This window comes from Vibrio sp. 2092, from assembly GCF_033339635.1.
Lineage (GTDB): Bacteria > Pseudomonadota > Gammaproteobacteria > Enterobacterales > Vibrionaceae > Vibrio > Vibrio alginolyticus.
Genome location: NZ_JAWOUY010000011.1, coordinates 1 through 53,285 on the forward strand (window position 1 = coordinate 1; position 53,285 = coordinate 53,285).

The 53,285-nt window shown below is 37.6% G+C and carries 76 protein-coding genes (1 of these 76 running past the window's edge); 42 read left to right on the plus strand and 34 right to left on the minus strand.

Annotated elements, in window-relative coordinates:
* Positions 1-437: 437 nt before the first annotated feature.
* The 3 genes from R7P80_RS17710 to R7P80_RS17720 form a co-directional block, all read right to left on the minus strand.
* The gene (locus R7P80_RS17710; protein WP_048516412.1) at positions 438-1,016 is read right to left on the minus strand and encodes a hypothetical protein; all 579 of its coding nucleotides are present in this window, start codon (positions 1,014-1,016) and stop codon (positions 438-440) included.
* Positions 1,017-1,114: 98 nt separating this feature from the next.
* Positions 1,115-1,831, minus strand: coding sequence for a hypothetical protein (locus R7P80_RS17715; RefSeq protein WP_318087311.1), 717 nt, complete (start codon positions 1,829-1,831; stop codon positions 1,115-1,117).
* Between the two features lie 13 nt (positions 1,832-1,844).
* Positions 1,845-2,222, minus strand: coding sequence for a hypothetical protein (locus R7P80_RS17720; RefSeq protein WP_053312619.1), 378 nt, complete (start codon positions 2,220-2,222; stop codon positions 1,845-1,847).
* Positions 2,223-2,357: 135 nt separating this feature from the next.
* On the opposite strand from R7P80_RS17720, the gene R7P80_RS17725 reads away from it, so the two are divergent.
* The 8 genes from R7P80_RS17725 (at position 2,358) to R7P80_RS17760 (ending at position 7,248) form a co-directional block, all read left to right on the plus strand.
* The gene (locus tag R7P80_RS17725) at positions 2,358-2,747 is read left to right on the plus strand and encodes a hypothetical protein (RefSeq protein WP_038128603.1); all 390 of its coding nucleotides are present in this window, start codon (positions 2,358-2,360) and stop codon (positions 2,745-2,747) included.
* A gap of 21 nt (positions 2,748-2,768) precedes the next feature.
* Entirely contained in the window at positions 2,769-3,119 is a 351-nt protein-coding gene (locus R7P80_RS17730; RefSeq protein ID WP_048516408.1) for a hypothetical protein, read from the plus strand.
* A 275-nt stretch (positions 3,120-3,394) separates the two neighbouring features.
* Positions 3,395-4,174 carry a hypothetical protein gene (locus R7P80_RS17735; protein WP_229623983.1) on the plus strand — a complete coding sequence of 260 codons (780 nt, stop codon included), beginning with the start codon at positions 3,395-3,397 and terminating at the stop codon, positions 4,172-4,174.
* A gap of 60 nt (positions 4,175-4,234) precedes the next feature.
* Positions 4,235-4,513, plus strand: a complete 279-nt coding sequence (locus R7P80_RS17740; protein ID WP_045592212.1) for a hypothetical protein — start codon at positions 4,235-4,237, stop codon at positions 4,511-4,513.
* Between the two features lie 173 nt (positions 4,514-4,686).
* Positions 4,687-5,343: a 2OG-Fe(II) oxygenase family protein gene (locus R7P80_RS17745; protein ID WP_038128613.1), complete on the plus strand. Its 657-nt coding sequence runs from the start codon at positions 4,687-4,689 to the stop codon at positions 5,341-5,343.
* Positions 5,343-6,092, plus strand: a complete 750-nt coding sequence (locus tag R7P80_RS17750; protein ID WP_318096714.1) for a 2OG-Fe(II) oxygenase family protein — start codon at positions 5,343-5,345, stop codon at positions 6,090-6,092. Before R7P80_RS17745 ends, R7P80_RS17750 begins: the two co-directional genes overlap by 1 nt.
* The gene (locus R7P80_RS17755; protein WP_318096715.1) at positions 6,079-6,438 is read left to right on the plus strand and encodes a hypothetical protein; all 360 of its coding nucleotides are present in this window, start codon (positions 6,079-6,081) and stop codon (positions 6,436-6,438) included. Before R7P80_RS17750 ends, R7P80_RS17755 begins: the two co-directional genes overlap by 14 nt.
* A 39-nt stretch (positions 6,439-6,477) precedes the next feature.
* Complete coding sequence (locus R7P80_RS17760) at positions 6,478-7,248, plus strand: hypothetical protein (RefSeq protein WP_223371010.1); 771 nt, start codon at positions 6,478-6,480, stop codon at positions 7,246-7,248.
* 36 nt (positions 7,249-7,284) lie between these two features.
* Here the strand turns inward: R7P80_RS17760 and R7P80_RS17765 are convergent, their stop codons facing one another.
* Genes R7P80_RS17765 through R7P80_RS17775 form a run of 3 tightly spaced genes read right to left on the minus strand, consistent with a single transcriptional unit; the run spans position 7,285 to position 8,434 of the window.
* The gene (locus tag R7P80_RS17765) at positions 7,285-7,755 is read right to left on the minus strand and encodes a hypothetical protein (protein WP_085762173.1); all 471 of its coding nucleotides are present in this window, start codon (positions 7,753-7,755) and stop codon (positions 7,285-7,287) included.
* A 15-nt stretch (positions 7,756-7,770) separates the two neighbouring features.
* Positions 7,771-7,986, minus strand: a complete 216-nt coding sequence (locus tag R7P80_RS17770) for a hypothetical protein (protein WP_045592197.1) — start codon at positions 7,984-7,986, stop codon at positions 7,771-7,773.
* A 25-nt stretch (positions 7,987-8,011) separates the two neighbouring features.
* Positions 8,012-8,434 carry a hypothetical protein gene (locus tag R7P80_RS17775; protein ID WP_241619335.1) on the minus strand — a complete coding sequence of 141 codons (423 nt, stop codon included), beginning with the start codon at positions 8,432-8,434 and terminating at the stop codon, positions 8,012-8,014.
* Positions 8,435-8,620: 186 nt separating this feature from the next.
* Here R7P80_RS17775 and R7P80_RS17780 point away from each other — a divergent pair, with 186 nt between their 5' ends.
* The gene (locus tag R7P80_RS17780) at positions 8,621-9,748 is read left to right on the plus strand and encodes an ATP-grasp domain-containing protein (protein WP_318096716.1); all 1,128 of its coding nucleotides are present in this window, start codon (positions 8,621-8,623) and stop codon (positions 9,746-9,748) included.
* A gap of 151 nt (positions 9,749-9,899) precedes the next feature.
* On the opposite strand, the gene R7P80_RS17785 is transcribed toward R7P80_RS17780, so the two are convergent.
* A complete protein-coding gene (locus R7P80_RS17785) occupies positions 9,900-10,628 on the minus strand; it encodes a hypothetical protein (RefSeq protein WP_318096717.1) in 729 nt (242 codons plus the stop codon).
* An 894-nt stretch (positions 10,629-11,522) separates the two neighbouring features.
* Here R7P80_RS17785 and R7P80_RS17790 point away from each other — a divergent pair.
* Positions 11,523-11,882 (plus strand): hypothetical protein, encoded by a 360-nt coding sequence (locus R7P80_RS17790; protein WP_318096718.1) that lies wholly within the window; start codon positions 11,523-11,525, stop codon positions 11,880-11,882.
* A gap of 41 nt (positions 11,883-11,923) precedes the next feature.
* On the opposite strand, the gene R7P80_RS17795 is transcribed toward R7P80_RS17790, so the two are convergent.
* The 5 genes from R7P80_RS17795 to R7P80_RS17815 form a co-directional block, all read right to left on the minus strand.
* Positions 11,924-12,136 carry a hypothetical protein gene (locus R7P80_RS17795; protein ID WP_045592188.1) on the minus strand — a complete coding sequence of 71 codons (213 nt, stop codon included), beginning with the start codon at positions 12,134-12,136 and terminating at the stop codon, positions 11,924-11,926.
* Between the two features lie 214 nt (positions 12,137-12,350).
* Positions 12,351-14,039, minus strand: a complete 1,689-nt coding sequence (locus tag R7P80_RS17800; protein WP_318096719.1) for an ankyrin repeat domain-containing protein — start codon at positions 14,037-14,039, stop codon at positions 12,351-12,353.
* A gap of 350 nt (positions 14,040-14,389) precedes the next feature.
* A complete protein-coding gene (locus tag R7P80_RS17805; protein ID WP_229623993.1) occupies positions 14,390-14,587 on the minus strand; it encodes a hypothetical protein in 198 nt (65 codons plus the stop codon).
* Positions 14,588-14,764: 177 nt separating this feature from the next.
* Positions 14,765-15,496, minus strand: coding sequence for a hypothetical protein (locus R7P80_RS17810; protein WP_229623995.1), 732 nt, complete (start codon positions 15,494-15,496; stop codon positions 14,765-14,767).
* A 49-nt stretch (positions 15,497-15,545) separates the two neighbouring features.
* Positions 15,546-16,316, minus strand: a complete 771-nt coding sequence (locus R7P80_RS17815; RefSeq protein ID WP_318096720.1) for a hypothetical protein — start codon at positions 16,314-16,316, stop codon at positions 15,546-15,548.
* A 304-nt stretch (positions 16,317-16,620) separates the two neighbouring features.
* On the opposite strand from R7P80_RS17815, the gene R7P80_RS17820 reads away from it, so the two are divergent.
* The 7 genes from R7P80_RS17820 to R7P80_RS17850 all read left to right on the plus strand — a co-directional run bounded on the left by R7P80_RS17820 (position 16,621) and on the right by R7P80_RS17850 (position 21,064).
* Positions 16,621-17,745: a hypothetical protein gene (locus tag R7P80_RS17820; RefSeq protein WP_229623999.1), complete on the plus strand. Its 1,125-nt coding sequence runs from the start codon at positions 16,621-16,623 to the stop codon at positions 17,743-17,745.
* A 93-nt stretch (positions 17,746-17,838) separates the two neighbouring features.
* Positions 17,839-18,219 (plus strand): hypothetical protein, encoded by a 381-nt coding sequence (locus R7P80_RS17825; RefSeq protein WP_273981176.1) that lies wholly within the window; start codon positions 17,839-17,841, stop codon positions 18,217-18,219.
* A 134-nt stretch (positions 18,220-18,353) separates the two neighbouring features.
* The gene (locus R7P80_RS17830; protein WP_038128624.1) at positions 18,354-18,746 is read left to right on the plus strand and encodes a hypothetical protein; all 393 of its coding nucleotides are present in this window, start codon (positions 18,354-18,356) and stop codon (positions 18,744-18,746) included.
* 80 nt (positions 18,747-18,826) lie between these two features.
* Entirely contained in the window at positions 18,827-19,537 is a 711-nt protein-coding gene (locus tag R7P80_RS17835; RefSeq protein WP_085762164.1) for a hypothetical protein, read from the plus strand.
* 103 nt (positions 19,538-19,640) lie between these two features.
* Positions 19,641-20,222, plus strand: a complete 582-nt coding sequence (locus tag R7P80_RS17840) for a hypothetical protein (RefSeq protein ID WP_045592173.1) — start codon at positions 19,641-19,643, stop codon at positions 20,220-20,222.
* Between the two features lie 99 nt (positions 20,223-20,321).
* Positions 20,322-20,636 carry a hypothetical protein gene (locus R7P80_RS17845; RefSeq protein WP_318096721.1) on the plus strand — a complete coding sequence of 105 codons (315 nt, stop codon included), beginning with the start codon at positions 20,322-20,324 and terminating at the stop codon, positions 20,634-20,636.
* Between the two features lie 47 nt (positions 20,637-20,683).
* On the plus strand, positions 20,684-21,064 hold the full coding sequence (locus tag R7P80_RS17850; RefSeq protein ID WP_318096722.1) for a hypothetical protein: 381 nt from the start codon (positions 20,684-20,686) through the stop codon (positions 21,062-21,064).
* Positions 21,065-21,119: 55 nt separating this feature from the next.
* On the opposite strand, the gene R7P80_RS17855 is transcribed toward R7P80_RS17850, so the two are convergent.
* The gene (locus R7P80_RS17855; RefSeq protein ID WP_318076620.1) at positions 21,120-21,668 is read right to left on the minus strand and encodes a hypothetical protein; all 549 of its coding nucleotides are present in this window, start codon (positions 21,666-21,668) and stop codon (positions 21,120-21,122) included.
* Between the two features lie 126 nt (positions 21,669-21,794).
* Between R7P80_RS17855 and R7P80_RS17860 the strand changes: the two genes are divergently transcribed.
* A complete protein-coding gene (locus R7P80_RS17860) occupies positions 21,795-22,022 on the plus strand; it encodes a hypothetical protein (RefSeq protein WP_085762157.1) in 228 nt (75 codons plus the stop codon).
* Positions 22,023-22,068: 46 nt separating this feature from the next.
* On the opposite strand, the gene R7P80_RS17865 is transcribed toward R7P80_RS17860, so the two are convergent.
* Positions 22,069-22,746, minus strand: a complete 678-nt coding sequence (locus tag R7P80_RS17865; RefSeq protein ID WP_318096723.1) for a hypothetical protein — start codon at positions 22,744-22,746, stop codon at positions 22,069-22,071.
* A 91-nt stretch (positions 22,747-22,837) separates the two neighbouring features.
* Positions 22,838-23,284, minus strand: coding sequence for a hypothetical protein (locus R7P80_RS17870; RefSeq protein ID WP_020330845.1), 447 nt, complete (start codon positions 23,282-23,284; stop codon positions 22,838-22,840).
* A 130-nt stretch (positions 23,285-23,414) separates the two neighbouring features.
* On the opposite strand from R7P80_RS17870, the gene R7P80_RS17875 reads away from it, so the two are divergent.
* The 6 genes from R7P80_RS17875 to R7P80_RS17900 all read left to right on the plus strand — a co-directional run bounded on the left by R7P80_RS17875 (position 23,415) and on the right by R7P80_RS17900 (position 26,835).
* Positions 23,415-24,050: a hypothetical protein gene (locus tag R7P80_RS17875; protein ID WP_318096724.1), complete on the plus strand. Its 636-nt coding sequence runs from the start codon at positions 23,415-23,417 to the stop codon at positions 24,048-24,050.
* Positions 24,051-24,090: 40 nt separating this feature from the next.
* Positions 24,091-24,459: a hypothetical protein gene (locus R7P80_RS17880; protein ID WP_267410873.1), complete on the plus strand. Its 369-nt coding sequence runs from the start codon at positions 24,091-24,093 to the stop codon at positions 24,457-24,459.
* A 67-nt stretch (positions 24,460-24,526) separates the two neighbouring features.
* Positions 24,527-24,910 (plus strand): hypothetical protein, encoded by a 384-nt coding sequence (locus R7P80_RS17885; RefSeq protein ID WP_045592145.1) that lies wholly within the window; start codon positions 24,527-24,529, stop codon positions 24,908-24,910.
* A 100-nt stretch (positions 24,911-25,010) separates the two neighbouring features.
* Positions 25,011-25,220, plus strand: coding sequence for a hypothetical protein (locus tag R7P80_RS17890; protein WP_020330848.1), 210 nt, complete (start codon positions 25,011-25,013; stop codon positions 25,218-25,220).
* 96 nt (positions 25,221-25,316) lie between these two features.
* Entirely contained in the window at positions 25,317-26,150 is an 834-nt protein-coding gene (locus R7P80_RS17895; RefSeq protein ID WP_229624018.1) for a hypothetical protein, read from the plus strand.
* A gap of 112 nt (positions 26,151-26,262) precedes the next feature.
* Positions 26,263-26,835: a hypothetical protein gene (locus tag R7P80_RS17900; RefSeq protein WP_118894582.1), complete on the plus strand. Its 573-nt coding sequence runs from the start codon at positions 26,263-26,265 to the stop codon at positions 26,833-26,835.
* 49 nt (positions 26,836-26,884) lie between these two features.
* Here R7P80_RS17900 and R7P80_RS17905 read toward each other — a convergent pair whose 3' ends face one another.
* Positions 26,885-27,256, minus strand: coding sequence for a hypothetical protein (locus R7P80_RS17905; RefSeq protein ID WP_085762149.1), 372 nt, complete (start codon positions 27,254-27,256; stop codon positions 26,885-26,887).
* Between the two features lie 118 nt (positions 27,257-27,374).
* Between R7P80_RS17905 and R7P80_RS17910 the strand changes: the two genes are divergently transcribed.
* From R7P80_RS17910 to R7P80_RS17940, 7 genes are all read left to right on the plus strand, one after another.
* On the plus strand, positions 27,375-28,064 hold the full coding sequence (locus tag R7P80_RS17910) for a hypothetical protein (RefSeq protein ID WP_229624020.1): 690 nt from the start codon (positions 27,375-27,377) through the stop codon (positions 28,062-28,064).
* Positions 28,065-28,464: 400 nt separating this feature from the next.
* Positions 28,465-29,247, plus strand: a complete 783-nt coding sequence (locus R7P80_RS17915) for a hypothetical protein (RefSeq protein ID WP_318096725.1) — start codon at positions 28,465-28,467, stop codon at positions 29,245-29,247.
* Between the two features lie 135 nt (positions 29,248-29,382).
* Positions 29,383-29,607, plus strand: coding sequence for a hypothetical protein (locus tag R7P80_RS17920; protein ID WP_020330853.1), 225 nt, complete (start codon positions 29,383-29,385; stop codon positions 29,605-29,607).
* 31 nt (positions 29,608-29,638) lie between these two features.
* Positions 29,639-30,055 carry a hypothetical protein gene (locus tag R7P80_RS17925; protein WP_045592137.1) on the plus strand — a complete coding sequence of 139 codons (417 nt, stop codon included), beginning with the start codon at positions 29,639-29,641 and terminating at the stop codon, positions 30,053-30,055.
* A 70-nt stretch (positions 30,056-30,125) separates the two neighbouring features.
* The gene (locus tag R7P80_RS17930; RefSeq protein ID WP_053317762.1) at positions 30,126-30,554 is read left to right on the plus strand and encodes a hypothetical protein; all 429 of its coding nucleotides are present in this window, start codon (positions 30,126-30,128) and stop codon (positions 30,552-30,554) included.
* A 73-nt stretch (positions 30,555-30,627) separates the two neighbouring features.
* Positions 30,628-31,149 (plus strand): hypothetical protein, encoded by a 522-nt coding sequence (locus R7P80_RS17935; protein WP_118894590.1) that lies wholly within the window; start codon positions 30,628-30,630, stop codon positions 31,147-31,149.
* A 69-nt stretch (positions 31,150-31,218) separates the two neighbouring features.
* Positions 31,219-31,641: a hypothetical protein gene (locus tag R7P80_RS17940; protein WP_045592131.1), complete on the plus strand. Its 423-nt coding sequence runs from the start codon at positions 31,219-31,221 to the stop codon at positions 31,639-31,641.
* A gap of 214 nt (positions 31,642-31,855) precedes the next feature.
* Here R7P80_RS17940 and R7P80_RS17945 read toward each other — a convergent pair whose 3' ends face one another.
* From R7P80_RS17945 to R7P80_RS17955, 3 genes are read right to left on the minus strand one after another with little or no spacing between them, the layout of a single operon-like run.
* Positions 31,856-32,218 carry a hypothetical protein gene (locus tag R7P80_RS17945; RefSeq protein WP_085762142.1) on the minus strand — a complete coding sequence of 121 codons (363 nt, stop codon included), beginning with the start codon at positions 32,216-32,218 and terminating at the stop codon, positions 31,856-31,858.
* Between the two features lie 22 nt (positions 32,219-32,240).
* A complete protein-coding gene (locus R7P80_RS17950) occupies positions 32,241-32,519 on the minus strand; it encodes a hypothetical protein (RefSeq protein ID WP_045592128.1) in 279 nt (92 codons plus the stop codon).
* Positions 32,516-33,262, minus strand: a complete 747-nt coding sequence (locus R7P80_RS17955) for a hypothetical protein (RefSeq protein ID WP_045592126.1) — start codon at positions 33,260-33,262, stop codon at positions 32,516-32,518. Before R7P80_RS17955 ends, R7P80_RS17950 begins: the two co-directional genes overlap by 4 nt.
* Before the next feature lie 121 nt (positions 33,263-33,383).
* On the opposite strand from R7P80_RS17955, the gene R7P80_RS17960 reads away from it, so the two are divergent.
* Positions 33,384-34,046, plus strand: coding sequence for a hypothetical protein (locus tag R7P80_RS17960; RefSeq protein WP_318096726.1), 663 nt, complete (start codon positions 33,384-33,386; stop codon positions 34,044-34,046).
* 61 nt (positions 34,047-34,107) lie between these two features.
* Here R7P80_RS17960 and R7P80_RS17965 read toward each other — a convergent pair whose 3' ends face one another.
* The 4 genes from R7P80_RS17965 to R7P80_RS17980 all read right to left on the minus strand — a co-directional run bounded on the left by R7P80_RS17965 (position 34,108) and on the right by R7P80_RS17980 (position 36,074).
* Positions 34,108-34,539 (minus strand): DUF350 domain-containing protein, encoded by a 432-nt coding sequence (locus R7P80_RS17965; protein ID WP_044129130.1) that lies wholly within the window; start codon positions 34,537-34,539, stop codon positions 34,108-34,110.
* Positions 34,540-34,652: 113 nt separating this feature from the next.
* Complete coding sequence (locus R7P80_RS17970) at positions 34,653-35,030, minus strand: hypothetical protein (protein WP_045592121.1); 378 nt, start codon at positions 35,028-35,030, stop codon at positions 34,653-34,655.
* 13 nt (positions 35,031-35,043) lie between these two features.
* Positions 35,044-35,637 carry a hypothetical protein gene (locus R7P80_RS17975; protein WP_318096727.1) on the minus strand — a complete coding sequence of 198 codons (594 nt, stop codon included), beginning with the start codon at positions 35,635-35,637 and terminating at the stop codon, positions 35,044-35,046.
* 221 nt (positions 35,638-35,858) lie between these two features.
* Complete coding sequence (locus R7P80_RS17980; RefSeq protein ID WP_116921309.1) at positions 35,859-36,074, minus strand: hypothetical protein; 216 nt, start codon at positions 36,072-36,074, stop codon at positions 35,859-35,861.
* 120 nt (positions 36,075-36,194) lie between these two features.
* Here R7P80_RS17980 and R7P80_RS17985 point away from each other — a divergent pair, with 120 nt between their 5' ends.
* From R7P80_RS17985 to R7P80_RS18000, 4 genes are all read left to right on the plus strand, one after another.
* On the plus strand, positions 36,195-36,524 hold the full coding sequence (locus R7P80_RS17985) for a hypothetical protein (protein WP_045592117.1): 330 nt from the start codon (positions 36,195-36,197) through the stop codon (positions 36,522-36,524).
* A gap of 80 nt (positions 36,525-36,604) precedes the next feature.
* On the plus strand, positions 36,605-37,063 hold the full coding sequence (locus tag R7P80_RS17990) for a hypothetical protein (RefSeq protein ID WP_165851157.1): 459 nt from the start codon (positions 36,605-36,607) through the stop codon (positions 37,061-37,063).
* Positions 37,064-37,093: 30 nt separating this feature from the next.
* Positions 37,094-37,315, plus strand: a complete 222-nt coding sequence (locus R7P80_RS17995; RefSeq protein WP_116921307.1) for a hypothetical protein — start codon at positions 37,094-37,096, stop codon at positions 37,313-37,315.
* A gap of 64 nt (positions 37,316-37,379) precedes the next feature.
* Positions 37,380-37,661 carry a winged helix-turn-helix domain-containing protein gene (locus tag R7P80_RS18000; protein WP_038128667.1) on the plus strand — a complete coding sequence of 94 codons (282 nt, stop codon included), beginning with the start codon at positions 37,380-37,382 and terminating at the stop codon, positions 37,659-37,661.
* An 80-nt stretch (positions 37,662-37,741) separates the two neighbouring features.
* Here the strand turns inward: R7P80_RS18000 and R7P80_RS18005 are convergent, their stop codons facing one another.
* The 8 genes from R7P80_RS18005 to R7P80_RS18040 all read right to left on the minus strand — a co-directional run bounded on the left by R7P80_RS18005 (position 37,742) and on the right by R7P80_RS18040 (position 44,600).
* A complete protein-coding gene (locus tag R7P80_RS18005) occupies positions 37,742-38,254 on the minus strand; it encodes a hypothetical protein (RefSeq protein ID WP_116921306.1) in 513 nt (170 codons plus the stop codon).
* A gap of 493 nt (positions 38,255-38,747) precedes the next feature.
* Positions 38,748-39,338 (minus strand): hypothetical protein, encoded by a 591-nt coding sequence (locus tag R7P80_RS18010; protein WP_318096728.1) that lies wholly within the window; start codon positions 39,336-39,338, stop codon positions 38,748-38,750.
* Complete coding sequence (locus R7P80_RS18015; RefSeq protein ID WP_318096729.1) at positions 39,328-40,572, minus strand: ERCC4 domain-containing protein; 1,245 nt, start codon at positions 40,570-40,572, stop codon at positions 39,328-39,330. Before R7P80_RS18015 ends, R7P80_RS18010 begins: the two co-directional genes overlap by 11 nt.
* A 139-nt stretch (positions 40,573-40,711) precedes the next feature.
* Positions 40,712-42,130: a hypothetical protein gene (locus tag R7P80_RS18020; RefSeq protein WP_229624028.1), complete on the minus strand. Its 1,419-nt coding sequence runs from the start codon at positions 42,128-42,130 to the stop codon at positions 40,712-40,714.
* A gap of 677 nt (positions 42,131-42,807) precedes the next feature.
* On the minus strand, positions 42,808-43,176 hold the full coding sequence (locus R7P80_RS18025; protein ID WP_116921301.1) for a hypothetical protein: 369 nt from the start codon (positions 43,174-43,176) through the stop codon (positions 42,808-42,810).
* A gap of 14 nt (positions 43,177-43,190) precedes the next feature.
* Positions 43,191-43,733 carry a hypothetical protein gene (locus R7P80_RS18030; protein ID WP_021485780.1) on the minus strand — a complete coding sequence of 181 codons (543 nt, stop codon included), beginning with the start codon at positions 43,731-43,733 and terminating at the stop codon, positions 43,191-43,193.
* 46 nt (positions 43,734-43,779) lie between these two features.
* Entirely contained in the window at positions 43,780-44,316 is a 537-nt protein-coding gene (locus R7P80_RS18035; protein ID WP_318087180.1) for a hypothetical protein, read from the minus strand.
* An 11-nt stretch (positions 44,317-44,327) separates the two neighbouring features.
* Positions 44,328-44,600: a hypothetical protein gene (locus R7P80_RS18040; RefSeq protein WP_020330870.1), complete on the minus strand. Its 273-nt coding sequence runs from the start codon at positions 44,598-44,600 to the stop codon at positions 44,328-44,330.
* Between the two features lie 271 nt (positions 44,601-44,871).
* On the opposite strand from R7P80_RS18040, the gene R7P80_RS18045 reads away from it, so the two are divergent.
* From R7P80_RS18045 to yiaA, 6 genes are all read left to right on the plus strand, one after another.
* Positions 44,872-45,507: a DUF5011 domain-containing protein gene (locus R7P80_RS18045; RefSeq protein WP_229624030.1), complete on the plus strand. Its 636-nt coding sequence runs from the start codon at positions 44,872-44,874 to the stop codon at positions 45,505-45,507.
* 150 nt (positions 45,508-45,657) lie between these two features.
* Positions 45,658-48,051, plus strand: a complete 2,394-nt coding sequence (locus R7P80_RS18050; protein WP_318096730.1) for a hypothetical protein — start codon at positions 45,658-45,660, stop codon at positions 48,049-48,051.
* A gap of 449 nt (positions 48,052-48,500) precedes the next feature.
* The gene (gene abiEi, locus R7P80_RS18055) at positions 48,501-49,031 is read left to right on the plus strand and encodes a type IV toxin-antitoxin system AbiEi family antitoxin (RefSeq protein ID WP_021486189.1); all 531 of its coding nucleotides are present in this window, start codon (positions 48,501-48,503) and stop codon (positions 49,029-49,031) included.
* A 3-nt stretch (positions 49,032-49,034) separates the two neighbouring features.
* Positions 49,035-49,946, plus strand: coding sequence for a nucleotidyl transferase AbiEii/AbiGii toxin family protein (locus R7P80_RS18060; RefSeq protein ID WP_116921299.1), 912 nt, complete (start codon positions 49,035-49,037; stop codon positions 49,944-49,946).
* A 21-nt stretch (positions 49,947-49,967) separates the two neighbouring features.
* Positions 49,968-50,594: a hypothetical protein gene (locus tag R7P80_RS18065; RefSeq protein ID WP_116921298.1), complete on the plus strand. Its 627-nt coding sequence runs from the start codon at positions 49,968-49,970 to the stop codon at positions 50,592-50,594.
* Between the two features lie 125 nt (positions 50,595-50,719).
* Positions 50,720-51,175, plus strand: a complete 456-nt coding sequence (yiaA, locus tag R7P80_RS18070) for an inner membrane protein YiaA (protein ID WP_085762126.1) — start codon at positions 50,720-50,722, stop codon at positions 51,173-51,175.
* Positions 51,176-51,220: 45 nt separating this feature from the next.
* Here the strand turns inward: yiaA and R7P80_RS18075 are convergent, their stop codons facing one another.
* The 3 genes from R7P80_RS18075 to R7P80_RS18085 all read right to left on the minus strand — a co-directional run.
* Positions 51,221-52,231, minus strand: a complete 1,011-nt coding sequence (locus R7P80_RS18075; RefSeq protein WP_020330878.1) for a hypothetical protein — start codon at positions 52,229-52,231, stop codon at positions 51,221-51,223.
* 96 nt (positions 52,232-52,327) lie between these two features.
* Positions 52,328-52,759: a hypothetical protein gene (locus tag R7P80_RS18080; RefSeq protein WP_020330879.1), complete on the minus strand. Its 432-nt coding sequence runs from the start codon at positions 52,757-52,759 to the stop codon at positions 52,328-52,330.
* 74 nt (positions 52,760-52,833) lie between these two features.
* Positions 52,834-53,285, minus strand: partial view of a hypothetical protein gene (locus R7P80_RS18085; protein WP_116921297.1) — the 3' portion only. It continues 22 nt past the right edge of the window; the window shows 452 of its 474 coding nt (coding positions 23-474); the start codon falls outside the window, past its right edge — the gene reads right to left on this strand; the stop codon is at positions 52,834-52,836.

Here is a 53,285-nt window from a genome sequence, read left to right on the forward strand (position 1 = left end):
TATTGAGAGATTAAGTCTAGGCTATAGTAATCTATTTGTATATAGTATTTTCGTATAGTAGATTAGTGATGATTAAAGATTACTTTATTTACGCCACGAGATGCCATAATTTATTCCTTATTTACTATTGGTGTGGTTCAATTTTGTTAAGAGCTTTTGCCCTCTTGATGTTTACAATTATACGTATAACCAAACCGAAGTCAATAGATAAATAATAAATAATTTAAAAAATATTTTCAGAGAGAAAAGAACAAAGCAAATTGCTATTTCTCATGGGGAAGCCATGAGTTTTTCTTGAAAGATATGCTGAATGGTTTTCAGAGTCAGTTCGGTTTATGAGCGTTGATTTAATCGGTTATCTGATTTGATTGATATTGAGCTATAGGAAATAAAAAGGGCAAGCTTAGACTGCTTACCCTATTCCGAACCAGTGTGCTTTATGCTGCTTCGTTTTCTTCAATGTGGTCTAGGTACTGACGGAAATCATCGAAATATTCATCACCAGATTCTAAGAACCAAGAACACCATTCTCCATCTTGAGGATCAATCATCTCCAACTCAAAGATGTTGGAGTAATCAACACGCATAGAGTCACATTCTGTTAGCAAGAACTCATCGTAACGAACAAGCAGATTGTAGAATTCAACCGCTTCTTTGATGTCTTTAACAGGGAAGTAAAACGGCTTGCAAGGCACTTGAGGAAAGTATGCCAAGCGAAGACCAAACTTTTTAGCATCAGAGCATTCCTGTAAGTTATCAGGTGATTGCTCGAACAGATCGCCGTAAGCATGTGAGTTTACGCTATTCACATAGCTTTGGTGATTTGGGTGGAGTTGATTATTCTCACCACAAAATTCAAGGCGAGATTTGTACGGTGCTAACGAATGATTTTCAATGGCTAGGAAGTTCTGAAAAAGAACAAGCAACAAAGCTGAGCGCACTTCATTACCCTTGGAAGGGGTAAACTCAAAGGGTTTGTTAGCATTGATTAGATGTGGTCTGTACTTCGTTTTCATTCTGCAATTCCTTGAATAATGATGTGTTTCTATTATACATTTATACGCAACAAGCACAATAAAAAAATGAGGTGAAACACCTCATTTTCATGGTTTATTTATGCAGCATCAATCGCGAAACTTTCCGCAATAGCATGTGTGTAAAGGTTGTTTTCACTTCCCTCAACAAGTACCGCGAATGACTTTTCAGGATTGAAGAGAAACACGTTTCCGCTTTGAGTTCCTGACGCTAATTCACTTTGCGGAACTAGATAAGTACCTGTGCCATTGCGACTTGTATCTTTGATCTCAACTGGCGTTGAGTGAAGTCGATGTGAAAGCTTGTCGCCTTCTGTTAAGTTCTCAAAATTGTGTGTAATAGTGTCGATATCCTTATCAATGTAACCTAATACTTTAAGTAACACGCCTTTAGAAGCGTTAAGGATGTTGTATTTGCAAACTAACTGTTCAATATCAGTCTTGTTTAGCGCACCATCAAGAGTTTCCGCGCCATTGGCAGAGATAACTACCAGATCATTTTTTAGGTTGCTTACAAAAACAATGTTCTCGATGATATGTACGGTTTCATATTTAAGATCTAGATATGACTCAGTAAGCTTTAAAACTAGGTTGTTTGTGCATAGTGTACTCACTGTGCTTGCATCAAGATTACATCCAACTTTATCTGTCACAGCCAGCAAAAAATTACGGCTGTTTCGTACAGATTCGCTTAGGGTTTTCAATCCATGAGATTGGTAAATATCTACGATAAATGGGTGATCTGCACAGTTATCAATAAGGTATTTAGCGATAACGATTTTATTCAGTTTATTCATGGTGCTGCCCTCTTTATGCTTTTGAAATGTCGAATACAGGATAACCGCACATTGCGCTGTCAATAGCTGAACTTACAGCATCAACCAGGCTCGTGAATGGTGTTGATTTGATACCGCAATCAATGCTCAAGAAGTAGTTTGCGCCATCTTTGATCAGTTGAACCCATTCAGTATCGTTTTCATCATCTGAAAGTGAATCGATTCCAATTGATAGCTGTTCTGTTGAGAATGTTTCAGGAAGAGATTCAATGTGTGACTTGATTTCATCCAAGCAAGAATCACAATCACCATCCAAGCTAACTCGCAGGTAAGCACATAGCTGGGCTTTAGTAATGACTGAAGCCGCTTTCAGGGCTTCAGAAATGACAATGAGGCAATCTTCTCTTTTCATGGTGGTATCCTTTAATTATTTAATGCTTAGTAAGTTACACCAATAAAAAATTAAGTCAACAAATATTGACTTAAATAATTAAATATGTATAATGAGAAACATCAAAGAAAAATGTAAACAATATCGAGGCGCACCATGAAAAACTTACAAATGTTCGGCATCCGTGAAAAAGAAAGCAAGTTAATGAAAGAAGTAAATTGCGAATCCTGGTCTACCACTTATTCAGCAGGAACTGAATATGAAATGGCTGATTTCGGTCAGGGTGTTGGTGAGTTTCGATGCTCAGAATTAGCCCCTGTCTTATTTTCAGTTCTAAAGGGTGGCACTAGTCATCTTGAATCACCGAAAATGACAGCAAGTGAAAGTAAAACAGTAGAAGTTGTTACTTACAATGTCGGTACAGATGTTCGTGAATTCCGAGTTGTTGAGATTACCGAGTCTTTTAAGAGTGCTGTAATGCCATATGATTCTTATGCTGAATTCTGTCAAGCAGCAAACGAGAACATTCATCTTCTTAACCTGTGAAGCGTATAGGGGTATAGCACAATGAATGCAACACATATTGAAATCAATGAGGTTTCTTGGACATGCGCAAAATGCGGTCATGAAAACAAAGACCTTATTAAAGAAACAAATGAGCCGCTATGCGGTGGTTGCGATCAGGTCTTTGATTGGAATCAGATTAATATTGATGTAACTACGTTCATCGGAGGTGAAGAAACTTATGTTAATCTTAGCGAACTTTGCCTTATTGAAGAAAAGCTAATCAATGAGCTTGAGGAATTAACAAAAGAAGATGTTCCTACTATGCCGTTTAACACGCGATACCCTGTAGGTTGGACTCCAGCTTATTGGGGTACATTCGGTGAATACGTGCCTGTTAAGTTTGATACCTAACAAAACTTTCAAAGACAGCATCAAAAAAGGCGGATTTATCCGCCTTTTTATATTGACCTTCTATATTATTTATGTATAATCAAATCATTCCTTAGAAAACAACCTCAGCATGTTCTGACTCGTTTAGGAATTGGCTTGCCAGCCAGCGGATTTTGTCGGCATCGAAAGATGATTGGTAAACAGGCGTTCACACTCCATCACATGATTCTACCTTTGAACTTTTGTGATTGTGAAAAAACCGACAGCGCAATCATAAATAATAAAGGATAGAAACCATGTTCGAATCTAATGATCATCTTGAGCAATACGCACTAAATCTTACTAAAGTCTTTCACGTCGAAAGCCACGGTAAATTTTCACCTAAAAAGAACTTTGTCACTTCGTGTCTAGCAAAAGCGATGTTGGGAAAGCCTGATGGCTATAACATCAACACCTTGAAGGCTGAACTAAAGAACAAGTCGTTATCCGAGCCTGTTCAGGTGTCCACTGATACAAGCCAGAATCATCCAGAAATCATGTTTAATGAGCATTTAATGAGCGACTTGAATGCATTTATTGACACAGATTTTTTCTTTGAGCGTCTTTTGGTTGCAATTGAAAAAGCAGTTGAAGGTGAGCTGGATGAGCGTATTTATGATTTGCTAAATGAAGACGGTGAATTGTTTGAATGGTGTTCTGAACGTCTTGCGTTCACTGAGTCGGATACTGATTACTATCGTGTCTATGATTCTATGTATGGCGATGTGCTGACCGACTACATTAACACTGCGGCTGAAAATCGCACATATGATCCTGAAATGTCGTTCACTCGTTACCGAATCATGGTAAACAAAGCTGCATATTCAGAGGTTTTGAAAGATAAGCTTCTTGAGTGGTTAGAGTTTTTGGCAACTGACTTGAATGATGAGTTAGATGAGTCATTCCCTACAGAGAAAATCCGCGCTCTACACGATTTAGAAGGCGGTTTTCAAGATGAGCAGGGCGAAGCCATTACTGAACTCTTAAAGCAGCATCTAAAGGCTAATAGCGCGTCCCTTTACGTGTCTTACAACTAATTCTAGGCGATAACAATAAATGCCAGCGGGGATAACGCTGGCTTCAAAAAGAGGTTTACTATGGCACAACCAAGCGATTACACACGACACCCAATGGGATCTATTGTTAAAAACAGTGAATCCGAAACCATTGCTCGAAACATCATGGTTATTTTGATGCAAAATGGCAATGAGTTCCGAAAGATGGAGTTTGATGAGTATCTTGAAGCTCGAAAGAGTCATGGTGCTTCTGAACGAGAAGTTATGCGCGAGAAACCGTACTTTGATAAAGTGGTAGAACACTGTTCTAGCGAAGAGAACGCCGACAAGTTCTGTGAAGACTGGAAAAAGACCAATTGATAATTGCGCAGTATGCGCTTAAGACCGCTTCAGTATATGGAGCGGTTTTTTTATGCCTTCATTAAACAGCTCTAGTATAGAATTGCTCATTAGTATATTATTTCTGAAAAGTTATTAATTAATAAAAAACTGGTTAATAAAAAGCCAAATCAATAAAATAAGAGCAATTATCAATGGACAAATATCTTTTCAAAGACCATTTCGTTCATAAGCATTCTGCTGACATATTTGAAAACTCAGATATAGATGTGAACAAGCTTTATGAGCAGGGTTTTATTAGTAATAAAGTCATTCCCTCTTTAAACAAGAAGCTTCTGAAGCTTTTTAAAAAGCTGTCATTTGATGAGTATCACATGGACTCAATCACACACGGTAAGGGTACAGAGTACAGCTTTAACAAAAACGGCTTACCACCAATGGTATCACTGCTGGTGGATAAAATTTACAGTGAGTTCGGATGTGTGCTTTCCATGTTCGATATTGAAGAATGCCCTCTGGGAATTGAGGTGGCTGTCTGTAAGCTATCTGAAGGGTATTACGTAGATTGGCATCAAGACTGTACTAACCAGGCTGTAATTAGCTTCTGCATGGTCATTAATGAAGAAGACTTTGAAGAAGGTGAAGGCGGAGTGTTGCAGTTTTCAAAAGTAAAATACGATAGTCGTGGAAGCATTATCGATAGAGAGGTTATAGGAAGCTTCCCTACCAATAATTCAGGTCAGATAGTATTCTTCAATCCCTCAGATCTGAATTATCAGCATAGATGCACCGAAATAAAAACTACGAAAACAAGATACTTGGTCTGCGGAATTATTGGGGAAATTGGCTAATGTTTACCACTGAAAGAATTGATATAAATGATTTGTTCACAAAGGGATTTACTGTTGGTTACTTGCAGGAAGAGTGGGCTAACAAAATCCTTAAAGTTCTGAAGAACCAGTCTTGGATTGAGGTTGTCCCTGATGTCTTAAATTCAGATGGCGAGATCGACAAATACTATGAATCCAGATACATCTCTGTAGCCTCTATGATGAAACCTGACGAGCCAAACAGGTGGTTTAAGCGTTACATGGATGAATTTTGCTTGTGGGCTGAGCCTGTACTTAGCAAGTTTGAGAATGGAAATTCATACCATGTTAGTGCATTTTGCGGCACTGAAGGTTATTTCATGGAACCTCATAGCGATGTCGGTGATCGCTCTGTTCTGGATATCATTGCTTATTTTGGTGATGATATCGGTGACGAAAATTCTGGGGGTTGTTTAGACTTCTTCAAGGTTGATGTTAAGGATCCTGAAAACCCAAGCAAGATGACATTTTTGGATAGAGTTATTCCTAAGCACGGTATGATTGTGATTTTTAATAATATGAATCCAACCATTTATCATGAAGTAACAAAATTGATTAAGCCTGGATGTCGTCGTTTCCAGTTAATTGCGCAAGCAGGAATGATTGATAAGCCTGATTGGAGTGTTGATTATAAAGCCGAAAAGGGTTTTTACAGCTACCATAAAAAAGCGGTTTTAGGTAATACAGATTCAGCTTTAGAGATATTGGAAAATGGTCATGTTGGTGAATAGTATTTTTAGTAACGGGCTTCTTGATTTACGTTTGAGCATCCAATCAGTTAATGATTATTTTGTATGTCTTCTTAGTGAAGGTTCTTTGGAAAATGGTGATAAACTATTAGTGGTAGCCCAACCTCATGAAATGAATTTTGCATCAATAAAAAATGGTAAATCATTGTCCGATTATTTGAGTGATTATGGTGATGGTTACGATTTTCCAAATGATGGAATTAGTTACTTCATTGGTTGCGTCCCTGATGGATGGGTATATGATCAAAAAAACGCCATAGATAAAATCACGAAAATTGATGGTGATTTGAATGTGTCTGACTTTGATTATATCAGTGAACTTTTCTAATTTAGAATAAAGATAAACGTATGGATGTGGGTGTTTAAAATGTCTATTTTGAATCGTGAGAATAATAGCATTGTTGTTGAGTCTCAATATCACAAGGAACAATATTCAGAGTCAAGGCAGGAAAAGACTGCCGAGGAAATGTTCAACGAGATATTTATGCAGAAGCATAACAAGTTGTTTCCTGATGGTAGAGTGCATACTGGCAAGCCAGCGCCAGAACATGGTTCTGATGCTTATTATACTGTGTCTATTTCCCCAAAGTTTGAAGAGTTTGAGACTCAAATTGAACCGCCCATTTATCCAACGGTTAAGGCTCTTGTGGATAAGGGATACCACACAATTTCAAGTTGCGCTGGTCATCCTATACGTATTCATTTGCAAATAGGCTTTGGTAGTGAGGAATCCCGTTCAAAGTTTCTAGAAGCCGTGTTGAAATCTGAAATACCTGCACTTACCTATCACTTTGTTAGTAATGTCGCTAATGTTTCAAATCACTCGATTTCCAATGATGGCAGCTTTGATTCTAAATCAGGAACGGTTTTTGATGTGGAAGCTGAACAAAGCTATATTGATAAGCGTGATGCTGATGGGTTTAATTTCCAGTTTGGAACAAACTATAAAAAATGGTTTTTTCTCGATATCAATATAATGGAACCAACCTCAAACCCATTCAAAATACTGTACTATAAGTTATTCTTATTGCCTAAGAAGCAGGAAATTCTTGAACAACTCCATCAGCTAATGATTGGTGAAACAATCCCTAGATACGATGAAATTTATCATAAACCTAAGAGAAGCATTTTCTTTTAATCAAAAAGCTCTGGGTTTATTTATAAAAAAAAGCCCTTAAAGGGCTTTTTCAGTTTTTTCACTTTTAACAGAATCCTCAACAATCTTTTTCTCATTGCAGTCAAAATAGAAGGAAATGGCTTTGCAAATAAAGAAATGAAGAAAAAGTAATGCATATGCTTTAAAGGTTGTATCGCCAGAAATTTCACTAGTGGTAATTTCATCAGTTGGCAAAGATCCATAGTATTCAAACATGGTTACACCAATTAAGACATTTGCAACCATGACAATTGTCATAAATAGAAGCTTAGGAATAAATCGAAATCTTTCCTCAGTTTGAATTGAAGAAATTGAAAAAATAAAAATAAAGAGCGCCGACTTTTCCAATACTTTAGTAATTTCTGAATCTGAAAGGGCTAAAAACAGATTGTATCCAGCAATAAATAGAACCAAGTAAATCAAGTGGGATAAAAAAATCTTTTTTAGATTAGAGTTCTTATAACTTGCTTTCAGTATTAATGATTTCATTGCTTTGCGCCATTTTTAGTCATTGTTCTTGTATTGAGGGTCGTTTTCAAGCAAGAACTGCTTCACTTCTTTCGATGAGTCGGAATTCAATACGTTTTCACCTTTGCTTCCATTACTGGATTTTTCGAATACGCGGAAATTCCAACATGTGCAGGTTTCTGGGTGGCAGCGATTATGACCGCTCTCAACTAGGTATTTAGGGGTGAGTTCATTTAATTCGTATGCGTTCATTTTGTTTCCAAATTATCAAAATTGGTTAGAGCATTGACTTGTAATCATACACCAAGAACTGGGGTTCTGTTGGTTTAAGCATTTCACAATGAGCCAGGATTGCTTTAATCAATACTTCAGACACCGTTTCCCCAACAAACTCTTTCAGTTCGATTTCAGAATCGCCATTTTTGTATGTAGCAATCGACTTTGGCTTTTCACCGCTATTGATTAGGTCGATACCGTAACAAGCGGCGTATGCGATAAGCAATGGAATGTTTCGAGTGAAGTCATATGGCTTTAATCTATCTTTGTAGTGAACTCGAATATGTACGCTTCTCTGATCCCAGTCACCAGAAGCACGTTCTTTCTTATCAAGCTCTTGCTTATGAGGAAGATTTAAAGCTTCAGCGATCTTGCAGTTTAACTCATACACACCTGCATTTTCAGGTCGGATATTAGTATTCATTTTTCCAATATTTATCATTGATTAAGAGGGGTTAATCCCTAGCGCACTTATTATACATATATGCGCGGCAAAGAAAAGCATATTTAATGATTTATTCGTAGGTTTTGATTTGCAGTGGTCGCTTACGATTGACTTTCATACTGAGAAATGTATAATTTAAACAATTAAATTTATAAGGACTAAAAAATGAAAAAGGGTTTAATTATAGCTATTGAGTTCGAAAGTCTTGCGCTTTTCGAAAATGCTCTTGAAATCGCAGCTTGTAGATTTAATGAGATTGAAGAAGATATGACTCATTGTCTCTTGAGAGAAAGAGGTAAAGAGGTTCTGACCTGTAGAGAACTTGGAATCCCATACCTGGCTTATGTCAAACCGCAAACAAAACAAGATCGTCAAGAGGGAAAGTTCTCTATTGCGGAAGTTAATTTTGATATTAATTCTTTGGATAAAGATAAATTTGCCCTTGTTGTAAGAAAACAGTCGAACTCCTACCCTGACAATCTTGGATTTGATTACTTTATTGATAAAGCTACTTCAGAAAGTGTCAAATACTGGGCTGATCTATTCACTAAAGATGAGATTGGTCGTAACGTTGAAATCTTGTCACAAGCCGAATTCCTTGATTCTTTGAAATCAAAAGAACTGTCATTTCCATTCTTTCTAAAAACTCTTGATAAAGGCTCGCACGGCAATACCTTAGCGAAGGTGTTTGATGAAAATAATATCAGTATTTTAATGCCTACATCAGAAAGACCAGATCTTGATGTTGAAGGAACAACCTTATATCGATACCTATCCTCATCTGAAGATTCTCTGCTTACCTTCTTTACTGAACAGTCAAGTTACTTCAATCCGTGGATCGGAGAAAGCCAAATTATTCCAGCAAGTTACAAATCTTTGGATGGAAAACTCATCAAAAGCGATGTCATTAACATCTTAGATGATCTTCGTTCCTCTCCGAATAAAGAGCATCGTGCATTCATCGTTGATGGAAAGGTAACATCATTAAGTCGTTACTTTGATTATGACTACTATGTTAGTCCTAAACATGTACTGGATTACGCCCAGGATTTCGCAAGCAAGTTTAAAGAAAGACTCCCTTTGATCTGTGTGGCAGACTTTGCGGAAACAACAAGTGGTGTAGAGCTTATCGAAATTAATCCCTATGAAAATAGCGGTAGATATCTAATGAATGATCCAGAAAAGCTTTTTCTTGCGATTATGACTCTTTCTGGTGGTGATAAACTGAAAACATCTAATGAAGGATTGCTTGTACCAAAAATAAAGCCTAAGTTACTTTTGGATGAGTTCTGATACGAAGCCTCCGACATTGGAGGCTTTTATCAATGAGTAAAATTTTACTCATAAAATGCTGAATTCTAATCTAATGAGTAAAACTTTACACATTTCTCAAGTGCAAAGTTCACTAGTTATATATATTACTTATCAAGTTTGCACTTTTCGACTACCAAAGGCATTTGAATTTGGAGGCTTTTAATACTGTCACAATAAGCTTATCAAGTTCTTTTGAGTCAGATAGATTGTTTGACTCCAAAAATTTTCCGAGATTTCCAAGTTCAATCTTGTCTTCTCTTTTACTGTAAAGGGGAAAACTATCATTTTGAATCAGTGAAGATAGAAAATTTGCAGCATAGTGATCGATGAGTCGGGTGCGGAGAGTACGGCTATTCACTTCGGCATTAATAATATGCGAGATATCTGCGATAGTGTGCTCATTGCTTATGTTTTCCCTGAAGGTTTTGCTAAACATTGATTCAGAACCTCTATAAAATGCAACCTCATCGGTTTCGAATTTTATGATTTCTGATACCTGCAATAAAACACTCATCTTAGTGTCATGTGAAAAGTAGTCATGTTCTTGCTTTGCAATTGCATCATACAAGCGTACAAGCTTCTTAATTGGTGATTGATTTAGCTCAAATACGGCATATAGAAAGTCACAGTGATGTTTATGCGATTTATTAAGCTGATTAAAAAAAGCTGTCGAGTCGCAGAAGATGGACTTAATACAGTCATTGTCTTCTAATCGGAAACCATAACTGGTGATAAGATTCGATGTTTGCTCAAGAATATCGAAGAAGCAATGCACTGTATCTTTGTGATCATGACCTTCCAGGAATTGAACGCATTCCCTTCCTAATTTACTCAATGAGTGGATTTTTTTAAGATTCACTATCTATTTCCAGTACTTATGTGTTTTTAGCAGTATACATTTTGGTCAAGAATTGTAAATCTAGCATGAACCAAAAAATTAATTTGAAAAACAAATAAAAAAGATGTTGACTTTTAAAATCTGAACCAATATCATTAAAAACGTTCCCCAGAGGAATGTTCGGAAACCTCCCGAACTGAAAGCACTTGCTTTACTGCGGCGGTGCTAATATAGAGGGGTCATCAATGTACATTTTGCCTTCTCAGGTGGTTGGTACTAGAGAGATGACGCACACTCAGTGGGTTTGGCGACTCAAAGGTGTGCAGGATGAATTTGAATCCTTAACGGTGGGCGGTTAAGCTCATCTTATAGAGGTTCACTGGATTCAAGACTAAAAAAATGAGGTGAGCGCCAACTCATTGTCTGTTTTTGGTCAGCCTTTAAGCGTTTATGGCAAGCAGATAACTTAAAAAAACTGAATGATGTATTATCATTTGTCCCGATGAAAACGCAAACAGTTATTAACGAAGTGCTTTCATGTAGAGGCTGAAAAGTCATACATGCCCTAACGGGGGCTAAAGGAGATGCTCGGGTATCTAGGTTAGTCAGGTGAAGTTAGAAGGTTATGGCCTAACAATTCTAGCGGAGCCAAAAAGTTAATGGTTGTTGGAGGTATCGCACTCAGCCCGTAACGTGAGTGTAGCAAAGCTAGTGAAGCGTCTAACAAACGCGTGAACGCCAAGATCACTAGAGAACGAAAGCGAAGCGTCTGTCTTTCCACTATATCGAGAAATCGGTGTAGGCAATCAACCGCCCTCGGGCGGTTTTTTGTTTTTATGGGGTTTGAATAAAATAATTTATTTACTTTGTTTTCTGCTTTTGTATAATAAAAGAAAATTAAATTAGGGCATCAAAATGAATAAAGAAATTCCAGTATCTCTTGCTAGTGATATGTCAGTTGGCAAACATCTAACTCCAGAACAAAAAGCAAGAATCATTCAGCGTGGGGCTTATAACGGAAAAACTGTACGCCAAGTAATGAAAGACATGCTAGTGAATAATGGCATGTTTGAAGAGCAAGCAGATGAGGTTATGAAAGTTGCTGAACGTGATATCGACTCAATGAATGAGAACTGGGGTAAAGAAGCTGATTCATACCCTAAAGTCATTATTACTTTAACGCAATCACACGTAAAGCGTATCGCGTTAAAGTGGATTAATGAAAATGCACCTGAAGCTTGGTTTAAGCCTTTGTTTGAGCAGCATAATCAATGATTTCGTTAACGGGCAGCACTATCCCTGCCCGTTAAATCATTCTATTTTGTATCTCCCGATAAGCTCACGCGAAAATATTGCTTACTTTCTTTGTCGATAGAGGCAAGAAACCTCCCCTCTTTTTCTTCTGCAACTTTAAACTCATATAGTGTTAACGCCTCATTGATTAAATCTAATGGGTTGTTGTGTGCAGAAATTGATACCAACTCTTCCAGTTTTTTTGATTGTTCATCTGTCATCGTGATTGTATTCATTTTAATTCCTCTTTGAAGTTTCACCTATTATTTCAAGATAAAAACTCTTTGTAAATCATCGATTTGCGAGTATAAAATGAGTGTATTCTGAGTGCTGAATGAGTAAAAAATGAGTAAAAGATGAGTGGTGATAAAACAATCCCAATTAAATCTACATGACTATAACTCAGGATTTTAACCTACAAAAAGGCAGGCTAATGCCTGCCAGTCTCGATTATTCTCCTAGATAGTCGTTAGGAGATATGCCAACGGCATTCCGAATAGTCATATCCGCGCCATGCGACTTAAGAATATTAAGTGAATCTGTTTGGTTGTACGTTATGGCTCTGTGAGCAGGTGTGAATCCCCTACTACATTGGGCATTGATGAGCGAATCGGCTATATGGTTGCTCAGGATGTATTCTAAGACCTTATTTGAGCCGCGCTCTGCACAGATATCCATTCCGCTAAAGCAGTCTCCATCGCGCTCCAGAGGGCTTATACGGCTATCAATAGCAATCTTCAGTAGTTCAAGATTGTCTAGCGTACACGCAACATGAAATAGATTGCTGTGATTTTGATCTCTGAAGGCAGCGAGTTCAGAGAGAGGTAAAGCAGAAAGCTCGTTAAATCGCGCATCGTTAATGAGCGTAATGATTTTTTCTTCAGACGGGTTTATTTCTCTTTTCTCAGAGAATCCGAATAAGGAGTGTAATTGAGGCAGCATACTTTCAAAATCTGCATTTGCTCCTATTCCACCAGCGAGCATAGAGATCAGTTCATTGACATCGTATCCATCTGGTAAGTCTTCGTCATCGAACTCATCGTCATCATCCTCGGTTTCAATCTCAGGCTTTATGTAGTCTCTAAATACAGAGCAAACTAGCATTGTCTGGTTAAACGAGTTCTCAAGGCAAGACAGGTCGAAATCCGAAGTGTCAATCTCGATATCATCTTCCATGATGTTCTTCGACTCTTCATCAAAAATGTAGAGCTTGTCAATATTGAGTGAGTATTGAGAATAGATGCGAATAATGCGATCACCATTTTCAGTTCGCATTAATTTTTCAAAAGCAGCAATCGGATTAGAAATTTGACCGCTGTAATACAGATACTTACCAATCGACTCTAACGCGACATCGATGTCTTTGATGATATCGACTCTCTCTTTGTTTACTTTGAAAGTGCCTGGTTTCATCTCCCAAATCGTGCCAGCCCAGTTGCAGTATCCTTGCTCAACTAGATCAATAACCTCCTGGGATACCTCAAATATGGGTTTTTTCGATGTATCAGGGATGAATTGAAATGGGTTAGCGGTATGATTTGGTATTTCCATACCCCAAGTTTCAGCATAAAACTTATCCGTTGTTACTTCGTCATCACCATATGAGCATCCGATAACAGGTACGCCCTTTTGTAAGCAATATTTTATGCTTTCATCTTCGACAAACCATGTATGGAAGTGCTTTTCAAATCCAGGGTGATTCAAAGCAAGAATGTCTGGCAAGCCGAAAGTTTTAATGCCTTCATTAAGCATCATTTCACCGCTGAATACGGTTACTTTAGGATCGTTAAATTGTCTACTGAGTGGTATATCAAGCTTTGGAAATAGATTTACTTCATCGCCTATTAGGTAAATATTCCATTTGATATCAGTTCCTAGCAGAGTGTTAAGAAGCTTGTAAGATCTGCCGTGATTGATGGATTCGGAGTAATCAGCACCAGCAATAAAGACATTTATCGTGTCGCTTTTATTAATTAAATCGGAGCAGAATTCGGATATTTGCTTAGCAAGTAAGAAAGATGAAGATAGCAATTTTTCAGAGACTTCCTTTCCTCCAGAAAGCTCATTACTAAAGATAGGGGTTGAAGATTGAAGCTCATTGATGAGAGTGGTTACAGAGCTGTGTTTCTGTATAAGCATGTTGTTCCCTCTAGCGCATATGATTTATACGCAGAAGGCAATATAAATCAAGGTGTTCTAACAATATTAGAGGGCTTTTAATTAGCGATCAAGACAAAAAGAATATTCGCCTAGTTCTGAATTTTTGCACCCAATCACCATTCCGAGTGATTTTTAACGGACGTGCCATCCGAGCCATTTGTCTCACCAGAGTTACTTGCCATTCTTAGAAAGATTTTTTCTTAAGAAATTCCGCAAAACAATCATTAGGAATTGAACCTAACTCCCTTCACACCTGTCCTCGGCTAGCGAGATGGAATCGAACCATCCCTTAGAAAAAGCTTTCGGAAAAGCTTTTTGTAAGAAGTGTTCTACTTACTCTCTAAATCGCTCTTGTATTGCTTAACATTCTCGCTGATTTGATTTACCAATTCATTTGCAGCTTCACTGCTGATTGCTGGTGCGCCGTTTGGTAAAACCCGATTTGAATCAGTCTGATTGAAAATGGATTGATAGATCGTGACTGAGGAAATTAACGAGAGGACTAAAAGCACAGCTAACTTTTTCATAGTTTCAAATCCTACATGTTTGCGACTAAAAATGAGAACGAAATGAGAGATACATTCAGGATGATAGCACTCTGAACGAATGATAGCTTGATTTTATTCTTTTGTTTCATGGTATTGACCTCAACCTCTTCTATGTTTTTGATTATACATGAATTGCAGCCAGGGTCAATACTTAAATTATTTTAAAATGTACATCTCTTTAAGCTGCTCAATAATATTTGCCTTAGATGTTCGGACACCATTAAGCAATGCTGAGCCTTTCTTTAGGGTGATCGCAACTTGCACTGGTGAGAAGTCTGAACAGCGAATCACATGAAAGGTGTGCGTGTCATTTTGTGACTGTTTCCAGATCTGAGTTTCATTAGCCAGTAAATCAGCAGCCGTTGAACCAATCATTGTGTGCTTGGATTGAAAATCCTGTAGTTTTTTCTCATCTTCAATCCGTTTAATTTCTTCTTCTTCCTTCCGCTCTTCATCAAGGTGAGCGATATACATAGCACGAAGATATTCCAGATCCTTTTTGTGCTCAATTAGAATGTCTTTAATGGTTAAAGCAATCATCGAGCCAAGTGCAGTACGGATCGCATAAATATCCGCATATAGATATTCATCTTTTGCACATAAAGAATCTAAAGTAAGGGCTGGAGAGCCGATATTTACATGGGATGTAAACATTACATCATTTTTGTTTAATCCACCCATCATCTGGATAGAGCCATATACAACATCAACTCGATCTAGAGTTTGTGTTTTAGATGCGCAGTTAAACTTCATGTCGCCAGTAGATAGAAGCACTAGTTGAACGGTAATATCAGGCTCAACACTAATTGAAAATAGCTGGCTATCCTTAGCGTTAAATTCAAACTTCAAGCCTGCATCATAGAATTTCGATAAAAGGGAATGGTACATAGTTGACTCCAATTATATTAGGGAAGAGTCTGCACCCTCCCCTGAATGTTTAAATTAATGAAATTCTTTTAGCAAACTCAGCTTTAACTTCTTCAATCGAAGATGGGCGTTTTGCTTCAATAATCACAATAGACTGATCGTCTGATGTTACTGAGTGGTAGTTTGAATGATTACCAGCAAAGTTCAATCCATATGTGTTTTCGATGTATTCAATATCGCTGTGCATATCACCAAAGCCACTAGAGCCACCACAGCTAGATGTGCCAGTATCAATAGCGATATTGGTAGCAACAAATGCAGAGCAGACCAAATTGTTTTCTAGGCAGCTCAGTTCGCGCCAACCATCATTGTATTCATGGTTTTGTGAATCGACTCGTAATTGGTTTGAAGATTCAAAGCAGTATTTGCCGATAGAGAGATCTAGATCCATATCTTCAAGAAGAAATAAGGTTTCTTCCGAATCGCAGCGAGAAAAATACATAGTTTTAGGAAGAGTGTTAATCGCTTTCTCTACCTCAGATAAAGCTTCATTGAATGCTTTATGCCAGATACCCTCGAAAGCTTGATAGCCATCGATATCAAAGAACAGATCGCACATTAAGTCACGGAACTTATCTTTCTTTTTTGAAAAAGATAAGCTGGTATGACGCTCTAACTTAGGCTTTTTGGGCGCAAAGAAATCATCAAGCTCTTTCAGGGTGCATGGAAAATCTGAACCGTATTTGTTTTTTACTTCAGCAACAACTTTATTCGCGATAAATGATGCAGATACGTTTTCTAGGACTTTAGAGCCTGGAATGATGATTTTTGTTGATGGCATTTGTAAATCTCCAATATACATTATCTTTGGGTTCTCACTCGTTACAAAACCCTTGATAAATAAAAGGAGGATTTTGAGTTTTCCATTAAGTTTATGGTTTCCAGCTCCCGTTAAGGATGAGTGATGCCAAGGGTCTAACCCCCAAAGCGACTGACTAAGAGCTTGCTTAGCCTTTCCCTCTGTTATGGTTTAATTATACATATATAAGGCTCAGAGTCAACATATATAGGGTCATGGTTTTAATTTATTTTTTTTGATTTGTTTGTATAATAGATATTGTGTAAATAATAAAAAAGGCAATCCCGTGTTGAAACTGGACATAACAGAACTGAATAATTTTAAAGGAAGCGTAGATCTTCTTAGTGTGGATCAGCTAACTGAATCAGATAAAAAAAATCCATGTGGTGCAAAGTGCCATATTGATATCGACGAAATCAGAAACAGTGCTCAGAATGTTCTAGATGAATACGCTTCTCATCTAGATGCTAACGAATATTTAGTAAGTGCCATAGAAAAGACTGTTGAAGAATTAAAGGGTGATGGGTTCGAGATTGAAATTGAGTTCTCTGACGGTGATATGGAAGCGATAGTAGAACTCAGTGAAGTTGGGCTAAATGATTCTATTTCTACCATTATTGAGCAGATTAAAGAGAATATTCACTCATCTTTGGTTGATGAGGTTCAATCAGCACTTGATGATGAAGACGTTGAGATTGACTCAAGTTTGCCCGATGAAATTCTAGATATTGATAACAATAGCATCAGCAACATCAGTGTCCAATTCGATACTTCTAATGCAACACTTGCTCAGTTACTCAATGACGAATACGATTCCATCATTCTTGAAATTGATAATGTTCGGTTGTGTGATGAAATCGACGGAAAGCTGGATGAGATTCATACATCCGAAATGGCTTCAGATTTGATTGATAAAGCTTTAGAGAAGCTGCATCGAACCAATTTGGTTGATAGAAATGTATTTGGCAAAGTGGACTCACAATCCATCAAATTGAATGTTGTATTCGGTGAAAGCCAATCCGTAACTTTAACTGACATCAATTCATTGATTAACCTGGTTAACAAGGCAGTACAGAACGAGCTTTCTGTAATTTCTGGTGCATCCCCATCGCCATTAGAAGCAATGCTATTGCGTGATACTTACATCAAAAACAAATATAAGGACGCTGCAAGCTTCATTATTGAATCACTTAATGGTCAATCGTCTTACATCCTTGAAAATGATGACACTATTGATTCAATCGATTCAGATCTATACAAGTCAGCTACATTCAGTGATAGTGGGTTGGCGCGAATCAAACGTGTAAGTGTTGATTTAAGTGACGACCTAATCAGAGAAATGGATAGTATCCAAAAGGTCGCTGAAGAGAAAGCTATAAAAGATAAAGGCTCTCAAGATTTAAGCATGTAGCTCTCTATTTAATAAATAAATTAAACCTCAGTCATTGACTGAGGTTTTTATATATGTATAATAGAGACAAATAAATAATTAAAGGACTTCACCATGTACAAACCATTCAATGAGCTAAAGCAAATCCCTGATTACTTTCGTATCGAAAACGATGTAGAGATTGGTTCTCCGTCTTGGGTTAAACACCCAGTACTTCCAATCTTCGTGCATTCTGATGGTGTTCCTGCATCGGTAGAAATTGGTAATGTCATTAGTGGTAGCATTTCGGTTCGAATGGAAATTGCGTACAAAGCAGATGAAATCCTTGAAATGATGCATCGCTACATTGAATCAGGCGATCATGATGGAATTGATAACTTGGAAATCGTTTTGATTGAAGATGCGTACAGACTTGTTACTGAAATCGAAGATCAAGAGCCTGATTTTTTTGAAACTAAGAATTTGGATGAGATTATTGCGAAAATTTCGCTATAACTATCAGAAAATTGAAAACCCAGTACGCCTAATGAAGAGTACTGGGTATAATGCTAAAATCGTGCATTGAAAGGCATCAGCCTTTCTTGAGTCTTTTAAATCACAACCTCACTATCAACAAGGTAAGCTAGCCAATGACCGAACAATCCATAACCCCTACTTATGATTGGAATCTGAAGAACTGTCGAGTTAAGATCGATGATCCAGATACCCGCGCATGGGCAGAGTTCGTCATCAATAACTTGACGAAAAGTAATAAGGATGTTTTACAGGGAACTCTTCCTGTTACTCTTATGATGAACGGCTGGTTGAGTGAAGACACTGCAATGATGTTCAGCTCGATTATTGAAGACCGTTGGAAAGCAATGGTTAAGGCTGTCGATAGTGGAAAGCTTAAATCCAAAACTTATCCTTCTCTTGGATATCAAAGAGAAAGGCATGTGGTAGGTGCAGCAATCTGTGAGCTGATGAGTCAGGGTTACGACTCTGAATTTTTTAAGTCACTTGAGAACTTTAAACTTAAATAAGGGGATTCTTATGATCCGATATGAGTATAGAACAAGGGGGTATCACCGACTTAGTAACTAACTAAGAAACGAGGTGATACATGTATTATTTAAAATGCATTGACGGTAGCAAATCCAAATTTAACTCCCTTAATGAGATCTTCGAGAAGCTTGAGGCTGAGTTTCCTAATAGGTATTGCTATTCTAGATATGGAAGATATTGTTACTCTCTTTTAAAGACAGAAAACTGTATTGTTGGCGAGACATTTGCTCCAAGAATTTCTCTTATCGGTCATTTTCATGAATACAAGCTTAATCAGGCTGTTCAGATTTCCGATAAGAATGATATTTTTGCTCGCAGTAAGTATCCTGGTCAACCTTGGAGTTACACAAAGCACGGCAATGAACCTTACCTATGGTTGTCTTGTGTAAACAAATACATTGTTCTGGATGCTTTTAACCGTGTAATTTCAGTTGAGTATATTGTTGAGCGATACAAGCAACGCTATAAGGCTCTTCATGAGAGAAAGGGAAATGGCAGATACTGGGTTAGTAATCGACCTAACGGTGTAAGAAGCGGCTACAAGCGCGATAAAAACCACCAGAAACGTCTTAACGCTCATTATAAGCCTTGCACCCTTTCGAATGAGTTAAAGGCGATTACAAGCCGCGATGAGTTCGATTTGCAATGTCCTTTGAGGACTGCAAGAAAGACCACGGCGCAAGCTCTGAATCGTTACGGTGAATGCCGCTGGGATAGCATCATTCGCTGCTGGAAGAATCAGAGCAAAAAGAGAAAGCAATGGATGTGAACAAAGCCACCGCATGTCGGTGGTTTTTTATTGCCTGAAATATTTCTTTACTATTAAACTAATTAATATATAATGAATGCATAAAATATAGGGAATAAACCTCATGAAAAAACAAATCACATTATCTATGATTTTGGCTGCGGCATTAGTTTCAGCGCCATCTTTCTCATTTCAAAATGAACAGTCTTCTGACTTGAATGAATTGGATATCAAGTTTGGTGGGTGGTCAACTCACACTCCTAGCTCAGGTCTTGCGAGTGAGAGCTTTAATAAAAATCATCTAGGTTTAGGTGTTGCTTACTACCCTTTTGCTAGTAAGAACAGTAATCACAAGCTTGGAGGTGAGGTTTGGTACATGAAGGATATTTTCGATAACCCTAGCTTGTCCGTAATGGCATCATATAAGTATCGTCTTGATGTTAACTACCTGATTGACAGTATCGATCTTGGATTCAATGTAGGTATCATCAACGATACAGAGCGCACTTACACTACTTCTAACGGAAAGTTTGTAGGGTATTCAGATGAGCGCGTTTCTCGTATCGCTGCTACTCCACAGCTTACTGTAAACGTAACAGAGGCAATGCATGTGGACATCAACTACACGAAGCATGACGGTTGCTCTAGTCTTGGAAAGGATTGTGATTCGCTATTTTTCCGCCTGGGATACAAATTTAAGATTTAGTGAAAGATTAATCGGGCTTTATACATTATTTAATAAATTAATTATTGACCATGAAGCTAAATAATGTATAATTAAAACCATCAAAAAGAGAGGTGGTTTATGACAATTACTTACAGAAATTTCCTTAAAAAAGCGTATAACGAGAACAAATATAAAGACAAATACACTCTTAAAGAGTTTGAAGAAAGCCGTATGTGTGATTCGTTCTTTAATGAGTGGCTTGAAGCCAACCGTAACACTGCGCCAGACATGAAATTTGTAAACTCAATTGTTAAAACCTACATCAAAGTACGCGGTGTATCAGCAGGTCGAATCGGTAGTATTCTCTGCGAGATCCAGAGAAAATTTGATATCCAGATGCCTCTTGTTGAAGGTATTTTTTCAAAAGCTTACTGGGAAAGTAAGCTTGCTTAATCGCAATGCCAGATCTTAAAGGTCTGGCAAATTTTCGGAGTCACACCATGCCATTTGAAAACAAACAAGCACTAAAAAATGAAATTTCGCAATTTTCATACAATGTTAGTGAAAACCCATTCTGCCTAGAGATCTGTGAACTTGACGGTAGTCGTATCCGAGCAACCTTTGAAATTCATGGGGTCGATAACGGTCATGATGATATTGATTGTGATGATGAGCTGATCGACTTAGTTGTTAATGGATACCTTGTGCTAAAGTACGCCATGAAGAACAAAATCCAACTAGACAGTGATGAATTAAAACGTATTGAAGGTGTCGATGATAAAATCATCGAGTTCATCACTGAATATGTAACAAAAAGTATTGGACAGATTGGCGGAGAATTGCGCCTAAAAATGAGAATCGAAGAACAGTGTTCTTATTGATTACTTAAAATATAAGCATAGCCGAGAGGCTATGCTTTTTTCATTAAAGTGAGGATTAAAGACCTAAAGCGCAATCTTTAGTTTTGGACTTTTCTGTCAATGAGTTGAAGATCGCTTGATCTTTTTCAACCTGGTCGCGAGAGAATGGAACATTATGTCTCGCACAATGTTCTTGTAGCTGCTTGAAAGCATCTTCTCTATCTGCAATAGGGATAGAGACAAACTCCCACTCGCTTCTTTCTTCATTATTATCCTGATTCATATATCCAGACTTAATGAACCAGGTCATTCTAGCGTCATCACCGCATATGTCATATGCTTGCCCGTCCATTTCTACTATGCAATGAGATAAGATTTTTTCTATAGCCTCACCAGATTTAGCATTAATGCGGTTACGGAACATTATTGTCATTGATGGCTCTAAACCCTTCTTTGCGGCAAAATCAGCAAGAACATAGGCAAATTCTGCGCAATGACCATTTGTGTAGAACCTTGAGGGGTCAAAGCCTAACGTATATGGATCGGATGGTTTGTTAGCAATTTTGGATTGTCGATAAAACATGTCTATCGCAGTAACCATGAACTTGTGAGGATTGGGGATCATAATGCATTCTTATTGTTTTGTATTTTTTTTATTTTATCACAGATAAAAAATCCAATGAAATAGAGATATTGGGTTTGTTATTTGATAAGCTGATTCTTTGAGATTAATACTAGAATGGCGAAATAAATGTCTATTGAAATCAATGATGAAAAACTAGAGGAAATCCTGTCTAGTAAAGCACACAATTTCACATCATATAGCTTAGCTAACATGTGTCTATTGAATCTTGAGGATGAGTCCAAGTACTCATATCAGATGGTGAGAAATGGCGTTGGTGGTTGGATTGTTGTCATAAAAACTGATGATGAAGAGACAAAGAAACACGCGAAGAAATTGGATTTCTTTGTCTTGTGATAACTTCTATTTTAGAGAAGTTGAGAAATGGTTCCCAATGCCCGAATTAGAGTTCTAATCCGTCAGGTTTCTTTGTTTCAATCTGCTTCTCTGGATCTACATTTCTGACATCTACGTTGAACTTATCTCGAAGAAAATCAAGTCGGCTTTGATCTAGGTAGAAGTTATTAAAGTCGCCTCTTTCAGCACATTCGATAAACTTCTTATTATTAAGCGCATATCCTACCGCAACCCAGACAAGCTTGGCTCGATTTTGCACCTCTTTTAAATCACTTCCAAGAGGCTCACGCGTCGAACGGATATTGTAAAGAGGATGAATCTTTAAAAGGTCTTTATACGCTTTATTTACAAGGCAGTCACCAACATATTCTGCACTTTTTTTGAACTCACTTAGTTCATTTTGATCTACAATTCCTGCGATTCTAGGTGTAGTTTCAAACTTACCATAGGCTGCATCCCAGTAAGCATAAAACAGCACTTCATTAAGGAGGTTAATTTCAACTTTTCCTGGCAATCCCCTGCCTGATTCAACCATGTAGTCAACAACAGACTTAGAAGGTTTTACCATGTACTTTAGTTTTAACTCGCGATTTTCATAATCTAGAGTAATATATCCTTGCTCAGAAAGTTCATCTCCACCAGCAGTTAATTTAATGTCATCGAAGACATCATGGACTGAAATCTTGCCAGCTTTACTTCGATTTGCAAAGTTATGTTCGAACATAAATAAATTCCTAAATTAATTTCAATTAATTATAGTTTATTTAATAAATAATTGAAACAAACCGCTATTTTAAATAGCGGAATAGTAAGCGCTATCCCATTTGAGGATTAGATAGCGAGATTTCGTTACCTTCTTTTAATAGCTCACTAATGCTTCGATATTTAAAGCATTCGATTTCTCCGCTATCGATATCAAAATGCCTGTTAAGATAAAACTGCAATTGATCTTCAGCAACAACCCATTCATTGCCAAATCCTGGTTTTTTAATCAACCAAACTGCTTCAGGTAACGAAAGTCGTAAATGAATTTCAGGATTCGAGGCTTTCACGTATTGCACATCGGGTTCGAACTTAGAACCAGGCACCCATGCATAAGCTTGAAGAGGCTCAGCTCCTTCAATTTGGTCGCGTGTGCGAGTCGTAGAAACCAAATGGCAGTAAGTTTCAATTTGACCATTCAAATCACGAATATAGACCATGCTATTGATTCGCCAGATATCGTCATTAATTTCAATATCTTGTTCTAGCTTCAGACTCATGCAACCTCCTTATAGATGAATGCTTCAATTATACACCAATGAAAGGCAGGGTCAATAATATTGGAGTTAAATTATTATATTTACATTGAGACTAATTTATGTATAATTAATCAAAAATAAGGAAACCACCATGAATGATAGTATTTATTACCATGTAGAGCATAAGACTTTAAAGGTAATCGAAGCCCTAATGAAAGGTCATATTGTCACTTTAGCTGGCGAAACTTTTCGATACCTGAGAGAAGGTCAGCAGACAAGTACGCTGGAAGCATTACGTACTGGTTTTTTCATTAATGCCAATAAAGATGATGAGCCTCACTGGATCTTTTACACTGAAAGCTTGGGGTTCTTAGAAGCACAAATCAAGAAAGCATCCACTGAAGAGGTTGAAGCGATCATTGCAAACCTATCACTTGATAGTGTGCATAGAGAGAACAATGTTCTTAGACACATCTCTATGGTAAAAAATCGCTTGGATAAAGATCGTGGTCGTCATTTTTTAGTTCGAGCATTTAATAGTGAAGAGTATCAGCGTACTGAAAGTGTGCTAATGAATCGTCTCTACGATTACTTGCAAAAAGATAATTCGTTCCCGCTTGATCGAAACAAGTTTTACGTGCTTGAGAACAAACAGATTAATGAAATCATTTCGATGTTGTTCGACACTTTAGATGAAATGACGCATGAAGGTGTTATTTTAACCAAGAGTGTGTTCGGTGATGCTTGCTCATATGCAAGGTTGGCAAATCTAATCACTGAAAAGTAAAAAATCCGATTAGACTAGAGTATACAAAAGAGGAATTATCATGGAAGTGACAAGCTTTAAACCAAGAAAGCCAAAGCCGAAGCATATCTCAGCGAACTTACAGTCTTTGCTTGATGAAGGATCGGTAAAGAAAAGACTGGCAGAGCATTTTGACGATGATTACTTAAACAAAGTCATGTCAGCTAACGGATACACTTATGTAGAGCTTCATACAGCATTTGAGCTTATTCAAAACCCAGATGGCTGGAAAGAGCCTATCAGTGCTGAAATCTTAGATGAAGACTTTGATGTTTGTGCAGAGGCTTGTGTGTTTATCACTGGTTCTCAACTTGTAAAGACTGATGAGGTTGCTACTGACGGTAAGATTAAGGTTGAAGCTGATGGATATTATGCAGCTATTGGCTCGTAATTGATTTTTAAGTTGCCGAAATAGCATTGTTATTTCGGCATTTATTTATTAATAATAGGTGGTTAATTTGGCTTTAATTAAAGCTGTTACAGCTAAAAAAGGAACGGATTCTAAGGGTGATGAAACAATCATAGCTATAGTGACCTTAGAGTCAGGAAAGTCAGGTAGTGCTTCTCCACCACCATCTTTTTTTAATGGCTTATCTGAAGTAGAGAGAAACGATCTTGTCGCCAAAAGTATCAAAACTATCAATGAGTTGTTGAGTGATAAGATTGTGAGTCTTGATTCATTTCAGCAGGCGAGAATTGATAATGAATTAATGAGTGCAGATGACTTGGATAGGGAATCAGTGCTTGCCAAAATATCAGTCCTCACTGTATCGTTAGCAAACGCTAGAGCGGCAGCCAATGAAAAGAATATCCCGCTCTATGCGCATATTGCCTCGCTATAAAGATCTCACATTAAAATTAGAGATTTGCGCATAAGCAACTTAAAATCGCCTCAAGCAATCCTTGAGGTATCTTAATAACTGCAAAAAAGTGAATAGAATAATGGACAACTTAGTAAAAGTAAGTATTGATGATGAGAAGCCAGAAAATCATCGTAATGTAGTGCTTTGGCATCGAGATCCAAACGCTCCGCCTACAATTGGTTGGGCTACGTACTGGCAACCAAAAAATCAGTTTGCTGGATTTGAGCTGCAATGCCAGCATTATGAGGATGATTTCGGGAAAGACTTCACGCACTGGGCTTACGTCTAATTGAAAATTGCCGATTAACCAATCGGCTTTTTTATACACAAAATATTTACCTTAAGCCGTTTTTATGTATAATAATAAAAAACGGAGATATTATTAATGAAAATCCACAACTTTAATATTAAAGAAGAAGATAAAACACATGACTGCGTATTGATTGAGCGTGATGATGCCGTGCAGTATATTTTCCCATTCGAAGTCATTTACGATGAAAATGGTTCAAAAGCAAAAATGCTTGAGTTCAAAAAACGCGGCTCTGAACATATCGTTAATCCGATGGGGTTTATCGTGGACAGAATCTCTCGTTTGCGTGATTACAATACATCATTCACTCATGTTATTTTTGGTGATAACGAAGCGGAGATTAATGAAAACTACATTCAACAGCGCAAAACTCGCGATACTTTGTTTGTTGATGGCATTGAGCTAAAAGAAGGTGGTTCAATCCACGTAGACTTCCGCGATAAAGATGGTAACGTTACACACTCAGAAACAATTAGTCATCTTAAGGGTACTCAGGTAGCGCAACAAAGTGTTCACCCACATGGTGTTTTCAGACACTTGATCTTTGATGTTGGACAAACCCCTAAGAAAGTCGATGAAAATGGAAATCCTCGTTTTACTAAAAACCCATCGATTAATAAATTTGTTATGAGTAATGGCATTTATGAAGAAGATGTCATTAAAGGATTTTCCAAGGCTTTTAATAGCTACTCCCCTATTTTGGTTGCAATTGCAAAAGAAATGGAGAAGAAAGGGATTGACCGCATTTACTTAGAGCTTCTTATCGAGCCTTGGGGCAAAAGCTTTTCACCTACGACATACCTTGCGGGTGGTGATTTTAATTATATTTCTAAAAGAAATGTTCAATTGATTGAATGTCAATGCCCTAGATATACAGTAACAGTTAAATCAATTCTTGATTTTAAATAATTAATCATTTGATAAGATTTAAATACAAGCTTCTATTTCACATAGGAGCTTTTTATTTTTTATTAAAAATAAAAATGATACACTGTAAAAAACAATAATTACAGGAACTCTTATGAATGACTATGGATTTATTTCAGCAGAGAACGTTAAAAACCTTATCGAATTTACATCGGATAATAATCAGAGTGGTTTTGAGTTGAGTAGAGAAGATCTCAACTTAAAAAACATGAACCCTATTATTAAAAATAATGAAAATGCTTTTAACTTAGCGATAGCCGATCCTGAAAGATTTGAAATGAGCTATGAAATATCGCCTATAACTCAACGAAAAAAAATTGAAATCGATGCAAAAGATATCCAGGATATGAGTAATGCATCTGTCGGTGAGATTTTATATAAAACAAAAAATCTTCCGAAGTTTATTGATCCTGGATCTAGTGGATATGATGAATGGCAGTTTTCAAATGCAGTTAGGCAAGTGGCTTTTCAGCAGATAGAAAACGCAGCAACTACAGAGCAATTACAAAGCATGTTAAGTGAACCTATTAATTCAAACAAGATTGGTTCAATGGAATGCTCATATACTGGAGGCATTGTTTTCAATCAAAATAACGAATATACAAGTGGTTATGAGGATTGCTTAAACAAACCCGTTCGGAAAGCTGAATCCGTCTTAAGTATGTAAGTTTTGATTTTTAAAATGCGCCTAGATCTTAGATCTAGGCGCAAAATATTTAATCCCACGCATCACAAACGTATGCAGGAATGCCAAATGAATCAATCTTTGCAGCTAGAGCCTTAAGACCATCGTAAACACCTAAATTACTTTGTGAGCCAAAATACCAGGCATTAGTGGTGCCACGATAATTTTTCATTAACTTGTTTGGTGTGTGATTCTTGACGTATGTGCGGAAAGAGCGTGAAATTGCGTCTTTTCCGTATAATGAAATCCAAAGGAATGCATAACCTTGCGTTTGACCATTACGCTCTCTACTCGCTTCTGCCTGGTCTTCTTTAGCTACTTGCATTAGCTTATCAAAGTACTCTTTTTTCTGTTTTGGTTTAAGCGCTTTAAACTCGGTTTCGGTAAGTACTGTAATGTTCATAGCGTTTCCTTTTATTTCATTTATTTAATAATTTAATTATATACACTTTAGGTTCAAAGTCAATAAAATCTTTACTTAAATCGCTGTGTTTGTATAATTATGAAAAAGGAGATTTTCTATGAGCTTAGAACAATTCGCAACTGAGTATATCGTAGGTATTGGTACTGCAACTTTAAAGATCAAAAAAATGCCTTCCTTAAATCGCTTTCTTCTTCGAAAAGAAGGTGTTTACTATTCAGCGCGTGATTTGAAGGTTGGCTATGAGCTAGTTTTTGATGAATCACTAGCCGCTAACAAGTGGTATGGAATCCTGATTGAATCAGGGGGAACGGCTGGAATTTCTCCTTACGTACAATCAAATGGTGACACTCTTGGTTGGTATGTCCGAAATGGTTCAGAGTTCCTTAAGACACTACATGATTCATATGCTCTCTTTGATACTCCTGAAAAAGTAATTAGAGCGGCGAAATTGGCTTATGATAAGCTAACGGAATCGAACACCGCTCAAGATTTTATCTATCCTGAATATGACAATTCATTACAGGTGCTTGAGGAAGATCTTGATGAGCAAGGTTCTATTGATGCATTTTATTACATTGCGTATATGGATAATGATAAATCATCTGTTGGAGTGGTCGATTATTGTAGCGGATCGAAATACAAGTCTAATGATCTAGAGCTTGTTATCAACGAATGCTTCACACACCCAAAGAGCGCCATTGATTATGCGAAGTCTTTCGCTAAGCTCAATCAACTCAAATACGAGCCGTTTGACTCAAAATACCATTCGTCATACGCGGGTGGTTGATGTGTTCTAGCCGCTCTTAGAGCGGCATTTCTCGATTGGTTCTTTTCCTATGACGCCTTCCTTGTCAATGTGATGCTTAAAAAGCAATGGAATAGATATCCGATAACTAATCAAGTGTACCTAGTCGAAGCCAGTTGGGATTAGGTGAGAGAAAGGAGTCGTTAGACTCCTTTTTATTTTATGTATTTTGGTTGACTTATGGTTGTTGTGTTTGTATATTGAGAAACAGAGACAGGGCGTGTTTGCCTCCTGTCGGGGTGAAGACCTTGCCGAGCACTCATTGCGGTAAATACTGATATGCAGATATTCTTTCAGTTATGATTTTTTTCCTATTGCTGATTGAACTGTTTATATAATTCGAGTGCGTAAAGTTCAATCAAATACAATACGGATGAATATTATGACTTCTAAAATCTTTTCCCTAGTTGCTTCCAAGATCACTAAAGACGAATTCAAAGAGTTTAAGAAAGAGGCGAATTCCCTTCTTGAAAAATTTGTAGGTCGTACACTAAACCCATCGAAACTAAATGAGCTTTCATCAGCGTTGCTAGGGGCTACGGACTCAAACGTATTTGCTTCAATGTTTAAGCGTATGAGTGTTGAAGATATCATTGATTTGTACAAGTCTGGTGCTTTGAATTATGCAGAGTCATCTGAAGATAAGCAACAAATCTCTAAGTTCAATATCATTCCTCTGCTCGATTTCAAAATCAGGAAAGAGCGTGTCACAATGGGTGTCGAGATTTTCTGCCAATCAACGGATTCAGGTAATGAAGCCGTAAGTCTAGGTATTTTCGTTAACGCCCCAGATTCTGATTATGAATCTAATGATGAGTCAGAGTTAGCTTCATTAAGCGATAACGGTGGTGATATGCTGCACAATATGTTGCGGTCTGTTTATACGTCTAGTGAGTCTGATCTATATTCATTATTTTCTTCATACGGGGCAAAAGAAACCCCTTTGAGTGTTACGGTATCCCCAGTAATCGCAGGTATGTATGGATTGAATAGTTCTTCTTTTGGTCGATTTAGCAGCTTTGAGAAGATGGAAGATTACTTGAATACTTGCCTAATCATGATTGCTAGTGACCTTAATGCTCGATTTGGAGCGAAAGGTAAGGCTATGGCTATCAGAATTTTACCAGCTTACACAAGTAAGTTCTGTGTTGAAATCAGTCAATAATATCTTTTCAGTGTTACGTATCAAAGGGAGCTTGAAGCTCCCTTTTTTGGGCTTTGCACATTTAATTAAATAAATTAATATTGACTCTCAAGCAAACATTAGTATAATAAGTAAAAAACAAAAGAGAGTAATAAAATGAAATCGAACGCACTACTTATCAATGAAGATGATATCGGAATTGTTCTGGTTTCTCTTGATGTGGAACTTGAACAAGAAAACATTGAGGCTGCTTTTGACGAAATTGATTATGACCGATTATATGGTGATCTTGAGGAATACAGTCGAAAGTCTGTTAGTCAGCAACGCGTGATGGCTCATGAGTTGATTAAAAAACAGATTTTACAAGCTCAAATCTTCTAATGCTGTAGCGATGTTTCATAGAGGGCGATTCGTGAATAACAATATGCTGGTGGATAATTCAAGTGCTGCGAGAACTATTATCAATATGCTCATGGATGGAAGTTTAACTAAGCCATCCAATTATTCCCAGTATTTCGAAGATGGGGACAAGGTTCTTATCTATATGTCCGAAGTCGAGCCTCACAATCATCAATATGATGCTGTTGAAGATGCGCCATACTGGGAAGTTGAATTTTTAGCGGTTGATCCTGATTATCGGTTCGTATTTCATTATGAAAATCAACGATTCGCGATTAAGCCAGAGCTAAATAAACCTTATAGATTCGATCATAAGGATGAACACGGATTTATCCATTCGGATTTGGTTGCTAGGTTTGATGACAATAGATTTTGGTCTGAGGACTGGAAGGAAGATCGTGTACTAAGGTGTATTTTTACAATTAAATAATTAAATAATTATTGAATCTCAATCCAATCTATGTATAATAAAAACATAGAGAGTTGACGAGGAAATGGGAATGTCTAAAACACACCATCTAAAGTATGTAAAAACTGGTCGATCAACATTTGAGAAGCCTCAAGGTGACGAGCTGAAAAAGCAATTGTCACAGTTGGAAGGGTTAAAGTTCGGTGACGTTCTAAAGCTAAATGACGGAACTACCTTTGGTCACTATTTGGAACACTTAAGTGATATGGACTCCTGCATCACTGAAGAACATTGTTTAGCATTGCTGTCAGATTGGAAGCCTCGATTAGCTTGCCTTAATCCACATAGAAAAGGTCATATGGACTATAAGACCTTTGCCTATGCAGATAGAACCGTAGTAACTGCTGATGGGAAGACTCACTATCAAATCTTGGTTAAGAATTTCGATGAGCTTAATTGGGTCAATGTTTCTCCAGAGTGTAAAGTTTACCTCAAAGAAGATGTGAAGCATTTGCAATGACTTGAGGGGCAACTCCCCTGTTCTCTGAATCATTATTAACGATTATTACCGACTAAAAATCTAGGATGTAAAAATGAATAAACTTGACGCACTAACCATTGAAATCACATCTGGCTATCTAAATATTGACATGATCACAATGACTGATGAGACGCTAAAACAATGTTCTGCTGATCAGATTAAGCAAATGATTATTGATGATGAATTGTGCGTTCGAGCCTCTACTGGTGAAATTCTAAGAGGATCTGATGTCGTTGGTCGCGGTACACCATCGCTTAATGCACTTGAGTTTGCTTTACATGATGAAGGTGTAACGACTCTTGAGCGCAACACAGAGATCGACTTCTTTGAAAATCTTCAAGATGTTAATCATATTATTCTGAATGGAAAGCCATGTATCACTTTTGATGCCGAGGCAGACGATGAAGATCAAGCTTTCGTTGCTCAAGTTCTCGATGATTCAGGATTCAATGAAGTCGTGTTTAGTCTTTCTGATTTGAATTCGGCAGAGAAGGAAAACGGAGTGTGGAAAATTAATTGCGCTTCGGATGGTAAGGAATACAAATTGTGTATGTACCGAGCCACGCTAGTATAAACTGAGATTGATTTTGTAGTCGCTGAGGCGACTACTTTCTTTTGGCGAACATATAGGGATGGAGAAGGCATGAAACAAATCACACTAACGATGACTGAAGATCAGGCGGAATCCGCTCTAAAGGCATTTGAGCTGCTTATGCGACTATCTATGGGTCAGATTGAGCATTTAACCGAAATGGCTCGTGAGGGCGCTCTGGTGAAGCGTATGGACGATGGAAAGTCACAAGACCTTAGTGTTGATGAAGTAGATGATATTAATGAAGGTCTGATGATGATTAAACGAATCATGGGGCATCATGAAACTTCAAACTTCGGAATTCGAAACGAGAATGTACCAGTAGATGGAAAGCGAGCTTATGAGTTGTGGAAAGTGATTGGTCAATCATTAACAATTAGCCGAGGCAATGCAATTTCAGGTGTTCGAGGTGATGGCTTGAGAGAAAGCTTGACCAACGAACCCATTCCTAAAGCGAGCATTAATATTAGTTAATCAACTTAATTGATAAAAGGGGAAAGATTCTAAAATCTTTCCCCTTTTTTTATGCAAGAAATATATCTTGAATAAATTTTAGGCTGACTAAACCTAATAAATACAAGGAGGTCTATATGAATAAGGATACGCTTAATTCATGATTTAATACTGCCAGTTATTGATCATTGTGTCAATAAAGTTTTTTAGTAAAAACTAATTTATTATCCTGTAATTATTTCGACTTCAGTAAAGCTCTTAATTTCTCTTTTCTTTCGTCAAGTTCTTGCTTTGGAATTTCTTTATAGCTTCTGCTTAGTAGTTCTACAGCTTCGCTATGATCATAAGTTACGCCACGTTCATCTCTTAACATTACGCTATCTCTAATGTCATTATAAAAAATAGAGAAGTTCATGCTTGAGGAATAATTTCTAGGATCTAAATGGTAAAGCCTGAACGTGATTGAATCTCCAGGAAGAGTTTCAACCAAAACCGATTTAACTTTGTTCAGATACTCTTCTGCACTTACTTTCGTGAACTTGAAGTGTTTAGACAAAAACTGGCTTTTTCTCTGCTCACTTTCAGTTGGCATTTTCATTCTGTCTCACCCTCTCCGTTGTTCAGCTCTTTTTCTCTGGATAGTATCGCGTAGTAAGGTTATCCCCTCCCCCTGTAGTATCCCAACCATTTGCCTTACTCCAGTCGCTGTTGCCCTTTTCATCAACAGGCACAACCACAAAAGTTAGCATGGTATCGCAATTCACACCGTATTTTTTGTACCAACTGCGAAAGCTAGCAATTGCTTTCTCCATAGTAGGCGCAGTTGAATTCAAAACAGGTTGTAAGTGGCTATGTGGTCGGGTGAACAGCTTAAAGGTGATTTTATTCGATTCACTCATTTGTAAGTATCCCTAAATGGTGGCATTGCTGAGCTGTTAATCATGTAGTACATGATCATGTCTAGAATACCAGACTCAGAAATATCGGCATCACGGCACAGGCGGTACACATATGGGAATTCATCTTCAATTGTGCATTTTAATTCTGCGTAGTAGTGAGGGTTATGCTCTTTACTGGTAATGAACTCAAGCAGCTCCGCAAATGCCAGTTCAAAATTTGGTGATGGGTAATCATGCGCATTGTTTCTAATGAAAGAAATTACTTCATCGATTTTGTATTTCCCGTCTTGACTGAACATGCTTACAGCGCTCTCCTGCGCTTGCTTGTTATTCATGAAGTCCGAGAATTTATTATGCTCCGATTTGATACGCAACGAAGTGGCTTTAACTAAAGCTTCTTCGGTGTTTTCGTCCATTTGCTTATCTACAACTTCAGATGTTAAAAACTTGATTACAAAATCATCATCTTTAAGCAGTAGATGGAAAGATTTCAACAGCTTTTCTGGAACCTGCGGAATTTTTGAGAAATCACCAATAATTAATGATTTAATTAATTCGGAATGGCTTAGATCGGAACCTTTATTTTTAAGTGAGAGATACTCAGAAATTCGGGGGATAATCTCAATAAGAGCAGATGTAGATACGGCATACTTTTCGAGTGATTCAATTGTGGTAATAACGAAGATTTTTTTATGCTTGAAAGCGCCAATAGAAAGGCAATGTTTATCGTTTTCTGGAAACATGTTTTTTCCCTCATATGTTGTTGTATTCATTATACATACAAAAGCCATTATGTAAATTATTTATTGACTTTCATTTATTATTTATGTATATTTAAAACAACAACGAGATAAGGAATGACTTATGAATGATGAAGTAACACTACCTACAGAGCAAGATACCAGCAAAATGTTTGGCTTGGTTATGGAGGGTAATGTACACGCGATTGGTGGTGTATTAGCTTCCGCAATGAATGCTTTTATTCACCGTAAGAACACGGTTAATTGGTGGGGTTCTGAGCTTGAAGTTTATCTGGCTAATCAAACTTACTTCGTTTTTGAAAAGCTCTTAGGCTACAGCATCGAAGAAACAGAGCTTTTCACATACGCTAACAAAGCCACAAGTGATGAGATTGCAATCAATGAACTAAGTAATCTTTACTTCAAGGATGCGAAAGAGCCTCTTTATCTTGTTGTAAAAGAATCCCCATTCGATTCATATTTCAGCAAGGCGTTTGGTAAGGCTAATGAGTCTGACTTCTTTGTAAATCTTGGTGTTAGCGATATTAACGAAGGATGTGAGACGTTCGAGCAGTTTATCGAATGCTTCACGGAGCTTGGCACTAAAATGGATCTTGAATCTAGCGACCTGTTTCGACTAGGTGATGTGTTTAAAACAAATCTGGCAGAATTTACAAGTATTGAAAATGCCGATTTCTTCAAAGGACATGAATCTCTAATCAAAGACCTTGAGTGCTTTGATCTGATCGGCAGTATCGGTAACGGGTTCGTAATTCGAGTTTGCTAATAAAAGTTAGTGCCTCCCAAGGGAGGCACTAAGTGACCCATCGCTATTGTCATTTTAATGACTAGTATGTTGCCGCACTCGCATTAAGCATACCCATTGTAATTGAGCTTGCTGCTAAAATAATGCCTGTGCCAATTTCATTATTTTTCATTCGATTAGCAATATCACCTACCAGGATACGAACGAAACAGAATGTGAGGATTTGGACTGAAGCAGAGATAGCTCCCCAAATCAGAAAGTCAGCAATGTTCACGCTCTGTTCCATTGATGTGGTTAGAGGGATGGAAAATCCAATCAAAGCACCACCTAACGAAATAGCAGCAGCTTGTGATTTATTTCTTATTAGCTCGATCTCATTGTATGGTGTGATCGCCTTGTATAGAAACAAGAAGAAAAATACCATTAAAAATGAAATTCCAAGGTATATACCAAAAGGAACTAATCCCATCAAAGATGCAGTAATGCTGAAGTCTTCACTAATGAACTGAACCATGTAATTCTCCGTTTTTATTAATTATTTTTTTGAGAATTAATTTTACAATTAAAAACCACCACTGCATAGCTTCAGGATTTTTAAATTGTAAATATATTTGATTTTTTGCCTTGCTAACGGTGAGCAAAACAAATGTTCAGACAGAAAGCCTCTTGACCTGATTCATCATCTCTGACGTTGTAACAGCGGAAAAACAATAAGCAGTTCGGTTTGTACAAAAGGCTACCAGAGCCTTTTCTCCCATTTATCAAGTACTGCTTAAGCGCTGGAACCGTCCAGAAATGCATTCCATCATCATTTCTTTCGAACAGATCTAATGCAAGAAGATGCAAATCTCCGAGTTCTTTTAAAATCTGATTTTCATCAGCATAATTGAGGTTAGAGGAAACGCATCTTTTTTCTTCAAAAAGTTCACATATCGTAAATTCCACTCTAGTGCCTCTTTCCAATTCAGAGACGTGAAGATCGTAAAGAGGCTCTAGCTGTTTCATGGCAAATCCATTCTTATGAAATATGTACGATCACAAACTCTTGCTGTTTGAGAGATGTCGAGGATTTTACGTATGAATGTGTATTGGTCAATCCGTAAAGGTGGCTTAGCATGTATGCAGGGTCTTCATGATGGAAAAGATGAACAATACCAGACGACTTGCTGTGTTTTTCAGAAGTCATTTCAGATCCGCTGTGGTAAATGTACAGTAAAGTGATGTCATCCATTGCTTCGCCAAATTGCTTGCGGAGGTCAACCTGGCAGTTTTCAATAATGATTACATCAGGGACTTCCTTACGCTTTAACAGTTCGCTAACGGCATTCTCAATCGCTTGAACATAGTCAGCATGACTTTTTTCAAGTTCAGCATCAATTTCAAGCAGGCTTACATTTTTAGGGATAGTGTGGCTTCTAAGTTCATGCGTGTACTGAGGTGAAACGATAAAAGCTGCATTTTGGCTAGCTTGAACTGAATTAATTGCCACCAGCTCCATTTGTGAATATTTGTCACCAATGAATACGTTGTCTGCGCTAATAGCTAATTCTGATTTTTGTGTGACTTCTCCCTTCATAAATGAAAGGATGTTTTTGAAACCTTTGCAGATCATTTTTATTCTCATTGAACGATTAAGTTTTTGATATTTTAGTAAGTTTAATCGTTAAAATCAACTATAAAATTTGTTTATATAAGAGCGTTTCCGCTGTGGTGGGCTGTAAAAAGAGTTGTTTGCCGATGATATTCTCTGAAATGCCTAAAAATAACAAAAAGCTCTAATAATCGAGTATTAGAGCTTATTTTCAAAATAGTGCCTAAAGGTGCGGTGATAGATTATTCACCGCCACCGCCTCCGCCGCAGCCACCGCCACCGCTATCACCACCACTGAAGCCACCCCCAGAAAAGCTTGTTGTAGTAGGCGTGTCATCAACCACTACCGTGTTGCTCACATAAGGGGTATTTGAGCTTGAGCGTGACCCTTGAATGGCACGATTACGAGCTTGTTGTTTTTTCTTCTTTCTTCCAAGAAGTGTATCAAAAATTCCCATAGTCTGACCTTTTATTGTTGATTTCTCGTACACTTTATATTGTTTAAATTAATTAGTCAAACACAGGAATTGACACTAAATCAAAACGATATATAATAAAAACAAAACAAGGAGCGCACCATGCTTAAAAATTTATTTAACCCAAATATTTCTCCGTACCCTTCAGAACTTCAAGAGTTCATGGAGGATGAACAAAATTGCACTGAGCAAAACCTGAAGATTATCCGAGACATCAATGAGATTGTGCTCGTGGATAAAGAAAATGATGAAATGGTTGTTCGTGATGCGGGTTTTTCATTTCAGGTAATCTCGATGTCACTAAAACTTCTGATTGAATCAGCGACACCTGATCTAAGTCTTGAATTTATCCGAATCTATAAGTTAGATGAGTACCTTGATTTGGATGATGAAATTAAGCGTCTTGAGTCTTTAGTGGCGGAGCAATCCTGATGCACGTTTTATTGAGAGTAAGCTCAGAATTCATGTCTCATGATCATAGCTATGGAGTATTGGCATCAAGAAATAAAAAGATGCTTGAAAGCCTTGCATTCCGACTATCTAAAGTTTGCAGTGATGATTATGTGGTCGCAGATATTAATGGCATTTCGAAGCAAGCGAAGTACATTGAGTGTATCTCTCAGCATGATTCGGACTTAAATTACTCAATCATTAAGGATTCGGATTTTCGTGAAAAGTGGGAGGGCGATCCTGAACTCGACCACAAATTAAAAAAACTTGAGAAGCAAGGCTGCTCGGGGTTAGGTGTAAAGAGAGTCCATGTAGTAAATGATATCGGAAGAAATAACATTGCCGATTTGTTCAAGTCAGCCGATCACAGCCTCGGAAAGCAAATCGAATCTATCAGAGATGTTTACACTATTGAGAAAGGCATGAAAAAATTGTTTTTAAAGAAAAAGGATCCTCAATATTACTTTGATAACTCATTTAAGCATCAAGCCGATAACTACATGGGATTCATCTTGGGTTAGCTGTTATTTCATAAATTATTGGAGGTTTAAGTGTCGTTTTCTGATTATCTGAGTGTTATGTCACTAGAAGACTGGGTCTTACTGTTTCTGATTGCATTGTTAGTCGTTGTGGTCGCATTTTGGTTGTTAAGTTCACTACAGTTTCACTTTCGCGTAAGAGAGGCTGTGCGAAGTGAGATGCATGAATCAGAATCGAGTGAAGAAGATTTTCAGCTCGGTGCAAATGTTTTACCTTTCAAGCGCAAAGAATAAATTTTTATTGCATTGGCGCTTGAATTTTAATGATTAATTCTCTAGCAAACCCAATAGGAAAAGCATGAATACTGATCAGTTAAGAGGAATGATTCTTTCTAACTTGAATGAGGTGAAATCCGTTATGCTTTCACCTCAATCTGTAGAGATTGTTAAGTGGTTAAAAGAAAGTCAGATGACTAGTGCAAATCTTGCTGAGCGATTGGATATTAACATCAACAATGCTTCTAATAGACTACAAAAGCTGTACAAACAAGGTTATTTGGATAGAGTTGTTGATAGGTCGTCAAGCGGCGGTGTTGAGTATCGCTATCGAACAAAGAAAGAGTTCTTTGAGTTCCTTTAAAGAAAAAGTGCAGACGGTCTCAAGCTATTACGCTCGTGTTGAAAAGGTAAGGTGCGACCATCGCACCTTACCTTTGATTGTTATTTTGTGGATTCAAAAACGGCTTTTACTACAATTTTATGATCAGGCGCTCCTTTCGAATAAAGATCATTCAACCCCTGATAACCTAGCTTTTTGGCTTCTGCTGTAGCGGCTTTATATTTATTGATATGAGTAATAGACTCTTGAACAATATTTTTAATATCTAAACTTGAATACTGTTCAAAAATTCCTAATAGCCGATCAGTCTCTTGCTCAAATCTGTATTTTGATTGATAGAAACTGTGCTTAGTCCGCAGGTATGCTAATGGCATTCGTCCGAAGTGGCTCCACACTGCATTAATAACAATCTCCCAACCACCATCACCTCCCTGACAAAGAGATGCTTGAAGTGTGTAACGATCCCCTGTGGGGCTAGGGATTTCATCTAATGGGGCATCAATAGAGTAAGTAAGACCTTGAATCATAGCGCAAAGGTTATCGCTGGATGCGTCAACAACCTCTTGTAGCTTTGTAATGAATTTGTCGTGAAGTTCTAAGTGGGCATTGTCCATGCGCTTTACCTTTAGCTCTTGATTTAGTTGATTATGTAATTATAATAATTACACAATTGATGTCAATAAGTTAATTACATAACATGAAAAGAGCATTAGATAACAACCAGATAATCGATGAGCTATTAAGGCTCCACAAGCTAGATAATGACAACCAGCTTGCTAATCACTACGGAGTCGAGCGCCAGCAGATACGGCAATTCAGAAATGCTAAACGTGTCGGACTGCCCCAAAACATCATGTCCGAGCTATTGATCTTTAGCACTTCTCAAAAGAAAGAAGATTAAATCTAAATCATTGGTGATATAAGTGAAGGTTATTGACGCCTGCCTTTCTTTGCGGAGCAGCTAAGCAGGATCTTCACGGAAAACGCTCAGACAAAAATTTGTATGAGCGCGTTATCTCCAAGGTAAGGAGAGCAATGGCACATTTGGTGCAAAATCAACTCGAAAGCGTAATAGCTTGAGACGGTCTGCACTTTTTTATCAGTACGTTATCTAAAAACAGGAATCACAGTTTCTGTACCAGGAAGACCATTCGTTGGCATGATAAAGCTGAATCCCTCAGCTTTTAATGCAGCAATCATCGATTCCTTATTTACAGCGTTTTCTTCATCGTTGTAATTGAAGAACTGGCTAGCCAGACCAAAACAAAAATAAGAATCACCAAACCGCTTTCTGAAAAAGTCATTAGCTAACTTAATCACTTCAAGTTCACTGCCTAAAACGATATCTTCTACATCAATGCTAGTAATGAAAATGATTGGTAAGCCTTGCGAGAATTTTTTCTCAATGATTCCTTTATGATGGTTAACATACTCAAAAGCATTGCAGGCTAGTTGAGAGTGAGCATCAAATGTGAAGAATAGGTGAATGTCCTCATCTTGATAATTGTCAAGCGAAAGAAAATTAATGGTAGCTACATCTACAGACTCAAAATCATCAGAATCTTCGTCATCGTCCAACAAAGAAGCGTTGATGGTTAAGGTGCTTTCTTCAAAGTGGTCGTCTGGCTCAGTTGGTCTGTATTCTCTTTTTGATTCAAGACAAAATGAAGCATAGTTCATGTCGATCTTAGTTGTCATTATTCTCACCTTTTAAGTTAAATATTCTAAAAATTTGTTTAGCGGTCTTGTTACCAATCCCCTTAATCTCAAGAAGTTCGTTTTCAGTCATGTTAACGATTTCCGCTAGAGATTTTCCGCTCATAGCAAGCTCATAGGCGACTTTGGTGTTTATGCCAGGCAATATAGCCAAAATTCCTTTTAAGCCATCAGAAGCGCTGATAACGCCTTTATGAGAGGATTCAGAGTCCGATTGGATCAAGGCTTTATTCATCTTCTTACGCTCAGTAGAACTCATATCTACTCGCGTATTTCTGACTTTGACAGGGTAGTATAAGGATTGCTCAACAAAGCCCTGGATGAGCTTTGCTACCATGTATGCTGTGTGATTCAGGTTGAACGTCTGTATGGTCTGCTGGCAGCAAATAGCGGAGATGTAATTCAGCCAACCATCCATCTGTTTTACCTGAGGAAGTACGTTGTATAGTGTGCGGATCTGACCTTGTTCTTTCCTTTCGCCCTCGACAATCCAAACAACTTGCATGTAAATACCTTCGTTTGCATTGCTTACCATGCTTCGGTAATAACGCTCAGCTTGCTCATGCGCATGGTGATTATCTGAGGTGATGTTGTTGTACAGGTCTGTAAGCGTTTTTCTTTCAATAAGAAGAACTCTGGATGGATCGCTCTGAGAAGTAACGAGAATATCACCGTCAGGTAAAGAAGTTGGGTGTACATTCTTAATCCCAGTGCTGCTTAACTTATTGAATAATTCAGCAGGTTCTCGATGATCTACAAGGACAATAGCGTCTTTGTAGGTGGAGTCTTTGAACGGAGCTGATGAAACATCAAGATGAAGCGCTTCATTGTACAATTGCTCTAGAGAGGAATCACAAAAAGAAAAGTTCGAATCTTTGCCGAAAGCATTTCGGCTCTTAAATCTCCCCTCTCCAATTACGTTGTTCATCGCTTGGTCAAATCTAGACTCCTGATGATATGTTCTGCCTCTTGTATGATTGGATGACTGTGTTAAGCCTTTTTCATCCAGAAGCATAGCCAGTTCTCTAAGCCCAACAGTTTGAATATCAATTCCCACAGAGTGTAGAAATCTAGTGATCTCAATCTTTCTGGCATTGCTTGGTGAGGTTACTTGAATTCTATTGCCAATTTTGGATAGAAACTCACCTTCTCTGCCTACTACGTAAAAGCGTATATACACATCTGAAGAACTCGGTTTCCAAGGTCTGAACTGCATAGTAAGGCTCCATTTAGAGGTTCAGGGAGAGTGAACCGTGAACTAAGACTATTTTTAAGTCAAAGTCCACGGTTAATAGTCCTCATTTCAACTTATTTAGCGATTTTCATCCACGGCTTATAATCCTCATTCGCTAAGATTATTTGTATCTACTTAACAAAAATTGAATTCCGCCAGAGTGAACGATGTCGAAATGTCGGAATCTCTCACCGTCATGCTCAACAAAAATGTCTGATTTGTGCTCATTGCAGAACTCAGCAAACTGTTTGCTATCAACCTCATCTTTGCCGAACAGGAGTACAAGCTTGTAGTAATCCTCTTTGTCTAATGAGTCTTCAAGCGTGAATTTTTCGTTCAGACGAAGTCGTGTTCTCTTATTAATGAATGACTCCCATCCATCAATTTCTTCATCTGACCAGCGACTAGACCAATTAGCAATGAACTTTTCATTATCTTTTAGAAGGTCAGCATTTCCTCTTACGCTAATATATGAGTTGATGAACCGTGTGCTAAAGTGAAGAGGTTCACCTTCGTATTGATCTAGCAATTCTGCTGTCTTCTTAACGATTTCAGGTAAGTAATTTCTATCAAGAAGCGTTTCGCTAGATGGTTTTGTTGAGTTTTGAATAGCGTAATTGGCAATGTCGGTAATAAACACATCTTCCAATTGAAGCTTATCTTTTACTCGTCGTTTGTTTAGATAGCTGTTCAACAGCATAGTGATTGACGTGTAATTTTGGAAATGGACAGGATTTTCAGCGCCTTCTTCCCAACATTCATCGCAAGGGAGTTTCAATAATTCATCCAATCCAATTTCCATTACAAGCTCTACTGCCGCTTCAGTAAGGTTCTTTCCATCGAGCTTATTGTCATATAGGTACTCATCATTGAAAGATGATCCAAAGGTTCTGGTCGCCTGCTCTAACTCAGAAAGAAAACCATATTCACCGTATTTTCCAAGCTCCATGATTTGGATAAGTTTTGGTTTCAATTTGTTCTTATGAAGAAGTAACGGTAAGTATGAATGTTCAGCGATCCAGCCTTCAATATCTTCGCAATCACCTACAGGGTAATCCGCGTTGTTGATGACGTTATAAAGTAAGGACTCTTCCATAAAATACTTTGTCATAAACAATGGAAATTTCAGGTCTACCACGCCATCCTTAATGAACAGCTTGTACACCATATCTTCGCTGATTTCTTTTGGGATTTCTTCAAGGTTAAATAGGATTGCGAACAACTCTCCTTCCTTGAATTGTTCAAGAATATTTAAAGCATCACGCTTTACTTCTTTATAGGCAAAGCGGGTCTCAGAAAGCTTTCCATTTTCGTCCATATAAAAGGATAAGATGTGATGAACAAGCTCAATGACCTTTGGGCGAGTAATCAATGTGTTTTTGTGGGTTCTGAGAGATTCAAGGTATTCAGAGAAAAGGTCTGGGATATCGTGACCAAGAAAGAAAATAGCTCCTGCACCTTGATTACAATCATGAATTGGGCTGAGATCAAAACCAGCTAGGATTCGGTTTTCGAATTGGTCGGGGTCAACAGTGAACATAAAAAATTCCTTACCTTATAATGTTTATAAATATACATCATTTAGAGTAAAAGTAAATAATTTATCTTTATAGGATAATAATTAATTTCAAAACAACTATTGATCACAACCTCTTATATAAAAACTCTTCGTTTGAGCTTGCTTCGTAGCCTTTAAATCTGATCAGATAGTATACAAAAAGTGGGTTTGCTCTGTACTTATCGCTTTCCCAGATACCACCTGCTTTTACATAAATGAGAATCCGCCGTTCAATCCTAATGATTCTAATAACCCCAAACCAACCGCAATAAATCTTGTTTCTCATGAACGACTTGCGCAAAGGATGTCTGTAACTTAGAACCTTCATTTTCCATAAGGGAGTCTGATACTTTAATGCTTGATGAAGTGGTTGAACCAAAAAAGGGTTCACGAATGAAACAATCGGGAGTAAGACTGCAAAAGGAAGGCAAAGTGTTAAAAATTCAATTACTGGCTTGGCATCATCTGTATTTGTTAACAATGAGTCCAAAGATAACACCATAGTAAAATACATATAACCAAAGACACAGGCGATAATGGCGATCAATCTGGACATAAATAATGGTTAAACAAATACATTGCAAGTCCTGGTTTGTGAATTTGGGTAAGTTTATTGAAACTACCGTTAGATACCGAATCTAACAGTGGTTTCAACAAAATTAGTTGCTCTTAGCTTGATTGTATCGGTCTTTTTGTTCGTTGACAGATTTCGTCACTTCATCACGGTCTTTACCGCTCATCAACATACGAACCTGAATGGACTGCTGATCAAAAAAACCTTTAGGCCAACATCGAGTTTCTCCAACTAGCTCCCCTTTTTCGCAAACTGAGAGTTTATTCTCATTAAACTCGAATGAAAATGGTTTAATTTCATTTTGAGCCACGCCAATTCGGAGTTCATTAAACATCAAGGATGTTGCTACATGTGCGGTATCGCCATCTTTAAGGCTCTTGCACCAATCATAAACGTTCCAGTCTGAAACGGCGTGTTTGTTATCATCTGAGATAACGACATTAATTGTTTTCAAATTAAACTCCGAGGTTAAGCAGGAACAATCTTCCAGTTTTTGTAGCCAATTGCTTGCGAGTGTCTTTTGCTAAAATCTGTTTCTTCAAGCTTGAATCCATTTTCCTCAAGAGACTTTAGCATGATGGATTTAATTTTTGATAGATACTCTGGCAGAGCTTCACCATTTTTGCCAAAACGCTCAATTGAGTTCAGTGCTTCACTTACAGAAAAGTACTCTTGTTCTTCATAACCGCTTTCTGTTTCGTAAAACGCAGAGGCAACCCAATCACCGAAACTAGAGATCTGACCATATGATGCAGTAGGATATTGATTATGAAAATCGTGTTCACAATCATCTTTCTTGAAGATGTATCCTTTAGCCAATTGAGACTCATCATATTCATGCGGAACATCATGCTCTGAGACGCACGTTAAATAGACAATCTCTGTACTCTCGGTATCTTCACCATGAGGGGTTAAAGAGTGAGATGTTCGTGTTCTGTTTCCTTTCAGATCACGAAGCCAAACAGTATGACGAACGAATGGGTGTTTTTGACCTACTTGAAAACGGCTCATGGTGCATCCTCTTAATACTTAGTTGTTAGTTGTGTTAAGTTGAGGCTTAAGCCTCAACAATTTTCAATAGCTCTTTGTTTTTGTCTTTGAACAATTTTGATAGTTCATCTTCTTCAAACTTGAAGCCATTAACGTCTACCGCTTGCTTGATCTCATTGATGACCAGTTCAAGCTTTTCAGTCAGACCATGTAGAGCGCCAAACATCGAGATATCGTTCAAAACATTTTCAGCAAGAACGTATTTCAATAGGCTTGGTTCACCAGAATCATCGCTTACAAGAGCTTTAACGATGTAATCACCCGCCGTTGATAACTGAGCATAGCTTGCTGATGGGTATTGATTATTGAAAATTACATTTTGGTCTTCGCCAGTGAAGGTGTAGCCCGTTGTTTTGTCGTTCGTGTAATCAATGGAGACTTCATGCTCTTCTTTGCAGGTAAGGACGACAAACTCTGTGCTGATAAGAGGTTGGTCTAACATGCTGGTGTAAAAAAGAGTGCCGTTCGGTTTGCCATTTTTATCCAAACTAACGAACTGGTGGCGCATAAACAGGTATTTCTTTCCAGGCTCGAATCGGCTCATGGTGTTTCCTTTTACTTATTTTTCGAAATGGTAATGCCAAGATAGTCGATTACGATTTCAATATCGGCATTAGAAAGTGGTTCCGAGATCTTAAATGCTCGCTTAGAACATTGTTCATCAAGGTTTAGTTTTTGGTTTAGAAGCAAAGAAACTTGAGTTTCTGTATCTGGCTCTACAATTTTTAATTGATTAAAAATCTCATCAACTTCATGTTCTGACAACGCGTTGGTGGTCAGGCAGAGCCTTGCACAGCTTCGTTTAATCTTAACGTTTACAGTAATCATTTCTGAATCCGAACTTTATTTTCACTGATTATATATCAATCACACCAAAGGTCAAGAATAAAATTATTTATTATTTACAGCCATAAATAGTCATTTGAGCACTAAATGTACCAATAATCACAAAACACTTAACAAATTCATCAGGATACGCAGAATAGCCTCACACTTAATGAATATTCAAAATAAAATATATTTACAGAACTAATAAATATCCTTACATTTAAGCCTCGCCATTTTTGGCGATATTTCATTAATTTCAAAGAGTTTTTTTATGAAAAAATTAGCTATTCTGTCTTTATCTGTACTCGCATCCACAGCTTCTTTTGGCGCATTAGCATCAAATTTTTATGTTCAGCTAATGGAGGATACGGATTCTGGGCTGTCTACAATAGATGCGGTGACTTCTGTGTCAACTCCGACTATCAAGTTTAAGGCTCGACGTGACTCGGTGTTTAATTACACCCTGGTAAATAAGACTACTGGCGATTCCACGACTGATAGTGTGATTTTGCCAAGAATGATAAGCTATCGATTAATTAAATTTCCATACTTGGTAGATGGAGAGTATGAGATGACCTACCGTAATTCTTATTACGGTCCTGAAATTAAAAAAATGAGCTTTGTGATTGATTCGTCTGTAGATGCGTACAAGGTAGAGCACCGCGTGTCAGGGGATGAGGTTATTTTTACTTCGAAAGTTGAACCAGATAGCTTATTCGAAGTCTCATTCCATCCAGAGAATACGATGGAAAAAGTTGGCGCGTTGGTAACGTCTGATAGTAACGATGGTTATGTATCAGCTAGCCTACCGTTGATTAATGGTGAGTCAAATTATACGGTGACTTATAAAGTGACTGATAAAGCAGGCAATAAGAAAACAGTTACAAACTTGCTAACAAACTTGTAAATCACAAATAGATTTTAAACATAAAAGGGAGGCTAAAAGCCTCCTTTTTTATTTTCATTAATAATCACAGCACAAAACTCATACAAGACTATTGCGACTCACTAGATTATGTGTCAATATCTGACACATAATCTAAAAAGGAATGTCAAAATGCGCAATCTAAGCTATGAACAAGAAATGAATAAGCTCATTGAGGAAGTCGGTCACGTTATTGTTGGTCGTGTGATTCGAGGTGAGTTAATCAATAGACTGTACATGCTGTTTGGCATTTCTCGTACTAGCCATCTGGCATACTTAAACAACTCAGATTCTGTCCCTGATTACATCTGGAATCAGCTAGACACCTTCAATAGCCTCCCTCCATTTCAAAAGGTTAAGCTAGTATTCGAACGATGCGTTGATTTAACCGATTTACCAGCAGATAAGGCGCTGTCGCAAGTTATCAAAGGCTGGGAAATTATGACTGGCAGTCCTTTCGATTCGGCAGATAAAGTTCGATATGCTGGGCAATTTGATGTGAAAAAGGTGAATGAGAAAATTCAATCTGTCATGGCAAATGACCCAAGCTGTATTGGAGCGGGTCTTCTATTTAGCTCGTACTTTGAAACATGTAAAAACCTCATTAGCTTCGAGAGCGTAAGAAATGTCTTGAATCAAGATAGCCACCAACACAGAAATCTGGCTGGCTACACTTTAGGAACATTGTTCCTAGAGAACTCAGTGCTAGCTCATGGGATTAATCAGTTTAAAGAAAAGTGCCGAAACGTAATCGAATTCTATAAGCCTGGCGAACAAGTCAAAGATGAACTTTTTGATCGAGCATTTCACATTTATCTTCGGGCAAAACACGACTTTACCGACTTCGCAAAATACTGCGTTTCTAGAAGTGCAAAGGTTGCTTCAAACGAACAGCTTAAAATCCAAGAGCAGATCTTTGTCTTTAACAGTGTTGAACATTTGATTGAGCAGTCTTCTATGATCCCTAATGGCTTCTCATTAAGCATGATTCGCCCAGAGAGAGCGTTCGATAGCTTCTTTGCGATGATTGTGAAATCAGGTGAAGACATTCACCTGTTAACTGACAAGCCTAAATCCACAATGTTCCAGAGAGATGCTATGAGTAGTCGAAATCAGCGCTACAATCTTAGTCGCTACGAAAACTCATACTTCCCTTATGAAATGATGAACCTCCAAGTAGAAGATAACGGTCGGGTGCTCGTGGAATCAGAATCGACAGAGGTTGCTATTTCAGATTCTGGTCTAAGAGTTCTTGGTACAGTACGCTCTATGTATAGTGATAGTATTCTATGGCTGACGTTCCTAATGGAAGAGTGTCGAAACCAGCTTATTAGCAAGAAGCTGGCTTTGCCGAACTTGAGCTATGTTTCTCAGGAATCAGTATCACATGCTTTGCTTGAGAGCAAATCAGGGGTATCAAACCTGCCTGTTAATTACCAGGTAAATACTTCCATTAAGGTTAAGAAATCAACCGAATTAAATAGAGATAATTTCCTGGTTAGCAACCCTCGGGCAAAACGCTTTATGCACAAAAACCATTGGATGGAAGATAAGTTCGATAAGAAAATTGATCAGGCATTGTTATATATCCCTGCTGAACTTTCTTCCGCGAGTAACCTATTGATTGAGAATAAGCGCGGCAAGGTTTCTTTAGCTACAACCGATGGTGAAGGAAAATCTATTGAAAAAATGGGATTAAAAGCTTTGCCTAGTACATCAGTTGGTACAGCAGAGGAAATCCAAGCAGAAGCCGATTTGATCGCAAGATATAATAAATCGGTCATGATTAGCAAACTTATGAATGAGGAATTCGAAGCCAATAAGGTGAAAATGGAAAAATGGATTGCTGAGAAAATCAGTAAGAACCTCCCTACCCTTATGGACGATATTATTTCCCTTAATCATGATCGCTTTGCTATCGGGGGTGCTTATCTCAAGATGGTTGAGGATGGAACCGCTCCAGCAGGAAGGAAAAGAGAACTTGTGCGTCAAGTGCATGTTAAGAAGCACAAGGGTTATTATGACAGTAGAAGTACGCCAACTGAATTGCAAAAAGCTCTAGAGATTAGAGATAAAAACAACTACGCATACTGCTACATTACTGGTGATGAGCCAGACCTTAGCTTCTATTTGAATGTGTCCACTGTTTACGATCTCATGCTGCTAACTGGATTGTCAATCGATGAACTTCCAGTTGAATTGAGAAACTGGAACTCTCGATCAGATCAAGTAGCTGATAGAATGAGTGATTGCTATGACCCAGTTGAGGCTTTAGCTAACCCTTGGGATAACTTAAAGATCTTTTTGTCTATCCCGTTATCTAAGAGTTATGTTCTTAAGAGACGTAAGGAGCTTGGCGTAAAAGGTCGGTTTGTTAAGCCTCTGAACTACTATGATTGCAATGAGGATCCAAAAGCAGAGGAATGGTATCGTTCATTGTTTAATGCTCAAGTGGCTAGAGGTGAAAATCGAGTTGCAGCAAGGCAATCATATTCTGTAAGACCAGAATTCCATTTTTATAGCTAATAACAAATAAAGGGATTTTTTCGAAAATCCCTTTTTTTGATACCTAGATCACTGCATTTCATGCGCATAAACAATACAATGCATAAATAAACCAAATAAAAAATCAAACAATAATAAAAGGATACCTATCATGAACACTCCATTCAGTACTTAAGAAACACCACTCACTCGTTAGGCGCGTGTTTTTTTCATGTAAGCACAAACATAAGTTATCAGTAAAGGTATGTTTTATTGCCTTTTTCGTAGACTTGTGTGTTTTACTGTTCGCCAGACAAGTAATCACCAAAGATAAGAAAAGTTCCCCTTCGAGTGGACTTTGGATCACCGCACTATTTTTATAAGTCATCGATAAAGATAAATTTTGTTACCCTTATTGTATACTTGGCTGAGTTATGCTAGATTAAGTACACATTAAGAGGAATAATTTATACCTAAGAAGTTGACTTAAAATGAACACTCAAACAGCATTACAAAGACTATACAAATTCGACGCTAAAGGTATTTATGTTTATACCAAGCGCGACCTTCGACGTGTCTTTTTCGATGATGCTGACGAAACCTTCAAAAAAGGTCTATCACGTTTAGTAAAGTCAGGTATCCTCGAATCAGCTTGCAAAGGTATTTATGTCTTCGCCTATAGTAAAAATAAAGGCGCGAACACAATTGAATTAGTAGCTGGGGCGTTAAGAAGGGGTGAATACAATTACATCTCACTTGAATCAGCACTATCGGAATATGGACTTATTTCGCAAATTCCAATTTCTACACTAACTGTTATGACTACTGGGCGCAGTGGGCGGTTCAAAACTTTGTATGGAATCATTGAATTCACAAAGACAAAGAGAGATGCGCTTGATATACTGAATAGTACAAATAAAACCGATAGACACTTAAGATTCGCAAAGAAAGAAGCAGCATTGCGTGATTTAAAACGCGTGGGTAGAAATACTCATATGCTGGTCGATGCGGAGGATGAATAAAAAATGAATAATAGTAAATTTAGTGATTTGGCTAAGGTAGCAATGGCTAACCCTAACCTAAAAAATATGAGACCAGTCGTTGAGAAAGAATTGCTTCACTACGATATTTTATATGCTCTTGAGAAAGAAGGTTTCCTGGATGCATTAGTGTTTCAAGGTGGTACATCACTACGTCTTTGTCATGGTGGAAATCGATTTAGTGAAGATTTAGATTTTGCTGGTGGTAAAGACTTTACCAGTCAGCATTTGCGTCCAATCAAAGAGTGTATCGAAGATTACATTTGCTCACGCTATGGCGTTGATGTTGCTGTGAAACAGCCAAAAGAACTGCGAGATCAGCCAGCATACAACGAAATCAAAGTTGATAAATGGCAGATTGCAGTGACGACTTCTCCATCTCAAAAAGATATGCCTAAGCAGAAAATAAAGCTTGAGATTGCGAATATTCCTGCATACACATCTGAGCCATCAGCTTTGAATATTAACTACGATTTCTTGAAAGAGTACGAAAACACAATCATTATTACTGAAACTCTTGAAGAAATTATGGCTGATAAGCTTGTCTCGTTGCCTGCTTGCCAGAAGTATGTTCGTTTTCGTGATATCTGGGATTTAGCATGGTTGCAGCAACAAGGTGCTCAAATTAACCCTGAACTCATCGAGAAGAAGCTTAATGATTACAAAATTCAGAACTATGATCAGCTTCTAACTAGCGCAGTTCAACGACTTCCATCTATGGTTAATGATAAGAAGTTTCTAACCGAGATGCAGCGATTTATCCCTGCGGACGTATTAGAAAGAACGCTTGAGAAAGATAAGTTCAATCTTTACCTTCAATCGGCACTAGGTGGAATGTTCAAAGAGGTGAACAACGAGCTATACGGCAAGAAGCAATCATTCGAATTTAATATGTAAAATTTGTTAGGGAAATTATAAATGAATTCTGAAATCACTGTTGATAAAAAGATCAGAGAGCTTAAGGAAGGAGCTTCTTTGAAGAATAAGTTTTATTTGTTAGATAATACAAATGGAATGCTAAAGAAAATTGCTTTATCTAAAATGGAAGCTTGTGACTTATCAACATACAAAGATCTAATCAACAATACTGAATGTGAAGTTATTTCATGTAGCTTCCTAGTAAAAAATGGAAAAGTGGTAGCTATTTATGATGCGAATGTATATCACCTTACCATGAATTCAGATTTTACATTTAATTTTGAAGACTCGTTGATTTCAAACGCTAGCAAGAAATATGTCAAGCTGCTAGTTGAAAAAGAGTTTGTCGATTCTGACTATGCTTACATTCTAACAAATCTCGCCTCTAAACTTGGTTTAGTTCGTGAGATTAAGATGGATAATATTCAAAGCCTTATTCCTAGTTGCTCTGTTGAATATGAGAAACTAACAGTTACTCAGCATATGCTAAACAAAGAAAGCAGTGATGATAAAGAAAGAAAGTATTATCAATCAGCTTTAGAAATGTATAACCGAGAGGTAGCTTTGGGTTTAAAAGTTGATAAAGCTGTCCATTCTCAGTTAAAGGATACATGCGCAAAGATGTGAACGGCATGACTTAGAAAATAGATTAACTCAATAACGCCCTATATTGTTCTCAGTATAGGGCTTTTTGTTGTTATTGATATTCGCTCCTGATAGTATGTTATTAAATTAATAAAAGAGAAATAATCATGGATAAGTCATTAGCACCTACCAGACCATATGTATTAACAGCATTGGTTGCTTTGGGTATAGGAGTATTCACCTATTTGATCGGATTGATAAATGCAAACCTTCAATTCAATGAGAAAGGGTATTACTTTGTGGTTTTGGTATTTGGTTTATTTAGCGTTATCACGCTTCAAAAAACCATTCGAGATGAATCCGAAGGTTTAAAAGTTACTTCGGCATATAAGAATCTGAACATATTCTGTGTAATTATTGCTTGCGCTTTAATGTTCATCGGTCTTTACAATGTGGATACACTTCTTCTAAATGAGAAGGGATTTTTTGGTATTGCGTTTGTCATGAGCTTGTTTAGCTCAATCGTAGTGCAAAAGAATGTTCGAGATCTCGAATACTTTAAGAGTAATTCTAAATCAGAGAGTAAAAGTAATTTTGATGCTCCTGAGGATGAGCAGAAATAGGTTAGAAATGAATGTGAAAACACCCCATAAGAATGGGGTGTTTTTTTATATTGATGGAGAGTTATCCATGTATTGCTCATAGTCTCTGCCGTAGTATCGTTTGTATCCAATCATAGAAGTAGCAAGAATATTATTGTACTCTTTAACCATTCTACTAACTGGCTCTATAGATGGGTGTTTGTCAGAGAGCTGGTTCATTGCTTTTGCTACCGCGAAAGCGTCACTTGATTCAGGCTTTGGAATGTCGCTGGAAATCCTGATATTCAAACCTGAAAGCTCTTTAAGTGATAGCAGCTTAGCATCACTTTCCAATCCATGCTCAACAATGCCTGTAATGTATCCCATGCTTGAATAGTCCTCGTTCTTACCTTTTAGGTCAACCAGGAGTGTTGCGAAAACATCACTGCCATAAAAGATTCGGGATTGTCCGTTTGAATAGCTACCACTGGTTTGTAGGTTATTCAGAGAGCTTCTTAATGGTAAATTGTGTTCAAGGAGGATATTCCCCCATGAGGCAACGGATAGCGCCCCCTTTGCAATCTCAGATAAATCTTCCGAACTTTGGGTGTAATCAGGCTGAGACTTAACAGAGAACTTTACTGTTTCATGTAAAAAGTCATGAAGTGCCTTATTCTGGTGGTTTTCACTATCTAACCCGTGAATAATATCAAAGAATTTCGCATGTAATCCAGATGCGGTCAAATGGTTGATATCTGGCACAACTGAATTCAATTTATGGATATTATGAACAATGTTCTCTCTCAACTCTTTCTGTTTATCAATATCGTGTTGATTTACACGATCTTCATAAGTTGAAATGTTGGATTCAATGTTGTCGTTGACGATATAGGTAAAAAGAGCTTTCTCATGCTCTAATCTGCCATCAGGTGTATTTATATCGGCATCTGTGAGATTTAGATCTTTGAACAGTTGTTCGATAGAGTTTGCAAAGTCACGCTCATGTGGGTTTGTACTCTGATTGTGATTTTGTTGAATGTGAGACAGTGTTTTTACTGTTTCTAAGATTAGCTTAGTGCTTTTTAATGGGGTAGACATAATAAAACCTTTTCTTTTTATTATATCCGAATATTTAATTAATTAATATAAACCGCCCATTCGATGAGGGCGGTTTCTGATATAAATAATGACTAATTAGCCAAGATTTAGCTCTTTTTTCATTCGAATGTAGTAGCGCTCAGTCAGATCCCAGATTTCTCGGAATACAGTGTTGCAGTACTCACCATCATTGAACAAGGTTACTAGATCGTAAGCTTCGCCACGTAATGACTGAATCTGAGAAACAATCGATTGGAACTCATGATCGTTAGCTGTCAGCATTACTTCTTCACGAATATGAGCCATTTCAAGCGCCAGCTTATGATTTCGAAGCTCAAGCAGAAGATTACTTAATGCGACCCAAAATGCGCGTTGGCTACTGTAGCTTTTACATGCAGACTTGTAGTCTTTTTCTTTCAAAATGAGGATAAGAGTTTGCGCAAGGGGGCTGGTTTTACTTGCAGGGATTTTCTCTTTCTTCATTTTTGCAAATCGGTTGTAGCTATCGAGTTTTTTATGGTTGTCCATTCTTTATGCCTTATTCAAGTTTTTAATTATTATCTATACATGAATTAATTAGTCAATTAAAAAATAACTGTAAATCAGTATTGGAGGTTTTTTGTGTAATCCTTAAACAGATCTAGATTGTCTCCAATCAACGCCACACCGAAATATGTCGGGAATGCGTTGGAGAAAGTTTCAACTAGCTTACCCTCTGAATCGGTCAACCAAGAATGCGGGAACCAATCACCCCCACTACCATCAGGATAAGCAACTTGTGCAAATCCAGTGAAAATGGTGTCACCCTCTCCTGCTTCTTGAAGCACATTTGAATGGCATTTTCCTAATGGGAGATCGCATACAATCACAGATTCATTTGGACGGACTTTGAATACCTTGGCATCGCTGCCAAGGAGTAAGTCAATGAATAGGTCTTCTTGCTCGCCATAGTGGTTCTCTGTGTCCATTCCATCCTTATCAGGGATAATGGCAAAATCAGGCTCGCAACCTTTTTCAAAAGAAGCGGATTTATTCATTAACTTTAATAGCTGAT

Coding starts and splice junctions, on each gene's coding strand:
- R7P80_RS17710 (WP_048516412.1), bottom strand. CDS start 1,016: ATGAAAACGAAGTACAGACCACATCTAATCAATGCTAACAAACCCTTT.
- R7P80_RS17715 (WP_318087311.1), bottom strand. CDS start 1,831: ATGAATAAACTGAATAAAATCGTTATCGCTAAATACCTTATTGATAAC.
- R7P80_RS17720 (WP_053312619.1), bottom strand. CDS start 2,222: ATGAAAAGAGAAGATTGCCTCATTGTCATTTCTGAAGCCCTGAAAGCG.
- R7P80_RS17725 (WP_038128603.1), top strand. CDS start 2,358: ATGAAAAACTTACAAATGTTCGGCATCCGTGAAAAAGAAAGCAAGTTA.
- R7P80_RS17730 (WP_048516408.1), top strand. CDS start 2,769: ATGAATGCAACACATATTGAAATCAATGAGGTTTCTTGGACATGCGCA.
- R7P80_RS17735 (WP_229623983.1), top strand. CDS start 3,395: ATGTTCGAATCTAATGATCATCTTGAGCAATACGCACTAAATCTTACT.
- R7P80_RS17740 (WP_045592212.1), top strand. CDS start 4,235: ATGGCACAACCAAGCGATTACACACGACACCCAATGGGATCTATTGTT.
- R7P80_RS17745 (WP_038128613.1), top strand. CDS start 4,687: ATGGACAAATATCTTTTCAAAGACCATTTCGTTCATAAGCATTCTGCT.
- R7P80_RS17750 (WP_318096714.1), top strand. CDS start 5,343: ATGTTTACCACTGAAAGAATTGATATAAATGATTTGTTCACAAAGGGA.
- R7P80_RS17755 (WP_318096715.1), top strand. CDS start 6,079: ATGTTGGTGAATAGTATTTTTAGTAACGGGCTTCTTGATTTACGTTTG.
- R7P80_RS17760 (WP_223371010.1), top strand. CDS start 6,478: ATGTCTATTTTGAATCGTGAGAATAATAGCATTGTTGTTGAGTCTCAA.
- R7P80_RS17765 (WP_085762173.1), bottom strand. CDS start 7,755: ATGAAATCATTAATACTGAAAGCAAGTTATAAGAACTCTAATCTAAAA.
- R7P80_RS17770 (WP_045592197.1), bottom strand. CDS start 7,986: ATGAACGCATACGAATTAAATGAACTCACCCCTAAATACCTAGTTGAG.
- R7P80_RS17775 (WP_241619335.1), bottom strand. CDS start 8,434: ATGAATACTAATATCCGACCTGAAAATGCAGGTGTGTATGAGTTAAAC.
- R7P80_RS17780 (WP_318096716.1), top strand. CDS start 8,621: ATGAAAAAGGGTTTAATTATAGCTATTGAGTTCGAAAGTCTTGCGCTT.
- R7P80_RS17790 (WP_318096718.1), top strand. CDS start 11,523: ATGAATAAAGAAATTCCAGTATCTCTTGCTAGTGATATGTCAGTTGGC.
- R7P80_RS17795 (WP_045592188.1), bottom strand. CDS start 12,136: ATGAATACAATCACGATGACAGATGAACAATCAAAAAAACTGGAAGAG.
- R7P80_RS17800 (WP_318096719.1), bottom strand. CDS start 14,039: ATGCTTATACAGAAACACAGCTCTGTAACCACTCTCATCAATGAGCTT.
- R7P80_RS17805 (WP_229623993.1), bottom strand. CDS start 14,587: ATGAAAAAGTTAGCTGTGCTTTTAGTCCTCTCGTTAATTTCCTCAGTC.
- R7P80_RS17810 (WP_229623995.1), bottom strand. CDS start 15,496: ATGTACCATTCCCTTTTATCGAAATTCTATGATGCAGGCTTGAAGTTT.
- R7P80_RS17815 (WP_318096720.1), bottom strand. CDS start 16,316: ATGCCATCAACAAAAATCATCATTCCAGGCTCTAAAGTCCTAGAAAAC.
- R7P80_RS17825 (WP_273981176.1), top strand. CDS start 17,839: ATGTACAAACCATTCAATGAGCTAAAGCAAATCCCTGATTACTTTCGT.
- R7P80_RS17830 (WP_038128624.1), top strand. CDS start 18,354: ATGACCGAACAATCCATAACCCCTACTTATGATTGGAATCTGAAGAAC.
- R7P80_RS17835 (WP_085762164.1), top strand. CDS start 18,827: ATGTATTATTTAAAATGCATTGACGGTAGCAAATCCAAATTTAACTCC.
- R7P80_RS17840 (WP_045592173.1), top strand. CDS start 19,641: ATGAAAAAACAAATCACATTATCTATGATTTTGGCTGCGGCATTAGTT.
- R7P80_RS17845 (WP_318096721.1), top strand. CDS start 20,322: ATGACAATTACTTACAGAAATTTCCTTAAAAAAGCGTATAACGAGAAC.
- R7P80_RS17850 (WP_318096722.1), top strand. CDS start 20,684: ATGCCATTTGAAAACAAACAAGCACTAAAAAATGAAATTTCGCAATTT.
- R7P80_RS17855 (WP_318076620.1), bottom strand. CDS start 21,668: ATGATCCCCAATCCTCACAAGTTCATGGTTACTGCGATAGACATGTTT.
- R7P80_RS17860 (WP_085762157.1), top strand. CDS start 21,795: ATGTCTATTGAAATCAATGATGAAAAACTAGAGGAAATCCTGTCTAGT.
- R7P80_RS17865 (WP_318096723.1), bottom strand. CDS start 22,746: ATGTTCGAACATAACTTTGCAAATCGAAGTAAAGCTGGCAAGATTTCA.
- R7P80_RS17870 (WP_020330845.1), bottom strand. CDS start 23,284: ATGAGTCTGAAGCTAGAACAAGATATTGAAATTAATGACGATATCTGG.
- R7P80_RS17875 (WP_318096724.1), top strand. CDS start 23,415: ATGAATGATAGTATTTATTACCATGTAGAGCATAAGACTTTAAAGGTA.
- R7P80_RS17880 (WP_267410873.1), top strand. CDS start 24,091: ATGGAAGTGACAAGCTTTAAACCAAGAAAGCCAAAGCCGAAGCATATC.
- R7P80_RS17890 (WP_020330848.1), top strand. CDS start 25,011: ATGGACAACTTAGTAAAAGTAAGTATTGATGATGAGAAGCCAGAAAAT.
- R7P80_RS17895 (WP_229624018.1), top strand. CDS start 25,317: ATGAAAATCCACAACTTTAATATTAAAGAAGAAGATAAAACACATGAC.
- R7P80_RS17900 (WP_118894582.1), top strand. CDS start 26,263: ATGAATGACTATGGATTTATTTCAGCAGAGAACGTTAAAAACCTTATC.
- R7P80_RS17905 (WP_085762149.1), bottom strand. CDS start 27,256: ATGAACATTACAGTACTTACCGAAACCGAGTTTAAAGCGCTTAAACCA.
- R7P80_RS17910 (WP_229624020.1), top strand. CDS start 27,375: ATGAGCTTAGAACAATTCGCAACTGAGTATATCGTAGGTATTGGTACT.
- R7P80_RS17915 (WP_318096725.1), top strand. CDS start 28,465: ATGACTTCTAAAATCTTTTCCCTAGTTGCTTCCAAGATCACTAAAGAC.
- R7P80_RS17920 (WP_020330853.1), top strand. CDS start 29,383: ATGAAATCGAACGCACTACTTATCAATGAAGATGATATCGGAATTGTT.
- R7P80_RS17930 (WP_053317762.1), top strand. CDS start 30,126: ATGTCTAAAACACACCATCTAAAGTATGTAAAAACTGGTCGATCAACA.
- R7P80_RS17935 (WP_118894590.1), top strand. CDS start 30,628: ATGAATAAACTTGACGCACTAACCATTGAAATCACATCTGGCTATCTA.
- R7P80_RS17940 (WP_045592131.1), top strand. CDS start 31,219: ATGAAACAAATCACACTAACGATGACTGAAGATCAGGCGGAATCCGCT.
- R7P80_RS17945 (WP_085762142.1), bottom strand. CDS start 32,218: ATGAAAATGCCAACTGAAAGTGAGCAGAGAAAAAGCCAGTTTTTGTCT.
- R7P80_RS17950 (WP_045592128.1), bottom strand. CDS start 32,519: ATGAGTGAATCGAATAAAATCACCTTTAAGCTGTTCACCCGACCACAT.
- R7P80_RS17955 (WP_045592126.1), bottom strand. CDS start 33,262: ATGTTTCCAGAAAACGATAAACATTGCCTTTCTATTGGCGCTTTCAAG.
- R7P80_RS17960 (WP_318096726.1), top strand. CDS start 33,384: ATGAATGATGAAGTAACACTACCTACAGAGCAAGATACCAGCAAAATG.
- R7P80_RS17965 (WP_044129130.1), bottom strand. CDS start 34,539: ATGGTTCAGTTCATTAGTGAAGACTTCAGCATTACTGCATCTTTGATG.
- R7P80_RS17970 (WP_045592121.1), bottom strand. CDS start 35,030: ATGAAACAGCTAGAGCCTCTTTACGATCTTCACGTCTCTGAATTGGAA.
- R7P80_RS17975 (WP_318096727.1), bottom strand. CDS start 35,637: ATGATCTGCAAAGGTTTCAAAAACATCCTTTCATTTATGAAGGGAGAA.
- R7P80_RS17980 (WP_116921309.1), bottom strand. CDS start 36,074: ATGGGAATTTTTGATACACTTCTTGGAAGAAAGAAGAAAAAACAACAA.
- R7P80_RS17985 (WP_045592117.1), top strand. CDS start 36,195: ATGCTTAAAAATTTATTTAACCCAAATATTTCTCCGTACCCTTCAGAA.
- R7P80_RS17990 (WP_165851157.1), top strand. CDS start 36,605: ATGCTTGAAAGCCTTGCATTCCGACTATCTAAAGTTTGCAGTGATGAT.
- R7P80_RS18000 (WP_038128667.1), top strand. CDS start 37,380: ATGAATACTGATCAGTTAAGAGGAATGATTCTTTCTAACTTGAATGAG.
- R7P80_RS18005 (WP_116921306.1), bottom strand. CDS start 38,254: ATGGACAATGCCCACTTAGAACTTCACGACAAATTCATTACAAAGCTA.
- R7P80_RS18010 (WP_318096728.1), bottom strand. CDS start 39,338: ATGACAACTAAGATCGACATGAACTATGCTTCATTTTGTCTTGAATCA.
- R7P80_RS18015 (WP_318096729.1), bottom strand. CDS start 40,572: ATGCAGTTCAGACCTTGGAAACCGAGTTCTTCAGATGTGTATATACGC.
- R7P80_RS18020 (WP_229624028.1), bottom strand. CDS start 42,130: ATGTTCACTGTTGACCCCGACCAATTCGAAAACCGAATCCTAGCTGGT.
- R7P80_RS18030 (WP_021485780.1), bottom strand. CDS start 43,733: ATGAGCCGTTTTCAAGTAGGTCAAAAACACCCATTCGTTCGTCATACT.
- R7P80_RS18035 (WP_318087180.1), bottom strand. CDS start 44,316: ATGAGCCGATTCGAGCCTGGAAAGAAATACCTGTTTATGCGCCACCAG.
- R7P80_RS18040 (WP_020330870.1), bottom strand. CDS start 44,600: ATGATTACTGTAAACGTTAAGATTAAACGAAGCTGTGCAAGGCTCTGC.
- R7P80_RS18045 (WP_229624030.1), top strand. CDS start 44,872: ATGAAAAAATTAGCTATTCTGTCTTTATCTGTACTCGCATCCACAGCT.
- R7P80_RS18050 (WP_318096730.1), top strand. CDS start 45,658: ATGCGCAATCTAAGCTATGAACAAGAAATGAATAAGCTCATTGAGGAA.
- abiEi (WP_021486189.1), top strand. CDS start 48,501: ATGAACACTCAAACAGCATTACAAAGACTATACAAATTCGACGCTAAA.
- R7P80_RS18060 (WP_116921299.1), top strand. CDS start 49,035: ATGAATAATAGTAAATTTAGTGATTTGGCTAAGGTAGCAATGGCTAAC.
- R7P80_RS18065 (WP_116921298.1), top strand. CDS start 49,968: ATGAATTCTGAAATCACTGTTGATAAAAAGATCAGAGAGCTTAAGGAA.
- yiaA (WP_085762126.1), top strand. CDS start 50,720: ATGGATAAGTCATTAGCACCTACCAGACCATATGTATTAACAGCATTG.
- R7P80_RS18075 (WP_020330878.1), bottom strand. CDS start 52,231: ATGTCTACCCCATTAAAAAGCACTAAGCTAATCTTAGAAACAGTAAAA.
- R7P80_RS18080 (WP_020330879.1), bottom strand. CDS start 52,759: ATGGACAACCATAAAAAACTCGATAGCTACAACCGATTTGCAAAAATG.